The 49,130-nt window shown below is 50.7% G+C and carries 47 protein-coding genes; 10 read left to right on the top strand and 37 right to left on the bottom strand.

Translation table 11 applies throughout. The features are described from left to right. Nucleotides 1-148 precede the first annotated feature (148 nt). The 7 genes from QZT18_RS13680 to QZT18_RS13650 all read right to left on the bottom strand — a co-directional run bounded on the left by QZT18_RS13680 (nt 149) and on the right by QZT18_RS13650 (nt 7,964). Nucleotides 149-1,825 (bottom strand): penicillin-binding transpeptidase domain-containing protein, encoded by a 1,677-nt coding sequence (locus QZT18_RS13680; RefSeq protein ID WP_366925883.1) that lies wholly within the window; start codon nt 1,823-1,825, stop codon nt 149-151. Nucleotides 1,826-2,002: 177 nt separating this feature from the next. Beyond that, a complete protein-coding gene (locus QZT18_RS13675; protein ID WP_366925882.1) occupies nt 2,003-4,114 on the bottom strand; it encodes a penicillin-binding transpeptidase domain-containing protein in 2,112 nt (703 codons plus the stop codon). 25 nt (nt 4,115-4,139) lie between these two features. Next, the gene (locus QZT18_RS13670; protein ID WP_227029351.1) at nt 4,140-4,622 is read right to left on the bottom strand and encodes a cell division protein FtsL; all 483 of its coding nucleotides are present in this window, start codon (nt 4,620-4,622) and stop codon (nt 4,140-4,142) included. Between the two features lie 5 nt (nt 4,623-4,627). Continuing rightward, nucleotides 4,628-5,572: a 16S rRNA (cytosine(1402)-N(4))-methyltransferase RsmH gene (gene rsmH, locus QZT18_RS13665; protein ID WP_294148551.1), complete on the bottom strand. Its 945-nt coding sequence runs from the start codon at nt 5,570-5,572 to the stop codon at nt 4,628-4,630. Further along, nucleotides 5,569-5,994, bottom strand: a complete 426-nt coding sequence (gene mraZ, locus QZT18_RS13660) for a division/cell wall cluster transcriptional repressor MraZ (RefSeq protein ID WP_125142724.1) — start codon at nt 5,992-5,994, stop codon at nt 5,569-5,571. The genes rsmH and mraZ overlap by 4 nt, the downstream gene beginning before the upstream one ends. A gap of 210 nt (nt 5,995-6,204) precedes the next feature. After that, nucleotides 6,205-6,360: an aspartyl-phosphate phosphatase Spo0E family protein gene (locus QZT18_RS13655; RefSeq protein WP_125142723.1), complete on the bottom strand. Its 156-nt coding sequence runs from the start codon at nt 6,358-6,360 to the stop codon at nt 6,205-6,207. Between the two features lie 287 nt (nt 6,361-6,647). Next, nucleotides 6,648-7,964: a sodium-dependent transporter gene (locus QZT18_RS13650; protein ID WP_294148550.1), complete on the bottom strand. Its 1,317-nt coding sequence runs from the start codon at nt 7,962-7,964 to the stop codon at nt 6,648-6,650. A 492-nt stretch (nt 7,965-8,456) separates the two neighbouring features. On the opposite strand from QZT18_RS13650, the gene QZT18_RS13645 reads away from it, so the two are divergent. The 7 genes from QZT18_RS13645 to ychF all read left to right on the top strand — a co-directional run bounded on the left by QZT18_RS13645 (nt 8,457) and on the right by ychF (nt 14,881). After that, nucleotides 8,457-9,116 (top strand): TetR/AcrR family transcriptional regulator, encoded by a 660-nt coding sequence (locus QZT18_RS13645; protein ID WP_294148549.1) that lies wholly within the window; start codon nt 8,457-8,459, stop codon nt 9,114-9,116. Between the two features lie 213 nt (nt 9,117-9,329). Next, the gene (locus tag QZT18_RS13640) at nt 9,330-9,704 is read left to right on the top strand and encodes a metal-dependent transcriptional regulator (protein ID WP_294148548.1); all 375 of its coding nucleotides are present in this window, start codon (nt 9,330-9,332) and stop codon (nt 9,702-9,704) included. Further along, on the top strand, nt 9,691-10,971 hold the full coding sequence (locus tag QZT18_RS13635) for a cation diffusion facilitator family transporter (RefSeq protein ID WP_294148547.1): 1,281 nt from the start codon (nt 9,691-9,693) through the stop codon (nt 10,969-10,971). Before QZT18_RS13640 ends, QZT18_RS13635 begins: the two co-directional genes overlap by 14 nt. Nucleotides 10,972-11,073: 102 nt before the next feature. After that, nucleotides 11,074-11,451 (top strand): GntR family transcriptional regulator, encoded by a 378-nt coding sequence (locus QZT18_RS13630; protein ID WP_125142718.1) that lies wholly within the window; start codon nt 11,074-11,076, stop codon nt 11,449-11,451. A 1-nt stretch (nt 11,452) separates the two neighbouring features. Further along, the gene (locus QZT18_RS13625; RefSeq protein WP_294148546.1) at nt 11,453-12,319 is read left to right on the top strand and encodes an ABC transporter ATP-binding protein; all 867 of its coding nucleotides are present in this window, start codon (nt 11,453-11,455) and stop codon (nt 12,317-12,319) included. Next, nucleotides 12,316-12,954, top strand: coding sequence for an ABC-2 transporter permease (locus QZT18_RS13620; protein WP_294148545.1), 639 nt, complete (start codon nt 12,316-12,318; stop codon nt 12,952-12,954). The genes QZT18_RS13625 and QZT18_RS13620 overlap by 4 nt, the downstream gene beginning before the upstream one ends. Before the next feature lie 829 nt (nt 12,955-13,783). Further along, nucleotides 13,784-14,881 carry a redox-regulated ATPase YchF gene (gene ychF / locus QZT18_RS13615; protein ID WP_294148544.1) on the top strand — a complete coding sequence of 366 codons (1,098 nt, stop codon included), beginning with the start codon at nt 13,784-13,786 and terminating at the stop codon, nt 14,879-14,881. 186 nt (nt 14,882-15,067) lie between these two features. Here ychF and QZT18_RS13610 read toward each other — a convergent pair whose 3' ends face one another. The 11 genes from QZT18_RS13610 to QZT18_RS13560 all read right to left on the bottom strand — a co-directional run bounded on the left by QZT18_RS13610 (nt 15,068) and on the right by QZT18_RS13560 (nt 25,453). Continuing rightward, on the bottom strand, nt 15,068-15,571 hold the full coding sequence (locus QZT18_RS13610) for a hypothetical protein (RefSeq protein WP_294148543.1): 504 nt from the start codon (nt 15,569-15,571) through the stop codon (nt 15,068-15,070). Between the two features lie 24 nt (nt 15,572-15,595). Further along, nucleotides 15,596-16,168 carry a TetR/AcrR family transcriptional regulator gene (locus QZT18_RS13605; protein ID WP_294148542.1) on the bottom strand — a complete coding sequence of 191 codons (573 nt, stop codon included), beginning with the start codon at nt 16,166-16,168 and terminating at the stop codon, nt 15,596-15,598. Nucleotides 16,169-16,311: 143 nt separating this feature from the next. Beyond that, entirely contained in the window at nt 16,312-17,532 is a 1,221-nt protein-coding gene (locus tag QZT18_RS13600) for a lactate racemase domain-containing protein (protein WP_294148541.1), read from the bottom strand. 122 nt (nt 17,533-17,654) lie between these two features. Beyond that, complete coding sequence (locus tag QZT18_RS13595) at nt 17,655-18,635, bottom strand: D-isomer specific 2-hydroxyacid dehydrogenase family protein (protein ID WP_294148540.1); 981 nt, start codon at nt 18,633-18,635, stop codon at nt 17,655-17,657. Nucleotides 18,636-18,653: 18 nt separating this feature from the next. After that, on the bottom strand, nt 18,654-20,039 hold the full coding sequence (locus QZT18_RS13590) for an ABC transporter substrate-binding protein (RefSeq protein ID WP_294148539.1): 1,386 nt from the start codon (nt 20,037-20,039) through the stop codon (nt 18,654-18,656). A 16-nt stretch (nt 20,040-20,055) separates the two neighbouring features. Next, complete coding sequence (locus tag QZT18_RS13585; protein ID WP_294148538.1) at nt 20,056-20,886, bottom strand: carbohydrate ABC transporter permease; 831 nt, start codon at nt 20,884-20,886, stop codon at nt 20,056-20,058. Between the two features lie 4 nt (nt 20,887-20,890). Further along, nucleotides 20,891-21,820 carry a carbohydrate ABC transporter permease gene (locus QZT18_RS13580; protein ID WP_294148537.1) on the bottom strand — a complete coding sequence of 310 codons (930 nt, stop codon included), beginning with the start codon at nt 21,818-21,820 and terminating at the stop codon, nt 20,891-20,893. A 185-nt stretch (nt 21,821-22,005) separates the two neighbouring features. Next, nucleotides 22,006-22,944, bottom strand: a complete 939-nt coding sequence (locus QZT18_RS13575) for a dihydrodipicolinate synthase family protein (RefSeq protein WP_294148536.1) — start codon at nt 22,942-22,944, stop codon at nt 22,006-22,008. Nucleotides 22,945-23,161: 217 nt separating this feature from the next. Then, the gene (locus QZT18_RS13570) at nt 23,162-24,070 is read right to left on the bottom strand and encodes an ROK family protein (RefSeq protein WP_294148535.1); all 909 of its coding nucleotides are present in this window, start codon (nt 24,068-24,070) and stop codon (nt 23,162-23,164) included. Nucleotides 24,071-24,137: 67 nt separating this feature from the next. Further along, the gene (locus QZT18_RS13565; RefSeq protein WP_366925881.1) at nt 24,138-24,839 is read right to left on the bottom strand and encodes an N-acetylmannosamine-6-phosphate 2-epimerase; all 702 of its coding nucleotides are present in this window, start codon (nt 24,837-24,839) and stop codon (nt 24,138-24,140) included. 260 nt (nt 24,840-25,099) lie between these two features. Next, entirely contained in the window at nt 25,100-25,453 is a 354-nt protein-coding gene (locus QZT18_RS13560) for a hypothetical protein (RefSeq protein WP_294148534.1), read from the bottom strand. A gap of 346 nt (nt 25,454-25,799) precedes the next feature. Here QZT18_RS13560 and QZT18_RS13555 point away from each other — a divergent pair, with 346 nt between their 5' ends. The 3 genes from QZT18_RS13555 to QZT18_RS13545 all read left to right on the top strand — a co-directional run bounded on the left by QZT18_RS13555 (nt 25,800) and on the right by QZT18_RS13545 (nt 28,798). Next, a complete protein-coding gene (locus QZT18_RS13555; RefSeq protein ID WP_227029334.1) occupies nt 25,800-26,237 on the top strand; it encodes a hypothetical protein in 438 nt (145 codons plus the stop codon). Between the two features lie 254 nt (nt 26,238-26,491). Then, the gene (gene alr / locus QZT18_RS13550; protein WP_294148533.1) at nt 26,492-27,625 is read left to right on the top strand and encodes an alanine racemase; all 1,134 of its coding nucleotides are present in this window, start codon (nt 26,492-26,494) and stop codon (nt 27,623-27,625) included. 303 nt (nt 27,626-27,928) lie between these two features. Further along, entirely contained in the window at nt 27,929-28,798 is an 870-nt protein-coding gene (locus QZT18_RS13545; protein WP_294148532.1) for a MerR family transcriptional regulator, read from the top strand. Nucleotides 28,799-28,937: 139 nt separating this feature from the next. Here the strand turns inward: QZT18_RS13545 and QZT18_RS13540 are convergent, their stop codons facing one another. From QZT18_RS13540 to QZT18_RS13450, 19 genes are all read right to left on the bottom strand, one after another. Further along, nucleotides 28,938-30,203: an FMN-binding protein gene (locus QZT18_RS13540; RefSeq protein WP_294148531.1), complete on the bottom strand. Its 1,266-nt coding sequence runs from the start codon at nt 30,201-30,203 to the stop codon at nt 28,938-28,940. Nucleotides 30,204-30,547: 344 nt separating this feature from the next. Beyond that, complete coding sequence (locus QZT18_RS13535; RefSeq protein WP_294148530.1) at nt 30,548-31,045, bottom strand: hypothetical protein; 498 nt, start codon at nt 31,043-31,045, stop codon at nt 30,548-30,550. A 62-nt stretch (nt 31,046-31,107) separates the two neighbouring features. Then, the gene (locus QZT18_RS13530) at nt 31,108-31,806 is read right to left on the bottom strand and encodes a DinB family protein (RefSeq protein ID WP_294148529.1); all 699 of its coding nucleotides are present in this window, start codon (nt 31,804-31,806) and stop codon (nt 31,108-31,110) included. A gap of 575 nt (nt 31,807-32,381) precedes the next feature. After that, the gene (locus QZT18_RS13525; RefSeq protein ID WP_294148528.1) at nt 32,382-33,173 is read right to left on the bottom strand and encodes an RnfABCDGE type electron transport complex subunit B; all 792 of its coding nucleotides are present in this window, start codon (nt 33,171-33,173) and stop codon (nt 32,382-32,384) included. Between the two features lie 15 nt (nt 33,174-33,188). After that, complete coding sequence (gene rsxA / locus QZT18_RS13520) at nt 33,189-33,764, bottom strand: electron transport complex subunit RsxA (protein ID WP_227029327.1); 576 nt, start codon at nt 33,762-33,764, stop codon at nt 33,189-33,191. 13 nt (nt 33,765-33,777) lie between these two features. Then, a complete protein-coding gene (locus QZT18_RS13515; RefSeq protein WP_294148527.1) occupies nt 33,778-34,608 on the bottom strand; it encodes an electron transport complex subunit RsxE in 831 nt (276 codons plus the stop codon). A 15-nt stretch (nt 34,609-34,623) separates the two neighbouring features. Next, entirely contained in the window at nt 34,624-35,232 is a 609-nt protein-coding gene (locus QZT18_RS13510; protein WP_294148526.1) for an FMN-binding protein, read from the bottom strand. After that, entirely contained in the window at nt 35,232-36,167 is a 936-nt protein-coding gene (locus QZT18_RS13505; RefSeq protein WP_227029324.1) for an RnfABCDGE type electron transport complex subunit D, read from the bottom strand. Before QZT18_RS13505 ends, QZT18_RS13510 begins: the two co-directional genes overlap by 1 nt. Before the next feature lie 13 nt (nt 36,168-36,180). Continuing rightward, nucleotides 36,181-37,506 (bottom strand): electron transport complex subunit RsxC, encoded by a 1,326-nt coding sequence (rsxC, locus tag QZT18_RS13500; RefSeq protein WP_294148525.1) that lies wholly within the window; start codon nt 37,504-37,506, stop codon nt 36,181-36,183. A gap of 285 nt (nt 37,507-37,791) precedes the next feature. Continuing rightward, a complete protein-coding gene (locus QZT18_RS13495; RefSeq protein ID WP_294148524.1) occupies nt 37,792-38,400 on the bottom strand; it encodes a hypothetical protein in 609 nt (202 codons plus the stop codon). After that, the gene (locus tag QZT18_RS13490) at nt 38,400-39,404 is read right to left on the bottom strand and encodes an ABC transporter ATP-binding protein (protein WP_294148523.1); all 1,005 of its coding nucleotides are present in this window, start codon (nt 39,402-39,404) and stop codon (nt 38,400-38,402) included. The genes QZT18_RS13495 and QZT18_RS13490 overlap by 1 nt, the downstream gene beginning before the upstream one ends. 3 nt (nt 39,405-39,407) lie before the next feature. Then, a complete protein-coding gene (locus QZT18_RS13485; protein WP_294148522.1) occupies nt 39,408-40,394 on the bottom strand; it encodes an ABC transporter ATP-binding protein in 987 nt (328 codons plus the stop codon). A gap of 12 nt (nt 40,395-40,406) precedes the next feature. Next, on the bottom strand, nt 40,407-41,306 hold the full coding sequence (locus QZT18_RS13480; protein ID WP_294148521.1) for an ABC transporter permease: 900 nt from the start codon (nt 41,304-41,306) through the stop codon (nt 40,407-40,409). Nucleotides 41,307-41,309: 3 nt separating this feature from the next. Further along, nucleotides 41,310-42,335, bottom strand: a complete 1,026-nt coding sequence (gene nikB, locus QZT18_RS13475) for a nickel ABC transporter permease (RefSeq protein WP_294148520.1) — start codon at nt 42,333-42,335, stop codon at nt 41,310-41,312. Between the two features lie 73 nt (nt 42,336-42,408). Further along, complete coding sequence (locus QZT18_RS13470; RefSeq protein ID WP_294148519.1) at nt 42,409-43,155, bottom strand: creatininase family protein; 747 nt, start codon at nt 43,153-43,155, stop codon at nt 42,409-42,411. 37 nt (nt 43,156-43,192) lie between these two features. Continuing rightward, nucleotides 43,193-44,770: an ABC transporter substrate-binding protein gene (locus QZT18_RS13465; RefSeq protein ID WP_294148518.1), complete on the bottom strand. Its 1,578-nt coding sequence runs from the start codon at nt 44,768-44,770 to the stop codon at nt 43,193-43,195. 104 nt (nt 44,771-44,874) lie between these two features. Next, nucleotides 44,875-46,002 (bottom strand): tyramine oxidase subunit B, encoded by a 1,128-nt coding sequence (locus tag QZT18_RS13460; protein ID WP_227029316.1) that lies wholly within the window; start codon nt 46,000-46,002, stop codon nt 44,875-44,877. A 70-nt stretch (nt 46,003-46,072) separates the two neighbouring features. Beyond that, entirely contained in the window at nt 46,073-47,227 is a 1,155-nt protein-coding gene (locus tag QZT18_RS13455; protein ID WP_294148517.1) for a MalY/PatB family protein, read from the bottom strand. A gap of 381 nt (nt 47,228-47,608) precedes the next feature. Then, nucleotides 47,609-48,979 carry a sodium-dependent transporter gene (locus QZT18_RS13450; protein ID WP_294148516.1) on the bottom strand — a complete coding sequence of 457 codons (1,371 nt, stop codon included), beginning with the start codon at nt 48,977-48,979 and terminating at the stop codon, nt 47,609-47,611. Nucleotides 48,980-49,130 lie beyond the last annotated feature (151 nt).

Below are 49,130 nucleotides of genomic sequence, written 5' to 3'. Positions count from 1 at the left end.
GCATCCGCTGTGCGCTCCACAAGCGGGAGCGAGTCCCCGTAGGAATTTTTTCTCCCGGATTCCCCACCCGCGACAACCCTTAAACCGGGACTGAAGACTCATAACCTCCCTCTCACCATCCCGACCCCCGGCCGTCCCGGCGGCGTTCTCATTCCTCTGACTCCGCCTCCGTCTTTGGAATCCCCAGATACGGAAGGATGTTCTCGAATATGCTCCCCACAACCGGGGCCGCTATCGTGCCTCCGTAGTATACTCCCTCCGGCTCGTCGATCGTGATCAGGGCGATTACCTGAGGATCGTCGGCCGGGGCAAAACCTACGAAGGAGGAAATGTATTTTTTCAGACTTCTTGGAAGTTTCTCGGAGGTCGCCGTCTTTCCTCCGATCCGGTATCCCTCGATTTTGGCGTTTTTACCGCTGCCCTCGGACACGACCTGTTCCAGGATGTAGCGCATTGTGCCGCTGGTCTCCTCGGACAGGATTCTGTCACCTAAGGGGAAATCAAAATTGTGCACCGAGCCGGTCTGGGGGCTGACCGATTTTACGGCCAGATGGGGCGTTACCCTGTTTCCTCCGTTGATGATGGACGATGCCGTCGTGATAAGCTGGAGCGGCGTGATCTGGAACGACTGGCCGAAAGAGACGGTGGCCAGTTCCACAAGGCCCATGTTCTCTTTCTTATGCATGATTGTGGCCGCCTCGCCGGGCAGGTCGATTCCCGTCTTTCCGAGCAGGCCGAACTGAGAGAAGTATTTATAATAATTATCCACGCCCAGTCTCTGCCCTACGTCGATGAGGACGGGATTGCAGGAGTTCATCATTCCCTGCAGGAATGTCTCGCCTCCATGGCCTCCCACTTTATGGCACCTGATTTTTCGGTCCTCCACCACGCGGAAACCCGGGCAGGAGAACTGATCGGTCAGCCTTACAGCTCCGGCTTCAAGTCCCGCCGCAGCGGTCACAATCTTGAACGTGGAGCCGGGTTCATACGTATCATTGATGCACTTGTTTCTCCACATCTGGTTCAGCAGATCCTGGGAACTTTTTCCGTTACCGTCGGCCGCGATTCCCGGGATCAGGGTAAACGGCTCATTCAGGTTGAATTCGGGTACGTTTACCATGGCGAGAATTTCACCGTTTTTCGGGTTCATGACAACCACCGACACGCTGTTCGCCTGCTTTTTCTCCATGACCTGATAGGCTGCCTGCTCGGCGAACTTCTGGATATTGACGTCGAGAGTGACGACAAGGTCGTTGCCCGCCACCGGCTCGATCCGGTCCTCCGCCGCATTCTCAATCTCCACTCCCGCCGCATTGGAAAGCGTCAGGATTTTTCCGTCCTGACCCTTTAAGTATTTCTCATACTGGACTTCCAGCCCGATGATTCCCTGGTTGTCTCCGCCGGTAAATCCCAGTACCCTGGAGGCCAGGCTGTCATAAGGATAATACCGCTTATAATCCTCGTCTACCTTTACCCCGGCAAGTCCCTGGGCGCGGATCTTGTCTCCCTCCGCTTTATCCACATTGGTCTTTATAATCTCACGCGCCGAGTATTTCTCCACTTTTTTTCTGACCGTGTCTTCCGGCACTTCAAGTTCGTCGGAAAGCACCCGTATGACATTTTCCGGATCTTTGATCTGGTTGTGCACCACCGATATCGTACATACCGTCCTGTTGTCGGCGATCACCACTCCGTTCCGGTCCAGAATCCGTCCTCTGGCAGCCTTGATCGTCCTCTCCCTCTGATGCAGATCCTCCGCCATCTGGCTGTAATAGTCCGCTTTATAGATCATAAGGAAGAACAGCCTTCCGGTCAGTCCTGCCATGCACAGGCATAACATGATGCATACGAACGCTATTCTTCCTCTGTGATGTGTCTGATTTCTGTTCATGCGGTACCTTTATGCTTTCGTTGGTACAGTATATTAAAAAATCAGAATTTTATTCTTTAACATTGGTCCAGGCTGTTTTTCCCTGCCTGTAGCCGGCCCTTTTTAAGGGCCTTAAGCCGGCGGGCTGGGAGCCTGGCTGCTCTCGGGCGGCGCCTCGGTGCTGCCCGGCGGTTCCGTCATATCGCCGCCGGAGCTTTCAGGCGGTGCGCCCGTTCCTCCCGGCATTCTGTCCGGATAATTATAGTCTTCCTCTCCGGAATCAATAAATTCGTCATCAAAGGACGGCCATGTTTCCGCCGGAGCCGTACTCTCTCCGCTTTCACCGGTCTCTCCCTGGGTTTCTGAGGTTTCTCCGCTTGTGATCCCCTCTTCTCTTCCTGCCAGACCCTCATCCTCCGGAATTCCCGTATCGGTATCCGGGAATACGTTCATATAGGGAAGTATTTCCGCCATTATTTTACTTGAAATTTCACTGGCAAACTTGGAATGCGCCTGTTCCTCTCCCGGCAGGTTCGGCGTGTCAAGCACGACGTAAACAAGAACCTGGGGATCATAGGCAGGAGCATAACCGATAAAGGATACAAGGTAATTTTTCTCTTCACGCGGCTGTTTCTGGGCCGTACCCGTCTTACCGGCCACCTGGTATCCGGCAACCGCAGCGGCTCCCGCCGTACCGCCCACACCGGAAACGGTCTGGTAAAGCGCGTCGTTGATAAATCTCGACGTGCTCTCGGATACGGTCTCGCGGACCAGCTTCGGGCTGCTCTTCTGCACTACGGCGCCCTGGTCGTTCAAGACTCTTCTGACCACATGCGGTTCATAGTAGGAACCGCCGTTAATCAGGGAGCTGTATGCGGCCGCCATCTGAATCATCGTACAGTTGTAGTTCTGTCCGAAGGCGTTTGTCGCAAGATCGACGGGACCCATCTTATCCGCCCTGTATACAAGACCCGCCGTATCGGCTTCTCCCGGAAGGTCAATTCCCGTTTTGGAACCAAAGCCGAAAATACTCTGGTATTTGCTGAATTTCTCTTTGCCTTCCAGACGCACGATATTCATCATGACAACGTTACATGACTTCATGAGTCCCTGCGTAACGGTCAGAGGGCCGTGGCCGCTTCTGGCAACGCAGCGGATTTTCCACTTGTCGAGCTGGAGCATACCGCCGCACTCAAATGTCTCATAGCCGCTGATGGCGCCCTCCTCGATGGCTCCCGCCACGGTAAACGCTTTCTGCGGGGAACCAGGCTCAAAGGTATCGCTGACGCAGAAGTTCCTCCACATCTTATACCAGTTATCCGCCTTTGTCTTCTCATCCATGGCGGCCTGTTCTTCCTGCGTATAGTAACGGTCCATATTGTAAGGATCGTTTAAATCGTAACGGATGTTGGTGTCCATCGCGAGGATCTCCGCATTGTTGGGATCCATGACAATGACGGCCGCCACCTTACTTCCAATTCCGGCCTGCCATTCGTCGATATATTTCTGGCAGATCTTCTGGATGTTGGTGTCGATGGTCAGCTCCAGAGTCTCTCCGTTTCTGGCCGGTTTTACCACCCTCTCCAGGTTGGAGTCGTCGTTTAAATAACCGTATTCCCTGCCGTTGACGCCGGTGAGGACATCGTTATAAAACTGCTCCACTCCGCCGGAGGCATTGCCGTCCTTCATCGCAAAGCCGATGACATTGCAGGCCAGATCTTTGTATGGGTAAACTCTCTTATATTCATCCTCGAACCATACTCCGGTGATTCGTTTTTTACCGCCCTCATCGGCGGCCAGCTTCCTGTACTCGTCGTTCCTGGCCTGTTTCAGGTTTTCAAACTGCTCCTTCTGCTCCGCCGACATCTGCTTTTCATAGATGACGTAATAGCTGTCTTTCCTGTCGTTTATCAGTTTGCGCAGTTCTTCCCGGTCATAGCCAAAGCACTCGTTCAAGGCGTCCAGCGTCGCTTCCAGATATTCATAGCTCTCATCATTTTCCAGGATTTGCTTGGGATCCAGGATCAGGTTATATACTTTCTCACTGATGGCCAGATACGTTCCGTTTCTGTCCACAATATTTCCGCGCTTAAAGGGGATCGTCCGGCTCTCGTAATCCTGGTGGCTCAGAACGATCTGGTTATAGTCTTCCCCTTTACTTTTCACAATATTATATAGCACCAAGACCAATGCAAACAAAGCCAGCGTAATTACCATTACGGTAATCGCCAGCTTTTCCTGCATATATTTCCGAAAGGTCTGTTTGTTGTTAGTGTTTTGGGATGTCCTCATACTGCCTTACATACTCACTTTCCGTTTTATTATACAAAAGAATCTGGTTCTTATTGGCATATACCATGCCAAGTTCTTCTGTAGCGACTTTATATACATGATCCAAGTCAACGTAAGTGTCAATTCTTGTCTGAAGGGCATCATTTTCGGATTTCAAATGTTCAAGCTTAAGCTCCAGCGCTTCTATATTGTTGATTCTCGTCGTGATTGAAGCCTGAATGCGCAGATAATTCATGCACAAAAACAGCGTAATTACCGCTGCTACGGTCAAAGCGAAGACATAAGGCCCGTCCATATAGAGGGCTTTCTCCCTGTTTCTCCTAACAACGTGGCTGCGTCTGTAGTCGTCCTGTACCCTGCGCTCCGGCTTTGTCTGCGTCGTAGTTCTATTTACTTTTCTCACGGTATTGCCGTCTACATAAGTACCGGCATATTCAGGATGTCTTCTTCTGGCAGCCATAGGTTTTACCTCCTATTTTTCTCAAACACCCTCAGTTTTGCGCTCTTGGAACGCTTGTTTTCTGAGAGTTCTTCCTCTGACGGTAGGATGGGCTTACGTGTCACCACGCGGCCCCTGCTCTTCTTTCCGCACATACACACAGGGAAGTCGGGCGGGCAGGTACACGGATTTTCATTCGTCCGGAAACGGTTCTTCACAATCCTGTCCTCAAGGGAATGGAAGGTGATAATGGAAAGCCTTCCCCCCGGGGCCAGAAGATCCGTCATGGTATCAATCGAATTCTCCAGAACCTCCAGTTCTTTGTTGAGTTCTATCCGGATTGCCTGAAAGGTCCGCTTGGCCGGATGGCCTCCCGTGGCTCTCACCTTGGCCGGGATTGCGGCTTTTATAATCTCGATCAGCTCTCCCGTCGTTTCAATCTCTTTTTCCTGTCGTGCTCTGACAATGTGTTTTGCAATATTTTTTGCAAATCTGTCTTCCCCATAATCTCTGATGATATGGAACAGTTCTGATTCAGTGTAGTTATTTACAATATCTTTCGCGGTCTCCGTATTTCTCTGGTCCATTCTCATATCGAGGGGGGCATTGTCCTCCCTGTAGGTGAATCCCCGGTCCGCCGTGTCAAGCTGATAGGAGGAAACTCCTAAATCCAGGTAAATCCCATCCACTTCTTTTATGCCCAGTTCTCTTAAAACCGTTTCGATATTCTCATAGTTGCTTCTAACAATTGTTACTTTATCTCCGAATTCTTTCAGACGTTCGGATGCTGCCGCTATGGCGTCGGCATCCTGGTCGATTCCGATAAGCCTTCCGCCCTCTCCGAGTCTTCTGCACACTTCGTATGCATGTCCGCCTCCGCCCAGGGTTCCGTCCACATAAATGCCGTCCGGCTTTATGTTAAGGCTTTCGATTGTCTCATCTAAAAGTACTGATTTGTGTCCAAATATCATATTCCAAGGCCTTCCATGTTCTCTGCAATTTCGTCCATGTCGTCATAGACGTTCTTTTCGGTCCAGGTTGCTTTGTTCCAGATCTCAATCCGGCTTCCCACTCCCACCAGAACCACTTCTTTTTCCAGGTTCGCAAATTCCCTGAGTACGGCGGGTAGAAGGATTCTTCCCTGCTTGTCCACCTCACAGGCGGAAGCTCCGGCCAGGAAAAAACGTGAGAACTTTCTGGCATTCGTATTAGTAAGCGGCAGTGACTGGAGCTTTTCTTCGAAGTTTTTCCACTCAGAATTATCATACACAAAGAGACAGCCGTCTAAACCCTTTGTCACGACAAATTCGTCTCCAAGCTGTTCCCTGAATTTGGAGGGGACAATCAGTCTCCCCTTCGCATCGATTGTATGATTGTATTCACCCATGAACATCGCAATCACCTGTCATCCATTGTGCTCCACTTCGTTTCCACCTGGTACCATTTGGCACCACTTTCCACCACTTTCTACCACTTTGTATTCTAATTCTAGTACATATGTAAGGAAATAGCAAGAAATATTTATAAAAAAATACAGAAAAAGGGTGGTAAGATCTGGGAATCTTACCACCCTTTTTCATGTACTTCTACATATGTAATTCACTTAGTAACCGGCTACAACATATTGATTTAATAACTGATCAAGCTCTACACTGCACTGATAAATCACTTTATATTCATCCTCCGTGTCAATGCTTCTATTCAACCGTTCCCTTGCGTTTTCGATTTTACTGATCAATTCTTCTCTCGCATTTGCCATATCCTACTCTCCTTTTGTTAATGCTGTCTTCAGTTGTGGCGCTGTCGAAGGATATTGTTGTCATTGTTGTAAAAAAATATTTGCACAAACCGGTATTCCAGACCCTCAATCCGGGAATACAGTCCTAAACTCCAGATATCCGATGCCAGCAATCGCGGGCGCACTTACAGACAAGGATGTTTGTAAATACTTCCTCGATATATCTTCATTTTAAGTCCTGATCCCCTAAAAATCAAACTAATTCGGCCGATAATATTCGACAAAAATTGACGTGAAGCCCCTTTTTATCAACCAATTCCCTTGTAAATGATACCCAGGATAAATACGATAATCGTAAGCGGGACATAGAGTCCGCAGGCAATTTTGCCAAACAGGGACGGCAGTTTTTTCCCTCTTCCCTGCTCCATTTCTTTCCTGATTTCTTTGTATCCGAGAATGTAATAAATGGAAACCGCGCCGAGCACCGCTCCAAACGGAACCACCATAATGGTGATGAAATCCATCCAGCTTCCGACGGAAGGCTCCGCTTCCAGAAATACGCCGACACCAAAACATATCACGCCGCACAGGAGCACCGCGAGTTTTCTCGGGACCTCAAACCGGTGTTGGATACTTTCAATTACCGCTTCAAACATATTAATTAAAGAAGTGATTCCTGCAAATACCACGGAAAGGAAGAAAATCACGGCAAAGATCTGCCCCATCGGCATCTGTGCGAAAATCTTCGGAATCGTGATAAACATCAGGGACGGACCGGCGCCCGGTTCGATACCGAATGCAAATACGGCCGGCATGATGGCCAGAGCCGCAAGAAGAGCCGCCACCGTGTCAAACATCGCCGTGCGCAATGACGCGCCCACGATATCGGCGTTCTTATTAAGGTAGGAACCGTATACGATCATTCCCGAACCCGTGATGGACAGGGAGAAGAACGCCTGTCCCATGGCCATAACCCAGGTATTGACATCCCTCAGACGCTCCCACTTCGGTACAAAGAGAAAGCGGTAGCCGGCGGATGCGCCGGGCAGGAAAAACACCCTGACCGCCAGGACGGTAAAGAGGACAAAGAAAATAGGCATCATTACGCGGTTCGCACGCTCTATCTGCGTAACGGAGCCCGTGATCAGGATCACAACCGTAATCAGTACTACCGCCAGATGCCACGGCAGACTCCCGAAGCTGCCCGTAGCCTGTGCAAAATATGCGGCCGACTCCTCCGAAAGAATGGCGCCGGACAGCGAACCGCCCAGGGAACGGAGCACCCAGCCGATAATAATTGAATATCCGATAGCAATTCCCAGAGAACCAAGGAGCGGAATCCAGCCGAGCAGACGCCCCACTTTCCCCTGCCCCCTGTGAGCCCAGCAATATTCATAAGAACCAAGCGTCCCTGTCTTTGCCCTTCTCCCGATGGCAAACTCCGCCGACAGGCCGGTCAGGCCGAACAGGCAGATGAAAAAGATATAGGGAACCAGAAAGGCTGCTCCTCCGAACTGGCCCAGACGGTATGGAAACATCCATATATTACCCAGGCCCACCGCGGACCCTACGCAGGCCAGGACAAAACCCAGCGAACTGCTGAAATTACCATTTTTGTGACTCATGAAATAAACCTCCTCGTTGTTATGGTGGAAAGTCCGTGGAACGGGCCTTTCATCATTGGTTACGGTGAAATGACTGTGTCTGTAATTTTCACCGTGTAAGCGCATCCGCCTATCCGTCTCCTGTTCGTCTGAATATCTGCGGTATCCATGCAGGACCGGGACAAACCGGCTTACTATGCCGCTTTAAACGGCAAAATCATTTCTATCATAATATATCCTGCATATAAAAGCAACTTATTTTACTTACGCGATTTTAGTTGAACCTCCGTTACTGTTCACAGGCAGCATTCCGCGAGGTGTTTTTCGTGAGTGGAGCATAGCGGAAGTCCCAAACACCGTCTCCAGTAACAGACCTCCTTTTATTAAGGAAGAAATACTCCGGAAAACGGTAAGAACGGCGGGGTATGTTTTGCTTTGGGCCGCTTGACATGAAGGAGAATTTAGATGATAATGAGTTTATTCACTCATCGAAATTGCTATGGAGGTAGGTTTATGAGATATTCAGATGATCCGGGGGACAGAGGGGTCCGGAGGGCGCGCAACAGTCCGCGGAGTCCCCGCATTTCCAAGGATCCCGGGGAACGGAAACAGGAAATTATCGAGACGGCTTTGGAACTTCTGGCGGAGAAGGGATATCATGATTTAAATGTCCAGGATATTACGGACAGGATGAATGTTTCCCCCGGACTCTGCTACCGCTATTTTAAATCTAAAACCGACATTTTTGCCGCTGCATCCGAATTCTATGCCATGAAGATGGTGGAACAGGTGAAGATTCCTCTCTCCCAGGACATTCCTGTAATCGAAAAACTGAAGATTGTGATAAACCGCATCTTTGAGTTTACGAAGAAACACGAGGAATTTGAAGCGCGCTATAGCGAGGGGGAGGATATCCGGGCAATTTACCTCGATCACGTCGCGGAACAATGGGCTCTCGTGCTTCTCCCGGTTATCGGACAGGGTGTAAAGGAAGATGTTTTTCACTGTGCGGATGCGTCCGCCGCCACCCATTTTCTGATTTTCGGACTGGTCCATACATTTCACCGGCTTATGCCCTCTCAAAATACAGGAGAATATATGACTTCTTATCTCGATTTCACCCATGAAATGTTTGCACGCGTTTTGGGCATCCCGGCGGATTCATTCCGTTAACCGGCATCACCCCTGTATATGGGCTGTTTTTTAATTCTATCAATGCTTTAATTGAGCACCGGAACTGTGAGCCGACGGCGGCTGCGCCGCGCGGACCAGCTCCGGTATATTTTCCCCTCATACAATGAGTAAATTTATTTATTGACACCAAAAAGGGTGTGTAGTATTATTGAATGAGGAAATTTACTCACTACACAAAGGAAGGTGATCTCTTTGCAGCTCGGATACTCCGGTGAAAATTATTTAAAAGCGATCCTGCTGCTCCATCAGAGCCAGGATGAGGTCAGAGCGGTGGATATTGCCGCCCGGCTGGATTTTACAAAGGCCAGCGTCAGCCGCATGATTAAAAACCTTTCAGAGCAGGGTTATGTCACGGTGGAAAGAGGCAATATTTGTCTGACCCTGGAAGGCGGGCGGGCGGCAGACCGCGTTTATGGGCGTTTTCTGGCACTCCGGCAATTTCTGACACAGTATCTGGGAATTATGCCGGAGATTGCGAAACTCGATGCCGGCGCCATGGAACATTTCATCAGTGACGAAACATTTGAAGCCCTGATCAAAATGATGAACCGGAATGGAGGTGAATGAACCGGTGATCTCATTTCTTATCAAGCGCTGGATTGCAGACAGTGAAAACATCTCCTCTCCCGCCGTACAAAAGGCATATGCAAAAATATGCAGCAGCGCCGGGATTTTTTTCAATCTTCTCCTTTTTATAATTAAACTGCTTTCCGGCCTGTTAAGCGGCTCCGCAGCCATCACTGCAGACGGATTTAACAATCTTTCGGACGCCGCTTCTTCCGTCGCTTCGTTTCTCGGCTTTTGCCTTGCCGGCATCGGAGCGGGTAAAAATCACCCCTTCGGCCATGGACGATACGAATGGCTCATGGGCTTTTTATCCTCCGCCGCGGTATTTATGGTCGGCGCCGCTCTGGCGAGGAATTCGATTGCCGCGATTCACTCCCCCACCCCGGTCCACTTTAATTTCTCCGTTTTTTTCGTTCTTCTGTGCTCCGTCCTTATTAAATTTTACATGTATTCCTACAACAGGACAATCGGAGACAGAATTGGCTCCTCCTCCATGAAAGCCGCTGCCGCCGACTGTATCAGCGACATGGTATCCACCTCGGCCATCATTGCATCCCTGATTGTGGAACGTCTTACCGGCCTGCATATTGATGGATGGTGCGGAACCCTTGTTTCCTTTTTCATCATGTTTTCCGGCCTGAAAGCCATGTGCGGGGTGGTGCAGAGGCTGATGGGGGAAGCACCGGACAAAAGTCTGGAGGAAAAAATCATATCCTGCGTCATGCGCCATCCTGAAGTAGGTAAAATCAGTAATCTCCTAATCCATGACTACGGAATGGGCCGCTATGCCGTTTCCATGCATATCGGCGGAGCAGACCCGGCGCTCACGGAGCAGACGGCCCAAGCGGAGCAGGCGGTTCAAATGAGCCAGATACCGCAAATAGAACAGTGGATGCAAATGGAACAGAGGCCGCAAATGGAGCAGATCGCCCAGGAAATTACATATGAGCTTTTCTCCTCCCTGGACTGTGACGCCACAATCCAGACCGAGCAGCTCATCACCGATGAAGCCGTCATAGCTCCTATACGCAGCAGCGCGGAACGGGTGATTAAAAAATTCGAGGAAACGGCTCTCATCAGGGAACTGAGGCTGGTAAACGCCGGTTCCCACATCAATGTATTTCTAACGGCCGCCTGCTCCAGACGGCTGCAAAAGAAAGAGGCCGCTGTAAGGCAGGCGCTCCGGGATTCCATTTGTAAGGGGAATGACCGGTATCAGATTATTCCAAAATTGGTGATTGCTCCGATCGGCAAGAAGAAAAAATGAATTATGGTTTTCAGCGTTTTAGCTGTTATCGTTGACAATAACACCTCCCTGCTATATAATGTACTTATTGTATAAGTACATTATATAGCAGGGAGGTTCCATGTGGATATCATTATCAGCAGTAATACAAGCAAGCCGATTTATGAGCAGATAACCTCACAGATCAAGGCATTGGTTATGAGCGGCGAACTGCAGACCGGCGACCCGATTCCGTCGATGCGCTCACTGGCAAAATCACTTCATATCAGCGTCATCACCGTTCAGAAGGCGTACGAAGATTTACAACGGGACGGATTCATCGAGACGACCGTTGGACGGGGCAGTTTCATATCGGCGCAGAACAGGGATTTTATACAGGAAGAACAGCAGCGCCTTGCGGAAATGCACCTGCAGGAGGCCGCGGAAATCGGCCGGACAAACGGAATATCCCTTGAGAAATTAACGGAACTTCTAACCCTTTTCTATGCGGAGGAACAATAATATGGCTCACATACTGGAAGTAAAAAACCTATCCAAACAATATGCAAAATCAGGATTTGCCCTCAAAAACGTATCCTTCAACGTTCCTTACGGTTCCATCGTGGGCTTTATCGGAGAAAACGGAGCCGGCAAAACCACGGCTATAAGCTGTATCCTGAACGTCCTTTTTAAAGACAGCGGAACTATTAAAATCCTGGGTTCCGAAATGACGGACGGCGACAGCGCACTCCGTGAAGAATTAGGCGCCGTATTTGACGCAGGCAGTTTCCCCGATCAGCTCGACGCCCGGAAATTGTCCAGTATCATGCAGGGCATTTACACAAAATGGGATCAGAATCTTTTCACAGATTACCTGAACCAGTTCCAAATCCCGGCCGATAAGAAGATCAGCGCCTTCTCCAGGGGAATGTTAATGAAACTATCGATTGCAGCCGCCCTGTCCCACCGGCCCAAGCTGCTCATATTAGACGAGGCCACCAGCGGCCTGGATCCGATCGTCAGGGATGAAATCCTGGATGTATTTTTAGATTTTGTACAGGACGAAGAGCACTCCATCCTGCTCTCCTCCCACATCACAAGCGATCTCGAAAAAATCGCCGACTATATCGTATTTATCCACAACGGTGAAATCATCCTGACCGCCCAAAAAGACGAATTAATTTACGACTACGCCGTCGCCCGCTGCAAAACCTCACAGTTTTCACAGATAGAAAAATCCGATATTATCGCCTACCGGAAGCGCGACTACCAAACCGACGTCCTGGTCAAAAACCGAAAAGAAATAGAACGGAAATACAAAAATCTCACGCTGGACACCGTTTCAATCGACGATATTATGCTTCTGCTCATAAAGGGGGAACGAATATGAAGGGCTTATTATTAAACGAATTTTATTCCGCAGTCGGAAACATCAAACTGTTCCTGTTCATCGCATTGGCCGCCGCGCTTTCCCTAATCATAACAGGCAGTCCCACGGCCCAGGAATTATTTGTCTACATCACCATCACGGCATTGTCCGTAAACGCCGTGGTAAGTTTCCGCAAAGACGCCGTCTCCAAATGGGACAAATACGAAATCACAATGCCCGTACACCGAAAAGACATCGTCCGGAGCAAATATTTATCCTACCTGTTCTGGCTCCTGTTCGGAACCCTCCTGGCTCTGACCGTCACCATACTGGCATCCGTAATCCACAAAACCACCACCTGGCTCCCGGGAACAGGCACCCTCCCCTCCATGTTCACCCTCGGAATCGGAATCTCCCTCCTGACCGGAGCGCTCTTCTACCCGCTATCCTACCTGTTCGGCATAGAAAAAAGCGAAACCATCCTTATCATAAGCATCATAACCGCCATCCTGTTGTCAATCGTAACCCTGAACATCCTCAACCATTATCTCCCATCCTTCCCCACCAGGATGACCGTTTTCATTTTACTGTACACAGCCTCATTTGCCCTATCATACAAAATAACGCTGTCACTATACCTGAAAAAAGAATTTTAACTGCACATTCCAAAAGCGAGAGCGAGTCCCCGTAGGAATAGTTTCTGCCCGCATTCCCCCTCACAACACTCTCTCCCAGGACTGAAGACCCGCCACACACTCCCTCCCCCTCCGCACTTGAGAAAATCCGTCCCAAGCGATGCCGGATGGCGGGCGGGCCGCAGCCTACACGGTCTTCAGTCCGTTCGACGCAGTTCCCGGGGAATTCGGGAGAAAACATTCCGCAGGGGACCTGGGAATCCGCCGGTGCTTAACGAGGTCTTACACGAGTTTAGCACCCGCTGCGCATTCCAAAAGCGAGAGCGAGTCCCCGTAGGAATAGTTTCTGCCCGCATTCCCCCTCACAACACTCTCTCCCAGGACTGAAGACCCGCCACACACTCCCTCCCCCTCCGCACTTGAGAAAATCCGTCCCAAGCGATGCCGGATGGCGGGCGGGCCGCAGCCTACACGGTCTTCAGTCCGTTCGACGCAGTTCCCGGGGAATTCGGGAGAAAACATTCCGCAGGGGACCTGGGAATCCGCCGGTGCTTAACGAGGTCTTACACGAGTTTAGCACCCGCTGCGCATTCCAAAAGCGAGAGCAAGTCCCCGTAGGAATAGTTTCTGCCCGCATTCCCCCTCGCAACTCCCTCCCCAGGACTGAAGACCCCACACCCTCTCACTCCCCGCCCGCCATCCCCTCCCTTCCCGCATTTTCTCAATTAAATTCCCTCTTCCTTTTCCCCCCATTTTATGGTATCCTATTCTGGTACGCCCAGGCGTAAACAGCGGTAAATGAACTTTGAAAACAGCTTGCTGTTTCTCAATAATAGAAAGGATGTTTATTATGAAATTAGGTATTGTAGGCCTGCCGAACGTAGGTAAAAGTACTCTCTTCAATTCCCTGACAAAAGCCGGCGCAGAATCCGCCAATTATCCGTTCTGTACCATCGACCCCAACGTGGGCGTCGTACCGGTTCCCGACTTCCGCCTCGGAAAGCTTTCCGCTCTCTATAATTCTGAAAAGATTACCCCGGCCGTAATCGAATTTGTAGATATTGCAGGCCTTGTAAAGGGCGCATCCAAGGGCGAGGGCCTCGGCAACCAGTTCCTCTCCAATATCCGTGAGGTGGATGCCATCGTGCACGTAGTGCGCTGCTTTGAGGATCCCAATGTCATCCATGTGGACGGCAGCGTCGACCCGCTCCGCGACATCGAAACAATCAACCTGGAACTGATTTTCTCCGATATGGAAATCCTGGAAAGAAGAATTTCCAAGACAAATAAGAGCCTGATGGGCAATAAAGCCCTTGCAAAGGAATTAGAAACGTTAAAAGTGCTCTATGCTCATCTGGAAGACGGCAAACTGGCAAGAAGTTTTGAAACCGAGGATGAGGACGAGCTTGAATTTATTAATTCTTTAAACCTGCTTACCTGGAAACCGGTGATCTTTGCGGCAAATGTCTGTGAAGACGATCTGTCCGACGACGGGGCGAATAATGAATATGTAGCCGCCGTACGCAAATTCTCTTCCGAAACAGGCAGCGAGGCCTTTGTCATCTGCGCACAGATTGAGCAGGAAATCGCGGAACTGGACGAGGAAGAAAAGAAGATGTTCTTAGAGGATCTGGGCCTTACGGAATCCGGCCTGGAGAAACTGATTGCCGCCAGCTACCGCCTTCTCGGCCTGATCAGTTACCTGACGGCAGGACCTCAGGAAACACGCGCCTGGACCATCAAGGTCGGCACCAAAGCGCCTCAGGCAGCCGGTAAAATCCATTCCGATTTTGAACGCGGCTTTATCAAGGCAGAGGTTGTCAACTATCAGGATCTTCTGGACTGCGGCACCTACACGGCCGCCAAGGAAAAAGGACTGGTCCGGATGGAAGGCAAGGAGTATGTGGTAAAAGACGGTGATGTGGTTCTCTTCCGTTTTAACGTATAAAACCGGTATAAATCTGTACTGCAAAGAGGCTGCTGCAAAATCAATATCAATAAATTAAGATAATAAAAAGGGTGAGTCATACAAACTGATGTATACTCACTCTTTTTTAATAAATCAATACAAACGGTTAAAACAATATAGCTGAAGTTGAACAGATAAAACGGGTTATCCCATCAAACAAGGATGCTATTGTATATCAACCGGAACATAAACGTCCATATAAGTGACACCCTCTCTTACATAGGTCTCCTCCATACAGATGCGGTTCTCATAACTTTGGGCTGCCATATGGCGCGCGTCTGCATATTCAAAAATTTTTCCATAAGCTCCGGGGATCTTCTCCCAGGGTGCCGAGAAGGGGTCTGTAATGGTGATTACCGCGTAGTGATCCGTGTCTTGGACAGCCAGTTCTGCTCCCCCGCAGGAAGGAACAAAATCCTCTGGAATGATATACGCCGCCACATATCCATGCAGTCCAAATCTTTCCTTCTGTTCTTCAGAGACAAAGGGGAAATCCCAACCAATCCTTTTTGGGGTATATCCGGGAGTATCAAGCAGCCCGCTGTTTTTTGCCCAACGCTCCATATATTCCATTGCATCCGTTTCAGGATTCGGGCTGATTACGACATATCTGGCAAGCCTGAATTTTTCCACCATCTTCAAACTGATTTCACTATATACCTGATTCATTTCTCATTCTCCTGACGTTTAAATTTAAATCTGCTCCTCCAGCTCCTTCATACCTGCAATCAATACCTTCAATGATAGGTTGAAGCTATCCTCCACCGGCAAAACGTGACCAAACGCGTGGTTGTTTACCAATAAGGAAAAGCCCTCCAAAAATGCCCGGAAAGTGCGGATCAGATGATTACAGTTTTCTTCTGAAATGTTTAATGAGGCCGTAATTTTCGAGCAGATTAAAAACAGCCCATCCGTAGCGCTCCCCGCTTCGTCGCTCTGGTATTTGTTATACCAAAGCATGGCGCTGAACACGCCGGGGTTTTCCGTCGCGTACCGATAGAATGCCCTGCATATCGCTTCCCACGCGGCATATCCGCTGACCCCCGCCGCAGCCTCCAGCATCCGTTCTTCCATGTGCCGCCAGCCATAGAGCATCAGTTCATTTTGCAGATCGTCAAGCCCCTTAATGTGATTGTAAAGGGACGGAGGCTTTACATGTAAGCTGTCCGCCAGTCGTTTTAATGTCACTGCTTCAAATCCCATGCTGTTTGCTAACTGGGCTGCTTTTTCAATCACGACGCTTTTGTCAAGACCCGCTCTAGCCATTATATGCCTCCAAAAACTATTGATAATAGTATTATAACTAATTATATTAGTTTTGTAAAGAAGGTATGTCTCTATCGTCGTGTGTAATCCGGGATTTCCGGTGCTGTATATGATGCACGCAAGCGGTCCAATATCATTTGCGCCTATGCAAAATACTGTATCGTCCCATCGGAAAAAATCCCGGCTTCCGTGCCTTCTCCGTGGTCTTTCCTCAGAAGCTCCATTGCCTCCTCCCACGTTTTCACCCACACCACGCGTTTCTTTCCATCCACATCGCCGAAGCGCAGAGTCGAATATTTATCGGGATAGGGGCTCAGGCAGATAATGCGGCGCACATGGGCCGCCTCGTCCCCCATCGGGCCCCATTGTCTTCCGCAGGCCTTTCTGCCGAAGGGACCTGAAAAATAGTGTACCACCTGCCCGTCCGGACAATAATTGACGAGCACGATATCTCCCCCCGTTTCTTTCAGGTACGCGGCCGCATTCAAAATAGCCAGATCCGCCTCGTTGACCTTCGCATTGGCATTTGCCACGATCACGTCCTTTTTCTCCGGAATCCGGCTCCGATAAGTCACAGCCGCCGCCTGAATCCCCTCGTAATATTCCGCAACCGGCTCTCCCGCGAACAGTCCGATGATGTCCAGCCTTGCATTATAGATTACATCTATTTTAAAAAACTCTCCCGCCATCCGGGTCATATCCTCGATCTCCATCCTCATAACGGGGGAACTCTGCTGTCCCATCTGCCCATACTTGCTTTTCGTATGGTTTCCCGTGGTTGTGGCGATGGAGGCAATTCCCGGAAACAGAAGCTTTCCCCCGCCTCCAAACCCATTGAGCGGGTGCGGGGTAATGGCCCCTATTCCAATCCTTACGCCGCTCTCCGCAAACTCCCGGTTGATTTCCACCGGAACGCCCTCCGGCGTATAGCCGAGCAGTACGTTATTTTCGTACGGATTGTGGTTGAATACGCAGAACCGGCCGACTATATTTTCCCCCAGTTTTTTTACAAACTGACCTCTCGTCATGGCCCCATGGTTTCCGAGGGCGCAGAGGAATTCGATATTATCTTCCCGGATTCCCGCCGCCAGAAGCTCCTCCACCACAAACTCCGCAATCTCCTTCAGCTTTGTCCCACGGCTGGCATCGTCGAATACAATAACGGCGGTCTCCCGTCCCCGGGCCAGCTCACGGATTGTCTTCATCCCCCCGGACGGTCGGTTGATCCGGCTTCTGATCTGCTCCGGCGTCAGGGCGGGCATCGTATCCCCCGGCATCCCGTAATACTCCGTATCCCATTTTTCGGGCAGACTTATCCTGACTTTCCCATTTTCAGCGGCATCCTGATACAATGTGACATCCATATAATTCCTCCACCGCGAAGAGCGGTCCCCTGAAACAGCCAAAAGGCCGCCGCAAAATGAAGTCTCTCATTTCACGGCAGCCCTCCGGCCGATGCGATTTCCCTGATTTTCCAGAAGCGTGCTTAAAAATTGTCCAGCAGCTCTTTATTTCTCACATACTGTGACAGTTCCCCCTTCTCCAGAAACGCTTCGATCGTCTCCGCCATGATGGTCTGGGACCGCAGTCCCCCCTCCGCCGTCTCCGCGCCCATGTGGGAAGTGATAAATACATTTTCCATGTCCAGGAGCGGATTGTCATCCATCGGCGGCTCATCGCACAGCACATCGAGACCCGCTGCCCCAATCCGGCCGCTCTTCAGCGCTTCTACCAGATCCGCCTCATTCATCACGCTGCCGCGGCAGGTGTTGATCAGGTATGCGCCCATCTTCATCCGGTCAAAGCATTCCCGGTTGATGCTGCCCGCCGTCTCCGGCGTGCTTGGGATATGCAGGCTCACAATGTCGCTTTGCTCAAATAATTCTTCCCTGGAACCGGCAGACCGCACCCCCGCAGGAAGCTGTTCCCCTTTTATATAGGGATCATAGGTCAGGATCTGCACCCGGAACCCCGACAGCATACGGGCCAGGTTCCGCGCAATATTGCCGAATCCCAGAAGGCCCACGGTTTTGCCGTCCAGCTCGGTCCCCGTAATGGTGGAGGGCCAGATGCGGGCCTTTACGCCGCCGACACAGGGGGTAAATTTCCGGCCTGCGTTCAGGATATGTAAGAGCGCCACCTCCGCCACCGAGGCAGAATTTGCTCCGATAATATTGGCCACCGGAATGTGATGTGCGGCTGCCGCCGCAAGGTCGATATTGTCGAGTCCCATCCCATATTTCTGGATAAATTTCACCTTTCCCTCGGCCTCTGCCAGAAGCGCCTCATCCCATTTTTCCAGTGTGCTGATCACCACGTCCGACTTAAGCGCCTGTTCCCTCACGAGATCCGGCCGGTTTCCCGGAATGGCCTTTGCCACAAAATTATATTTTCCCGAAAACTGCTTTTCCAGATAGGACAAATCCACCTTTACCGGATCCACGTTAATCCAGATTGTCTGTTTCATACCGTCACCTTTCCCTGCCTACTGCATTACGTCCTGGATGTCCTCAATTGCCCGGACTGCCGTATCGACCGCTTCCTGTCCGGTGGCCGAACCCGTCATTACCTGGTTCACCATCTTGCAGGCCGGATAGCTGAAGTAGTGTTTGGATGCCACCGCGCGTCCCTCCAGCGTGTTAACCGGATAGCCGTAATATCCTCCGGCATTGCGCGCATAATCGACAATCAGGGCATTCACTTCATCCTGCCATACATCCGCTTTTGCCGTATCTTCAAATACAGGGGCCAGGAATGGTGCCGTCGTCTCGAAGCACTGGCCGTACCATTCGGGATCCAGCAGATATTTAATCAGCTCAGCCGCCTCATCCGGGTATTTGGAAGTCTTTGTGATGCCGTAGCCTCTCGGGAAGCTCATGTAGATTCCGTTCTCCGAGCCGACCGGAGCCGATACAAAGGCAGTGTTTTCAAAAATTTCTTTATTTTCTTCGTTGTCACGAAGAGCCACATAGAGGGACGGTCCGTTGATGCAGATAGCCGCCTTGCCCTGGATATAGGCCGAATTGTTGCCGCCCGCATCCCAGGTCGTGCTGTCCGCCGGAATCACGCCGTCTTTGTAGAGCTGACCGATCATATCCAGCCTGTCCGCCCATTTATTGCCGTCCTTGATCGTGATATTTCCCTCTTTGTCAAACATATAGGCGCCTTCGTTCCACTGCCACTGACGCCATGCATTCTCATCATCGTCGTCGGTGTCGCCGCAGCCCATGGCCAGCCCGTAGAAATTGTTGTCCGGATCCGTTACCTTTTTTGCTGCCTCCACTACCTCGTCCCAGGTCTTCGGCATCTCGGTAATTCCCTTTTCCGCCAGGACATCCTTGCGCACATACATGATGACCGCGGAGCTGCTGTACGGCACGTAATAATGGACCCCGTCGATCTGGGTGCTGGCATAGGCGGAGTCAAAATAACCACGCTCCTCATTCAGCTCATTCACCAGCTCCGACACGTCGGTGTAGGGAATATTCGGATAATAGTTCATCGTTCTGGTGGTATCGGTATAAGTCACATCCGGTGCGTTTCCGCCCTCAATGGCCGCATTCAGCTTTGGAATAAAATCCGTCGAGTTTATAACCTCACAGTTCACCTTAATTCCGCTCTCCGCCGCAAACTGCTGCACCCTCTCCTCGGTTGCCTTGTTCACTTCATCACTGAACAGCTTCTCCACCCAGATCGTCAGTTCCTTTGCCTCGGCCTCCTTGCCTGCCTCCGCTTTTGCGCTCTCTCCCGCCGGGGCGGCTGCGCCCGTCGTATTCCCTGCCTTGCCGGAGCATGCGGTCAGGGAAATCCCCATTGCCGCACACAAGGTAATGCCGGCGGCCCGTTTCCAGAAACGTCTGTTTTTCTTCATAATATTTTTCCTCCTTTTATTGTTTCACACCGCCCGCCGTCTTTCCTCCGACAAGCGCGCTGTTTGATAAGATATAGATGCAGAGAATCGGGATACATGCGACTATCGCCCCCGCCATCAACTGGTTCCACGCCGGCATATCCCCATAAATAATGGCCGACAGAATCAGCGGGAAGGTCTGCACCTCCTTGCTGCTCACATTGACAAGTGCATACAGGTATTCGCCCCAGCACATGGCAAAGGCAAAGATTGTGGTGGAGATAATGCCCGGCAGCGCCAGTGGGAACACAATCCGGTACATCGTTCCAATCCTGGAACAGCCGTCCACCCTGGCCGCCTCCTCTAACTCCACCGGAACCGAGGCAATGTGCGGTATCAGAATCCATGCCACATAGGGCAGGGTAAAGGTGGGATAAATCAGCATCAGCCCGTAAATACTGTTGCTCAGTTTCAGCGTCGATACAAACATATAAAGAGGGATGTACAGCACGCAGGTCGGAAGCAGATAGGTAAACAGGACCGTTTTCGAGTACATCCTGCGTCCCTTAAATTTGATCCGCGCAATCGCATAGGCGGCCGGATATGCCACCAGGATGGAAAACGCAGACACAAACACCGCAATAATCAGGCTGTTCTTCAAACCGCTTACAAATGAGGTCTCCGTCAGCAGGTAGCGGTACGCCTCCAGGCTGAACTTGTGAGGATACATGGTTGGAATCTTTGCATATATTTCCCCCTGTGATTTAAGAGACGTGTTGAGCATCCAGTAGATGGGAAACAGTGAAACGATCAACATCAAGGCCACAAACAGATAATTAACCACTCTCAGCATTTTGTTACTTTTCATCGTCTCACCCCTTTCCCCGTCTCTTCCGCTTCCCGGCATTCTCATCCGGCAGCATCATCTTCGCGATATAGTTAATAATTAAGAACAGGAACGGCATTGCAATAACGGCCACCGCCACACCGCGTCCCAGCATCATCTGCATCATGGCTGTCTTGTAGCTGTATACATTCATGACCTGGGTGCTTCCGTTTGGTCCGCCTCCCGTCATCAGCCAGACGCTCTCAAATTCATTGAGGGTCCAGATCGTGGACATCAGCGTCGATAACAGCAGCACTTCCTTAATCTCGGGAAGTGTTATGTAGATAAAACGCTGCCACACATTGGCCCCGTCTATTTGCGCCGCCTCGTAATAGTCGCCAGATATGGTCTGCAGCTTCGCCAGAATCGACATCCCGAAAAACGGGGTTCCCCTCCATACGTTGCTGATGATAATGGCCGTCATGGCCAGCCCGGCCGAGCCGAACCAGATGAGATCCTTATCAATCAGGCCGAACGTGCGCATCAGATAATTTGCCACGCCTCCGTTGGTGCTGAAAATCCATTTCCAGTTATAGACGGCCACGATGTTGGGCAGCGTCCACGGAATCATCAGGAGCGCCCGGACAATGTTGCGTCCCTTAAATTCCATATTGAGGGACAGAGCCATCGCGGTTCCAATCACCGCCTTCAGTGCAATCGCGAAAAAAGTAAATTTCAGCGTATTAACAATGGAATGCAGGTATTCTTTATCCGTCAGCAGACGCACATAGTTGCGGAACCCGATAAATTTGGCGGGGCCGCCTATGGTTTTGTTGGTAAAACTGATGTAGATCCCCCAGATAATCGGCACAAGCAGGACGCACAGCAGATACACAATCAGCGGAATGTTGATCAGCCAGGCAAAGCGCGCTTCCTTCGACATCTTTCCCGCCCCTTTTACTTTGGCCTCATTCATGGCATCCCTTCCCCCTTCCCCTTTTATTAAACCTCTGTCAGCAGAATTTTACTATTCACAGCCATTATTCCGCGAGGTGTTTTCACGCGCATTTTGCGTGAAAATCCCGAGTTGTACAGCGCGAAACGGTGTTTTTTACCGTTTCTGTGCATCGCGGAGCGTGTTGCCGTTCACAGAACTGCGTTTTATGCAGGGCTGTGAATAGTAACGCAGAATTCCTTCTTTGCTTCCACAATCATCCTTGCCGCCTCGCCGGCAACGGCATAGTCGGCTTCGGCAAGCGGCGCCAGCGGCAGCCTGACTCCTCCGATATCCAGCTTCTCATTGATGCGGAGCACCTCTTTTATCACGCCGTACATATTGCCGTGGGCGCTGCACAGCTTTGCAATGATATCGTCAATTACATACTGGAGACGGCAGGCCTCCGCCATCTCGCGGGCCTCAAAAAGCTCGTTGAGCTTTAGGAAAAGCTCCGGCATCGCGCCATAGGTTCCGCCGATCCCGCCGTCGGCCCCGATGGAACGGCCTCCGATAAACTGTTCGTCGGGACCGTTGAAGATAATGTAATCGTCCCCGGCCGCCGCCTTCAGTATTTGAATATCCTGTATCGGCATGGAAGAATTCTTCACTCCGATGACCCTCGGGTTCTTTCTCATCTCCGCAAACAGGGACGGAGTCAGCGCCACGCCCGCGAGCTGCGGGATATTATAAATAATAAAGTCGGTGTCGGGAGCGGCCTCACTCATGTCGTTCCAGTACTTTGCAATGGCATACTCCGGCAGGCGGAAGTAAATCGGCGGTATCGCCGCAATGGCGTCCACTCCCTGCTCCTGGGCATGTTTTGCCAGGGCCACGCTGTCCTTCGTGTTGTTGCAGGCCACGTGGGCAATGACGGTCAGTTTTCCCCGGGCCGCCGCCATTACATTTTCCAGAACGGTTTTCCGGTCCTCCACGCTCTGGTAGATGCATTCACCGGAAGAACCGTTGACATAGACTCCCTTTACGCCCTTTTTGATAAAAAACTCCGTCAGCGCCCTCACCCGCTCGGGACTAATCTCTCCCGCTTCATCATAGCAGGCATAAAATGCCGGAAAGATTCCTCTGTACTTATCCAGATTTCTCATATTTCCTCTCCTTTATCTGTTTTACTTTTTGTTCCCCTGTTTCAGGAAAAATGCCCTGATTATGTTACTATTCACAGCCCCGCTGTAAAGCGCGGTTCTGTGAATAGTAACCTGATTATTTCTTTCCGGCAGAATTCCTGTGTGCATTAATAATAAATTCATAATACTACAAAAAATATTTTTCGTCAATCTTGTATAAAAAAATATTTTTTTATTTTTAAATTATTGGGTTGACGTTTTTTTCTTCTAAAAGCCCGGAGGCCAGCCAGGCCGCGCCAAGCATCCCCGCCCTGTTTCCAAGACCGGCCGGAAGCAGTTCCACACCGCGGAAGCTGTCCATAATCTGGCACTGCGTTTTCTCCCGGATTCTGCCGAGCACATGCGGCTGGGCCATCACGCCGCCGCCCAAAATGATACAGGAGGGGTTGAAAATATGGGTAAGCGTGATAAGGCCATAGACTATCTCATCGATCCAGACATCGACCAGGGCGCAGACTTCCGGCTCCGAAAGACGCTCAAATATCTTCCTTCCGCTGTCCAGTTTACCGTCACACTTTTCCGCCATTCGCACCAGCGCCGCGGTGGAGGCGTATTTTTCATAACAGCCGCTGAAGGGAAGGCCCGCCACACGATCCTCCGGATGCACAATAATTCCGCCGAACTCTCCGGCCGAGAACGTGCTGCCCGTATATACTTCCCCGTTTATCACGACAGCGCCTCCCACCCCGGTACCGTAAGTAATACAAAGAAAATCACTTCGTCCAATCCCCGCGCCGAACCTGGCTTCCCCCAGGGCCGCCGCATTCACGTCATTTTCAACCGCTGCCGGCACCGCAAATTCGTGTTCCAGAATCTCCCGTACCGGCATTCCGGTATAGCCCGGAATATTTTCATTGGCATAGAGGATACTGCCCTTTTTAGAATCCACCTGTCCCGCGGTGCTGATTCCGATCGCCTGGAATCCCCGGTATCCGCGAAGGATTTCCTTTACCCTCTCCATCACATAGGCGCCGCCGTTTCGGGCATTGGTGTCCCACTCCCTCACTTTTGTCAGTTCCCCTCCGCACCAGAGGCCGGACTTGATGGAGGTGCCTCCGATATCCAGCGCCACTATTTTTTTCTCCATCCCTCTCTCCTTTTCCTGTTGTCTCTATCCAATACCTGCACCGCCTCCGGAACAGTTACATCCTTTCTTACTTAATAGCCGACACAAACCGCTGCGTAATCTCCCGCGGCCTTGTGATGGCGCTTCCAATCACAACCGCCCAGACACCCCGGTTAAGCGCCGCCTTCAATTGATCCGGCATCCAGATTCCGCCTTCGGCAATCACCGGCCTGCCGCACTCTTTCGCCAGCCTTCCCATCAGCTCAATATTGGGAAGTTCCACACCCGCGGTATAATCCGTATATCCGTTCATCGTGGTCCCCACAAAATCAAATCCCAGCTCGGCCGCATGCATCCCCTCCTCATAACTGGAGCAGTCTGCCATAAACAACTGATCCGGATATTTTATACGCACCTCGCCAAAAAACTCATCCAGCGTCCTTCCGTCCGGGCGCGGTCTTTTCGCGGAGTCCGTCGCATCCGTCGCAATGATCGACACACCGCACGCCACGAGAGCGTCAATCTCCTTCATCGTGGGTGTAATATACACATTGCAGTCCCCGTACACCTCTTTAATAATCCCGATAATCGGAAGGTCCACCGTCTTTTTTATCTCCGTAATATCCTCAACCGTATTGGCCCGGATCCCGACCGCGCCTCCCTTCATAGCCGCATAAGCCATCCGGGACATAATATAGGAGCTGTGCAGAGGCTCTTCCTTCAACGCCTGACAGGATACAATTAAGCCCCCCTTAATCCGATCCATAATTGCCTGATTCATCTGCTTCATACAAATCCCTCTCATTCACCTTATTTATAAAACTTATTCGCAACAACTTAATTAAACTATATCACGTCAAGAAATTTTTTTCAATTATTAAAAATAAATAAAAATGTTTTTTAATGATATTAAAAACCGCCAAAGTAATGCGGCAGCCCCATAAGGACTGCCGCATTACTTTGACGGCTGCTATTCAAATACAACCATCCATATTCAAAATCAAACCCTCTCATCATTCAAATGCCATCCGCATGCCGCGGCTCAATTCTTCAACTCCTCTTCCTGTCAAGAAATGCCTTCGCATCCTTTGACACCACAAGAATCAGCACACTGACCATATAGATCGTCGTGATAAAAAATAATACCCACACATAAAGCGAAACCATGCCTCCCAGCACAAACCCCGTCACCGTAAAGGCCCCGAACACGGCCGCTATGCCGTTCAGCGCAGTCAGCAGGTATTTAGCCCACCTGTGTCCCTGGTAAAGGAAATACCAGACAATGCAGCTTAGCATAATCCTTATCAAATTAACCGAAATTGCAACGGTGCACAGTTCCGCAACGGCTCCGCCCGCAATGACTCCAATTATGTAAATCTGCCCCTTTTTCTGCTGTTCTGTCATACTCTTCTGCCCTTTCCTCTTATCGTTTCGAATCGTCTGTAAACATTATACCATATTCACTCCGTGAATACGGTGTCTCCGACGGAACTTAGCCCCCGTATTTCTGCGGTAGACGCAGAAAACGGCATGCGCAGGTATAATGCCCTTTATGGTCATTATACCATATCCACCCCCAAAACAAAACCTGATCACGCTGATCCGGCGGGACTTTCCTCCGCGGAGCTTCCGCCCTCCCCCTGCCCACGGCGCCTCTTTTTCCCGTCCTGTTTCAGCTACCTTCCCGCTTTTTGCATAAAAACATGTTTTCGGTAATAGATTGTAATAAACAAATCCGGAGGGCTTTTTTATGAGCTCTAAAACAAAAATAGTAGTGCTGCGCATGAAGGAAATTATTTACACTGCCATCTTTATCGGTCTCGGGATCCTTTTGGTAACGTTATTCCTTATCATGTTCCATCCGAAAAAGGACGCTGCCCAGACGGCATCCGACAGTGTACAGTACATACCGGGCGTATACACAGCCTCTCTTGTCCTTGGCAGCCAGAACGTCAATGTGGAAGTAGCCGTCGATGCGGATCATATCAATTCCATCAGCTTCTCCCCTCTCAGCGATTCGGTCGCAACCATGTACCCGCTGATGGCTCCGTCAATCGCCCAGCTTTCCGAGCAGATCTGCCAGACGCAGTCGCTGGAAAACCTCTCCTATCCCGAGGGCAGCCAGTATACCTCACAGGCGCTGGTCAATGCAATCCGTACCGCGCTGGACAAAGCTTCATCAAATTGATGCAAAACACACCGCACCAGGCGATAAGGGCGGAAACAGGGACAGAAAATTCCAGGCAACACAGAATTTTCTGTCCCTGTTAAATTGTCCATTTTTTAACATATTTTTCAGATTTTTCTGTTTTTTATTGTATTTTATCAAACTCAGTGAGATAATGGACGCATGCTCTGGTTTCTGCGCAGTGGCTGTGACCGGCTGGGGACGGTAAAAGGCGCTTCACACGGCAGGAAATCACAAAATGGGGAGGAATTATTATGAACGAAACGGGGAATTCATTCATTACCATCGACCTGACAAAAATCAGGTCCAATATGGAAAAAATCAGGAAACACGTAGGGCCGGATGTGGAAATTATGCCTGTGCTGAAGGCAAACGCATGCGGCCATGGCCTGATCCGCACCGCGGACTGGCTGATGAGCGAATGTAAAATCAGAAGGCTGGCCGTCGCCCAGGTGCGCGAAGCACAGACGCTAAGGGAAGCCGGAAACCGCGCGGAGATTATGGTGTTGGGAGGAGTGCCGGTCAACAATCTGCCCTACGCGGTGCAGGAGGATCTCATCCTACCGGTCTTCCGCACTCAGGATGCCGCCCTCCTGTCCGGACTGGCTCTGAAAAGCGGCAAAAAAGCCCGCGTCCATATAAAGATAGACACCGGGCTGGGGCGCATCGGCGTGGAAAAGGGAAGGCAGCTTGAGGATCTCCTGGACGGCATCCTGCCGCTTCAGGGGTTGGAAATCGAAGGCGTTTTCACCCATTTCGGCGAGGCCGAGGTAGCCAACCCGGAATTTACCGAACAGCAGATCAGGGATTTTGAGGAAGCGGTCGGACAGATACGGGCAAGAGGCATTCACCCGCGCTACGTCCACGCCACCAATACCCCATCCACGGTACGGTTCAAAAAGGCCCACTATAATATGGTGAGGACAGGCCTCCTCTGGCTGGGCTATGATCCCTGCCTCGACGAGGAAAACCGGCTGGGCCTTGAAACGGTGCTGGACTGGAAGACGTTTATTACCAATAAGAAATATGTCCCTGCCGGAAGGAGCATGGGCTACTGGAGAAGTTTTACGGCAAAGCGCGACACCGTAGTCGGAATTGCCAGCTTCGGGTACGGAGACGGCTATCTGGAGGATTTGGGCAAGAAGGGCGGCTATGTGCTGATTCACGGCAGACGCGCCCCCATCATTTCCGTCTGTATGGATCAGACATTCTTAGATATCACGGATATTCCAGAAACGGAAATCGGTGATACGGTCACGCTGATCGGCCGGGACGGCGGGGAAAAAATCGACGCGTTTGACCTGGAAAAAATCACAGAGAATTCCTATGTCGTTTACCTTTGTAACATCAGCGAACGCCCGGTGAAAATTTACAAAGATCAGGAATAGGCGTTCTTTATTCGTAACGGCGTTTCATAGAAAAATAGCAGCCGGGCTGTATCCGGCTGCTATTTTTGTGGCTGGATGCCGGTAACACGCATTATTTTTTACAAAATATAAAACAGGTATTGACCCTCACGTATCGTGATATTGTATAGTAATATCAGAGGGAAGGTTTCATGCATAACTTCCTCTCTGTCTTCAAAGAATCATACCGGTAGGATTCGCCCGTAAATATGCAGATTGTAAATATAGAGTTAGTATATATATAAGCAGACAGATAAAATAAGGAAATAACAGGAGGCAGATAAGATGATGACTGTAAAACAGGTTTCATCGCTGACCGGCGTCAGCGTAAGGGCCCTTCAGTTTTATGACGAGATTGGACTGTTTAAACCGTCGGAGGTAACGGATGCGGGATACCGTCTGTATGATGACCGTGCGTTGGAGGTGCTGCAGCAGATTCTGTTTTTTAAGGAACTCGATTTTACCCTGAAAGAGATTAAGGCGATCATGGAGAGTCCCGGGTTCGATAAGACGGAAACCTTCATAAAGCAGCGCGAACTGATACAGGTGAAACGTGACAGGCTGACTTCCCTGTTGGGACTGCTGGATAAGCTGATCAAAGGAGAAACGTGTATGGATTTCAGTAATTTTGATATGGAACGGTATTTCACCGTTCTGGAAGAATTTAAAAAAACAGAACCGGAAAAAATCGAAAAACAGATGGGCGGCATGGAGCGCTTTGACGAGATGCTCCTGGATCTAAAATCACGCGAGGATGAAATTGCCGCAATGGCCGTCAAACAGTTCGGAAGCATTGAAAACTTTACAAAGGCAATGGAAAAAAATTTCCAGACCTTCCTGTCGGATGGCCCGTCCATCTCCCCGGAAGAGGTGGACGGCCTTGTTGAAAAGACCGAAGAAATTACCAGAAGACTGACCGCCGATTTGAGTAAAGACACTTCATCCGCGGAAATCATGGCAATTACCGGGGAACTTATTTCTTTCACCGAGGAATGCAATCAAGGCATTGATATGGGAGAAAACTACTGGCAGTTTATGGCCGACACTTACGTGTCATCCCCCGCTTTTACCGAGGTGACCGACAAAAAATACGGAACCGGCGCATCGTCATTTATCAGCCGCGCCCTGAAGGAGTATCTTAAAGAGCGTCAATAACAGATAAAAACCGGACGCGGAAGCTTGTATAAATGCCCTGCAGGGACAGTGAATTCTGTCTCTGCAGGGCATTTGCTTATCTTAAATTATTTTATTTGTTTACTTTATTTGTTTATTTTAATTTTCTCATTTTATCTGATTATAAAACAGGCCCATTCAGCAGGCACTGTTTCACCGCTTCCAGAAATCCTCCCGCATAGATGCTGACCGAGGAAACCGCATCGCCTGCGTAACCGGAATCCGAAAGGAGGCCTTTCTCCGTCTGGTTCTCCACCAGGTATCCGGCCAGCGTATCCGCCTGCTCATACCACTTCGGACCGTTCTCCGTCATCGTATACTGACCCTCCTCGGAGAGCTGTCTTTTTCCGGTTCCCTCTGCATTTACCGCATCCCATTTGAGATCAATGATTTTATGATCTTTTACCGTCATGGAAATCGCGTCGCAGAAACCGTTGTCGTCGGCCTGCCCGCTCTTCCAGGAATACGCTCCGTCGGCCGCCGCAGCCAGCAGCGCATCAAGGCTCATGTGGGAGGTGTCGCCCTTTGCCAGAAGAAGGCATTTTTTCAGGCAGTCGATAAATCCTCCAATATGGATGCTGACCGAGGAAACCGCATCGGAGGTTCCTCCGTCGTTCATCAGGCCTTCCGTCGTCTGGTGCTCCATCACATAGCGGGCCAGCTCGTCCGCCTGCTCATACCACTTCGGACCGTTTTCCGTCATCGTATACTCGCCTGCCTCGGACATCTGTCTTTTGCCCGTTCCGTCCGTCTGTACGGCATCCCATACGAGCTGTGTGATTTTATTTCCGCTTATTTCAATTCTGATTTCGTTATAAAAACCGTTTTCATCCGGCTCGGCGTCGCGGTAAACGTAGGCTCCGTCCTCTATCTCCTTCAAAAGCTCAGCTACCTCGGGCAGGGCTTTTTCGGCATTCTCCTGGGCAACCTCCTGCTCAATAATCGCAGCCAGTTCGGTGCCCTCTTTCACCGCTCCGCGCACACAGTTTGCCATGGCCGTCTTGACCGCATTGCTGGTCATCGTAGCGCCGGATACGCTGTCCACACTGTGGGTCTGCTTCATCCAGATATCCTTTGAAAGCTTTACAGCCGCCGCCTTTCCAATCTCCGGCGTTTCATCCGGAGCGTTCACTTTAACATCCTCTATTCCGTATTCTGAAAATCTGGCGGTCACGGTTATCGGTCCGCCGTATCCTCTTGCGCTTCCTTCATAAATTCCTTCATTATAAATCGGCACGTCCGACACCGGCAGGTTTCTGCCCGCTATGGATTTATAAAGAGGCCCTGAAACTGCAATCAGACCTCCCGCCAGTACAATCATGATTCCTGCCCCGGCAAGTCCTGCCGCCATGCTGTTCTTTCCATTGTTATTTTTGTTTTTCTTCACGTTTCTCGAATCCTTTCCTTTTTCATCGGCTGGTGTTTCTGATACATGGGAAAACTTCCCCCGAATAGTATACAGGAACATGGCATGATATTCAATAAATTTTATAGAAATTATATATTTTTGCAAATATAGGAAAAACTTACAATCCTTAAACCGGCGGATACTTCTATCCTGTTTCGGCCGCCGGAAAAAAATCAAAATATCCGGCCAGACCGGGAATATTTTGCCCTTAGTCTGGCCGGATACCTTTATTTTATTCGTTTTCCGCCAATTTCGTATTCCGCTGCCGCTTTCCAAATATGGTTACGGCGCATCCTCCAACCATGAAACCATCATGATACTCTCTATATCTCATCCTGATAAATATCGGCCGCCAGGGCATGATACTCTTCCAGCGGAATTTTAAATGCCCGGGACTCTTCCACCGCCGCAATGAAAGCCGGGACATCATCGTCAAAATCATAAGTCCAGAGCGTTTCATTCAGACTGGCGAGCCGATCATCGGCCGGGTAGATGAGATCCAGGTGGATCTGTTCCATATAATCGTACTCTCCGTCCACTTCTATGGTAAACTGTCTTACCATGGAAAGATAAAACTGCTCCTCTCCCGTTACATCATACACTCCCGTCTCAAAAAGCAGGCTGTCGTCGGAACAGTCAAAGCGGAGACGGTTAAATTTTTTAAATACTTCCCAGGCGGTTTTCAGGTCCGGCTCCTTGGGATTGAATCCGGCCTCCTTGAGGGACGCCCTGAGTTTTCCCAGCGCATCGACTGTTTTTAAAAGTGTTTCTTTCTGTTTCTTATTTTTCTGTGAGCTATCCGCTCCCGGTTTGTGTTCCATGTTCAACCTCCTTATCCGGCGCCGTTTCGCACCGGCAGACGGCGGTAGTTCCGTCCGGCGGACTACTGCGTCCGGTCTGTCTGTTCCTTCTTAATAAATTCCTTAATTGCGGCGCTGTCGGGCAGGTGCATCATGTGATGGCGCGTCAGCGGCAGTAAAACAAGTCCGCCCACCGTATGTTTCCCCCAGAAGTCTTTCAGCCACAGCGACCCTTTTTGTTCCAGCAGACCGCCCTCACCGACGAGCCGGTCCAGATATTCGGGCGCAGGCCTCCGTTTCATATCGTCTGCGGTCAGGGATTTTAAAATCTCACGCGTCCTCCGCCCTACCGCATCCCGGTAATTGATCAGTTCCTGCTTGTTGATCCGCTCACTGAGGCCGATAATCTCGGGATCGGACATGATGTTGCCGGTATCTTTGACGGTCACATTCATTCGGTCCATCCATTCGTCATTAAAAATCTGGTCCTGCTCCGCTATGAGTAGATTTCCCACCAAATCCTCAATCCTGGCGATATGCCACAAATGCCATGCGATGGTTTCATCCTTTTTGGTCGGCATTACGCTGTAATCCTCGTCCCTAAGCCCCTCCAGTATTTCATCGCAGTAGGTTGGCTCCGCACTCATTGAAACCTGCCCCGTATGTGTAATCGAATGCATCTCAAGCGCCAGCTCAACCGCCGGTTCAAAATTCCTGCGCGACCGAATCAGCCTGCGCAGCTCGTCCACCTTAAGCTTATAATCATTTACCGTATCCATCATATCGTCTTCCTCCGCTCATCGCGTTTCCGGGTGTTACACTATTTTTTCATCATGGCTATCTTTCATTATAATTCATTCCTTAGCCGCGGTCAATCATAGGGAAGAGGATGGCATTCAAAGAAACACAGCGGGTTACTGTTCACTCCGTGCCCAGCAACACGCTTCGCGATGCACAGAAACGGAAAAAGCGCCGTTTCGCGCCGTAACCCTCGGGTTTTCTGTGACTTTCGCTTTGCTCCACTCACAAAAAACACCTCGCGGAATACTGCCCGTGAACAGTAACCATAGCGGCCTCGCCCCCATCCCCTCGAAGGAATAGAACAAGACAGCGGCCACCGCCCGGGGTTCGGGATGGCGAAAACCTTCGCGTCTTCAGTCCCGCCGACGGATTCCCCTCACCATACCCATCCCCGGGACTGAAGACTCACAACCTCCCCCCATCATCCCGAACCCCAGCCGTCCCGGCGGCGTTCTCCTTCCTCCGTCAACACAGCAAAAAGCACGCCCCACAGAGCGTGCTTTCTATTCCCAGCCTTCAATCAAAGCGCATTGCTGCGTCTTCACCGTCCGCTTTCTTATTTAATAATCTTTACAGGGCACTTCGCCGCGCACTTGCCGCAGTTGGTACACTTCTCATAATCGATTACCGCAAGGTTGTTATCCATATGAATGGCGTCATCCTCGCACTGTTTGATACAGAGCGTACAGCCGATACAGCCGTTGTCACATTTTGCCTTGACAGCCGGTCCCTTATCATGGGAATTACACTGTACCAGGTGCTCTGCCTTATACGGAACAAGTTCAACAAGATGCTGCGGGCAGGCGTCCACACATTTGCCGCAGGCCACACACTTCTCTTTGTCTACGACTGCAATGCCGTCGATCACGTGAATCGCGTCGAACTGACAGGCGGTTACACAGGAACCGAATCCCATACATCCGTAGGTGCAGGCTTTGTCGCCGGAACCCGGAACAACGGCCGCCATCTTACAGTCCTTGATACCGTAATAATTATACTGTGATTTTGCCTTGTCACAGGTGCCTTTACATTTTACAAAGGCAACCATCTTCTCGCTGCTGCCGGCTTCCACACCCATAATGGCTGCAATTTTCTCGGCACAGGGAGCGCCGCCGACCGGGCAGGCGTTGATTGGAGCCGTACCTTCGGCAATGGCTTTTGCAAGACCGTCACAACCAGGGAAGCCGCAGCCGCCGCAGTTGTTGCCCGGAAGTTCTTCCCTGACAAGGATTTCTTTTTCATCTACTTCTACTTTAAATTTCTCGCTGGCAACTCCGAGGAGCACACCGATGATAATACCGGTGAGACCTACGATAACCGCCGCAATAATAATTCCAGTTATATTCATCCTTCGTCTCCCCCCTTAAATTAATCCGGAAAATCCGAAAAATGCGATTGACATGAGACCTGCGGTAATTAACGTAATCGGGGATCCCTGGAAGTTGTATGGCACATCATTGAACTCAATTCTCTCACGCACACCTGCCAGAAGCACGATTGCAATGGTAAAACCAACTGCGATACCGACGCCGTTGACAACGCTCTCTACGAAGTTGTAGGTTTTCTGTACGTTTGTTAATGCTACACCGAGAACGGCACAGTTTGTTGTAATCAGAGGAAGGTATACGCCGAGCGACTGATACAGGGAAACCATATTTTTCTTAAGGAACATCTCTACGAACTGTACTAAAGCCGCAATAACCAGGATGAACACGATGGTCTGAAGGTATTCCATACCAAAACGCACCAGGATGTTATCATAGATTAAGCTTGCCACTGCGGATGCAATCGTAATTACGAAGATTACGGCCACACCCATACCTGCTGATGTCTCTACCTTCTTGGATACGCCAAGGAATGGGCAGATACCGAGGAACTGGCTTAATACAACGTTATTTACCAGGGCTGAGCCGATGGCAATTAATAGTAATTCTTTCATCTATCCATTCCTCCTATTCTGTTTTCTCAGGTTCTTTTGCAGCTTCGGCTTCCGCTTTTGCTTTCGCTTCATCGGCTGCCTTCTTAGCCGCCAGGGCTTTTTCTGCCGCAGCTTTCTTCGCTGCCGCAGCCTTAGCCGCTTCCTCTGCCGCTTTCTCAGCCAGCGCCAGATGGTTTCCCGCACATGAGGAACCCGCACAGCTTGCACAGTTGCCGCCGCATGCCAGATTGGACTGAGGCACGGAACCGTTGGTTGCAGAAGGAGCTTTGAACTTATTCTGGAGCGCTGTCAGGATTGCAAGGACAAAGAACGCACCCGGAGCAAGAACAAAGATCGAAATGTGGAAATCTTCCGGGATAATCTGTTTGCCGAAGAATGCTCCGCCGCCCAGGAATTCACGGAAAATACCGATACAGGTCAGGGCGATGGAGAATCCAAGACCCATTCCAAGTCCGTCGAAAAGGGAGGAAATTGCATCATTCTTGGAAGCGTAAGATTCGGCACGGCCAAGGATGATACAGTTAACTACGATTAACGGAATGTAGATACCCAGCGATGCATAAAGGGAAGGCACATATCCCTGCATTAAAAGCTGGACTACGGTTACAAGGGTTGCCACGATAACGATGAATGCCGGAATACGCACGCGATCCGGAATAATCTTACGCAGCGCCGCAATAATTAAGTTTGAAAATACAAGAACGGCTGTTGTGGAAAGTCCCATGCCCAGACCGTTTACGGCAGATGTTGTAACTGCCAGGGTCGGACACATACCTAACATTAACACGAAGGTTGGGTTTTCTTTAATAATACCGTTTGTAATACGTTCTGTATATTTGTTCATATTTCCCACCTCCTGTTAGTCTATGAAATTCTGTTTGCAGTACAGGGCTGCATTTACCGCATTGGTTACTGCCTTGGACGTAATGGTCGCGCCGCTGATGGCATTGATCTCAGCATCGCCGGCATTGCCGCCCTTTACAACGGTGAGCTCCGTAGCGGTTTTACCGTCATACTGGGTTCTGAACGCGTCTTCCTTTGCCTTAAGGCCCAGGCCCGGCGTATCGCTGATTTCGCGGAAACCGATGGCGGTAATGCTTCCGTCTTCCTTGATGCCGACGGAGATGGCTACTTTTCCGCCGTAGCTGTCATTGGAATAGGAATTGACTACATATCCGAGGTCACTGCCCGCGTCGTCTTTTGCCACCATAACGGTCTCAACGCCGACACCGCCGAAAGCGGTTGTTGCAAGCTGTGTATTGCATTCTTCCAGGTTGATTTCGCTTGACTCCTCAAAGGAGGAAGCCTCCGGGAACACACCCCTGTAAGTCTTGTTGTTTGCTTCAATTGTGGCCTTTTCGATCGGGCCTTTTGTCACTTCATATACGCCTCCCAGCGCAATACCGGAAATCAGGGTGATTGCAAAAAGGATAAAGGCGTCTTTCATAAATCCGGATTTAGCTGCCATTATTTCTTACCTCCCTTTTTTCCAAATGCAGTCGGAAGGGTGAACTTCTCGATTAACGGAACCAGGATGTTGCAGAAGATAATCGCATAGGAAACACCCTCTGCAGAGCCGCCGAAGATACGGAAGAGGCCTGTCAGAAGTCCCAGGGCGATACCGAATACATACTGTCCCTTTGGTGTAATCGGGCTTGTTACATAATCCGTTGCCATGAAGAAGGCACCGAAAATCAAACCGCCGCCGCATACATGGGCCAGAATGTAGCTTACATCGAATCCGCTGTAGATTGCGGCAAAGATTGCAACCGTTGCAATATATGTAAGCGGGATACGCAGTGTGATAACCTTTCTGAATACCAGATAAGCAGCGCCGATTAACAGTGCAATCACGGAAACCTCACCGATGGTTCCAGGGATACGTCCGATAAACATAGCAGTTACATCCACCTGCTCTCCTGCCTTTAACATAGCCATTGGAGTTGCGCTGGCTACCGCGTCGGAGAAAGGTTCGGTAAATGTGGTCATCTTGCCTGCGAATGAAATCAGCAGGAAACATCTTGCCGCCAGGGCCGGGTTCATCCAGTTCTGGCCAAGACCGCCGTACATCTGTTTTACAATGATGATGGCGAAAACACCGCCCAGGCATGGCATCCAGACCGGAATCTGAGGAGGCATGTTGAGCGCAAGGATCATACCGGTAACAACGGCGCTGCCGTCATAAACGGTAATCGGTTTTTTCATCAGTTTCTCAAAAATATATTCGGAAAGTACGCAGGATACAACTGTAGCAATCAGTACAAGAAGTGCGTGCATACCGAACTGCCATACACCGTAAATGGATGCAGGAAGCATTGCAATTGCCACGTCAAACATGATTGCCTGGGTGGAATGTTTACTTCTTACATGAGGTGATGACGATACGTTAAATAATTTTCCCATTTCTTCACACCTCCTACTTTCTGCGGCTGGCCGCCACTGCTTTACGCAGCTCTTTGAATGCCTGTGTCAGCGGTCTCTTGGCCGGGCATGTATATGCACAGCAGCCGCATTCCACACATTCCATACCGTTCAGCTTCTGGAATTTCTCCATGTCGTGACGCTCCGCGGCGTCCATCATCATCTGCGGCACAAGGTGTTCGGGACATACGTCCACACACTTGCCGCACCGGATACACGGAGTCGGATCCATCGCTGCAACCTGGTCTTTTGTGAATGTAGTCAGTGCGGAAGATGTCTTGGCCACCGGGAAGTTAAGGCTGAATAAAGCCTGGCCCATCATAGGTCCGCCGGAAATCATCTTCTCTGGTTCTTCCTTAAATCCGCCTGCGGCTTCTTTAAGTCTGTTGTAATTCGTTCCCAGCCTCACCTCAAAGTTCTGAGGATTCGCTACGGCATCGCCTGTTACCGTAATAATCTTACGCATCAGCGGCGTAGATTTGCAGACTGCATTATAAATAGCAGCCACAGTGTCAATGTTGTCAACAACACAGCCTGCGTCTGCCGGCAGCATGGAAGAATTGATTTCTCTTCCGGTAACGGCATAAATCAGGGTACGCTCACCGCCCTGCGGATACTTGGTAAGCAGCGGACATACCTCAATTCTCGGCTCGTCCTTTACCATCTCCGTCAGTTTCTTGATCGCTTCCGGTTTGTTATTCTCAATGCCGATGATTCCCTTTGCATTGTCAAATAACTGGAGGATGACTTTCAGTCCGCCGATAATCTGTTCCGGACGCTCCATCATCACACGGTAGTCGCTCGTAAGGTAAGGCTCGCACTCTGCGCCGTTCACAATTACGTGATCGATGGCAGCCTCATCCTTCGGCGTCAGCTTCACATGGGTTGGGAAACCGGCTCCGCCTAAGCCGACAATACCGGCTTCTTTAATGATATTTCTGATTTCTTCCTTAGAAAGCTTTGTGTAATCCCTCTCGTTACCAAAACCTTCAATCGCATTCTCTTCCCCATCGTTCTCTACGATGATAGACTGTACCATTGCACCATTCGCTACCAGTCTCGGTTCGATCCCCTTTACCGTACCGGAAACAGAACTTAAAACATTGGCGGAAATAAAGCCTCCTGCTTCTGCAATAATCTGACCTTTCAGTACCTGGTCGCCTTTGGCAACCAGCGGTTTTGCAGGAGCGCCAATGTGCTGGGACAGCGGATATACCATCTCTTCGCCCTTTTCAGGAGCGATTACCTGGATCGGTTTATCCTCAGACAGTTCTTTTCCCTCATAAGGATGAATGCCGCCTATAAATGTAGCCAAACCCATCAAATAAACCCTCTTTCTCTAGTTAGATTTTCTCTCCCGGATGTGAATTTTTTATCAGATTTTCGTGAATTTTTTATCACTTCCAGGGTTAAAAGCTATCGCGTATAGTATAGCATAGGTAAAAGTTTTTAACAATTGGGAAATTTAAGATAATCGACCGATTTTTGTATAAAAATTAATACAAAATTTATTTTTTTCAACCTGTGTTTCATACAGAAACGACAAAAAAGGCTGCCATAAATTTCCCATGACAGCCCATTCTTCGTATTGTTATTTAACAATTTTTCACCTGTAAAACAGGTAGAATGCCGGATGACGGGAGGCACATTCCGTTTCCACCGTGTCCGGTTCGGCCCCAATGTACGGCTCCCTTAATTCTACTTTTTCCCGCCGGTCCGGCCTTTCGTATTTCTGTTTTGTATAAGAGGGATCCAGAAACCATATCCGCTCCGGTCCGTCCGTACCGCGTCCATTTCCGTCTCCGTCCATCCCGGCCGCAAACAGATAATGGCCTCCGTCGGAGAAAATACCGTTCTTTCTCCCCACGTTCACCACCGCACAGCCGCCTTCTCCCAGGCATTTACGCAGGGCATCCATTTCTTCCGCCGTCTCAAACCGCAGCCCGTACGCTTCTGCCGCCGCCTCTCCAAGGCGCTTCATATCGGTTCCGAAAACATTGGCCCCCGATTCCATAGACAGCTCAATACACTCTTTGATAGGGAGAAGTTTCCCCGTCATAAATTCCACCACCATGCAGATGCAGCACAGGCCGCAGCCCGCCACGGCCACGCTGGGATAAGGTTTTTGCAAACGCTCCCCTCTTTCAAGCGTCGTAGGATACGGCACGCACGCATAATTAAGCTGGTTGACCGGCCTCAGGGAGGGCGGCTTCATCAGGCTTCCTCCCGCATCTTCTGTGCCGTCTGCGGTTTCAGCGCTCCGTCCGCTATCTCCTTCCAGTAATGGCAGGCTATGTAATGTCCGGTTCCCGCCTCCTCAAGCTTCGGTCCCGAGGCAAAGCACCGTTCCTGCGCATAAATGCACCTGCTGCAGAAACGGCATTTGTCGCCCGGATTGATCGGCGAGGTGATCTCGCCCCTCAGCAGGATCCGCTCCGTTTTCTGATGGATTTTCGGCCGCGGAATGGCAGACAGCAGCGCTTTTGTATACGGATGGAGCTGATTTCTGAACAGTTCCTTCGACTCACACATCTCCACCATCTGGCCGAGATACATCACCCCTATGTCATCCGAAATGTGTTTCACAACCGACAGGTCATGGGTGATAAAAATATAAGTAAGGCCCCTCTCCTCCTGCAAATCCTGCATCAGGTTCAGGATCTGCGCCTGAATCGACACATCCAGGGCCGAAACCGGTTCATCGCAGACGATGAATTTGGGATTCAGAGCCAGCGCCCTGGCAATCCCGATACGCTGGCGGCGGCCGCCGTCCAGCTCGTGAGGATATGTATTGTAAAGTCTTCCTGCAAGGCCTACCGTATCCATCAGCTTCAGCACCTCCCGGTCACAGTCGGATGAAGACGCACACATTTTGAATATTTTCAGCGGTTCTCCGATGATCTCGCTGACCGTCATACGGGGATTGATGGAGGAATAGGGATCCTGGAAAATCATCTGCATCTCCTGGTGCAGTTCCTTCATCGCATGGCGTCCCGGGTTTGAGATATCTTTGCCGTCAAACACAATGGTTCCTTCCGTGGGTTCCAGCAGGTGCAGGAGCACCCGGCCGAGCGTCGATTTGCCGCATCCCGACTCCCCTACGATTCCCAGGGTCTTTCCCTGTTCCAGCGTAAAGTTGATATCATCCACCGCGTGCAGCATCCCCTTGGGAGTGCTGAAATATTTCTTAAGTCCTTTTACTTCAAGCAGTGCCGCCATCTCTTACTCCTCCCTTCTTCCACCTTTTTGCCGCGGCAGGTGGCATTTCACCATATGGCCGGGCGCCGTCTCCCGGAGAGGCGGATCCTCTGCCAGGCACCGCCCGGTGCAGTGCGGACACCTGGGGCTGAACGAGCATCCCGCAGGAAGGTTCGTCGGATCCGGCATAAGGCCCGAGATGGGGCTGAGCCGCTCCGTGTCATTGTCGAGATCCGGAATGGAACCGAAGAGGCCGATCGTATACGGATGCTCCCCATGGTCGTAAATATCCTCCAGATTGCCGTACTCCACGATTTCACCGGCGTACATGATGGCAACCTTATCACAGACCTGGGCAACGACTCCCAGATCGTGGGTGATCAGGAGCATCGAAGTATTCAGCTTATCCTTTAAATCGGTCATCATCTCCAGCACCTGGGCCTGGATTGTCACATCCAGCGCCGTTGTCGGCTCATCGGCAATCAGAAGTTTGGGGTTACAGGCCAGGGCGATGGCGATCACCACCCTCTGCTTCATCCCTCCCGAAAACTGATGGGGATAATCCTGGTAGCGCTCCGCATTGATTCCCACCATCTGAAGCATCTCCTGGGCGCGGACGGAGGCCTCGGCCGGCGAGCACTGGTTGTGGAGCCGCACCACCTCCGCTATCTGATCCCCCACCGTCATAACCGGGTTTAAGGATGTCATGGGATCCTGGAAAATCATCGAGACTTCCCTGCCCCTCATTTTCCGCAGCTCGTGCTTTGACTTCGTCAGGACATTTTCTCCCTGGAATACGATTTCCCCGCCCACGATTCTTCCCGGCGGGTTTGGAACAAGGTTCATAATGGCGAGGGCCGTCGTCGTCTTGCCCGCCCCCGTCTCTCCCACAAGGCCCAGAGTCTCCCCTGCGACGAGATCAAACGACAGGTGATTCACGGCTTTCACCACGCTCTTTTCCTTGACATAGTGAACCGACAAATCGCGGACCGATAATATAGTTTCGCTCATTTCGTTCCTCCTTTACGTTTTCAGTCTGGGATCCAGGGCATCTCTTAAGCCGTCTCCAAACAGGTTCAGGCCGAAGATAATCATGGCAATGGCAACGCCCGGGAATGTGACAATCCACCATGCCTTCCTTATATAAGCGCGTCCCGCCGACAGCATGGCGCCCCATTCCGCCGAAGGAGGCTGGACGCCCAGTCCGATGAAACTTAAGGCCGACGCCTCCAGTATGGCTTTGGCAACGCTCATTGTAATCTGGACGATAATCGGAGCCAGACAGTTGGGCAGAATATGTTTCATAATAATACGGTAATCGGACGCGCCGATGGAACGGGCCGCTTCGATATACTCCTGCTCTTTCACCGAGAGGATCGAGGCGCGGACAATTCTCGCATAGGCCGGGACGGCTCCGATTGCAACGGCGATAATCACATTCCTGATTCCGTTTCCAAGGGCCGCCACAATTGAGATTCCCAAAAGAGTGCTCGGAATGGCCAGCATGATGTCGATCAGACGCATCAGGATATTGTCCGTCCTTCCGCCGTAGAAACCGGCTAAAGAACCGGCCAGCATGCCGATGACGGCCGATAAAGTCGCCGCCACGGCTCCTATCATCAGGGAATAGCGGCTGCCGAACACGATTCTGCTGAATATGTCGCGGCCGAATTCATCGGTGCCGAATAAGTGCTCGCCGCATGGTTTCATAAATTTCCTGGTCAGATCCTGCTCGTCCACGCCGTAGGGAGCGATAAAATCCGCAAATACCGCAATCAGTATCAGGATGACGATTAATGCCAGGCCGAACATTGCCAGCCTGTTTCTCTTCAGTCCGTTCCAGGTCTGGGTAAAAAGCCCCTCTTTTTTAATGGAGGAATAATCAATTGCATCATTTACCGCCGCTTCTGCTGTGCCTGCCATATGTTATTCCTCCTTTCCCGTCTTCTCTTCTGCCGCACCGGGTTTTTCGTTCTTACCGGCCTGCATAGGCGCCCTGGCCGGAACCGCTTTCCGGCCGGAGTTCTTATACTGTGACTTAATTCTCGGATCCACAAAGGCGTACAGGATGTCCACCAGCAGATTGACGATGGAGAAGGCGAACGCTATAAACAGGACTCCGCCCTGCACCATCGGATAATTCTTTACATTGATGGCATCCACCATCAGCTTTCCGATTCCCGGTATGGAGAAAATGGACTCCGCCAGAATCGCGCCGCCGAGCATGCCGCCGAAGGAAATTCCCACAACGGTGATAATCGGAATCAGCGCATTTTTAAGCGCATGGCGGAACACGATTACAATCTCCTTCTGCCCCTTTGCCCGCGCGGTTGTAATGTAATCCTGGCGGATGACCTCCAGCATCGCCGACCGCGTCTGGCGCATAATGGTGGCGCTGGACGCCATTCCCACGGTCAGGGAAGGCAGAATCCAGTGCAGGGGCGTATCAAACCCCGAGGGCGGCAGCACCTTAAAATGAACCGCAAAGATGATAATCAGCATCAGGCCGGTCCAGAAGTTCGGCATGGACACGCCGGTCAGGGCGAACACCGTCGCTATCTTGTCAAAGATGGAATACTGCTTCACCGCCGCTATCACTCCGGTCACGACTCCGATGACCGTGGCAAAGGAGACGCTTAGAACCGCCAGCGTCACGGTGGCCGGCACTCTCTGGAGAATCTCAATGGACACCGACTGTTTCGTCGTATAGGATTTTCCAAAATCAAATTTTGTCACAATGTTTTTTATGTAATTGAAATACTGTACCAGAAAGGGCTGATCAAGTCCCAGCTCACGGTGGAGCGTATTAATATTTTCCTGGGTGGCATCCATTCCCAGCATATACTCCGCGGGATCTCCGGGAGTAAAATACAGGAGGCTGAAAATAATCAGGGAGACGCCCAGCATGACGGGAATCAGCGCCAGTATACGTTTGAATATAAACTTGCTCATTAAACTCTCCTTCCGCATTGCCGTTAAGCGCACAGGTCTTTTGCCATTGGTCCGGCCCGGGCTACCGTCCGCTTTATGGGCGGGCGATAATCTCATCTACGATCTGTTCCATGTATTCGAGGGAGGCCTCCGTCATCTTCTTTCCTATCTCATAGGTCGCTTTTCTGGCGTCTCCCAGAGCTCCGTTTAACGATGCGTCGTTTTTCCAGCTCCAGGCGGCTCCGCCCTTTACAAAGGAATCATGGGTCAGCATGCTGTCCTGCATAATTCCCGGCACGCGCTCTTCCCGCACCGTCTCGGGACAGAGATAGAGGCAGGAACTGGTCTCCACCTCACAGGCATGGCCGATGAGCTTCGGCAGTCCCGTCAGCCCTCCGAGGGAAATTTCCGAACCGACCGCCGACCAGTATGCATCAATTTCATGGTTCTGCTTTAAACTAATCACCGCGCCTTCCAGAGCCGGAAAATTGCCGCCGTGTGCATTTAAAAACAGGATCTTTCTGATTCCGTGTTTTGCAATGGAAACGCCGATATCCACCAGCAGGTGCATCATCGTCTCCACCTGCAAAGTCACGGTGCCGGGGAAATCCATGTGGTGAAGGGACAGTCCGTACGGCACGCAGGGGAATACAACCACCTTATTTTTACAGCGCTCCGCCAGTTTCTCCGCGTACGCGGCCGCTCTGGCCGCGTCGGTCGCAAATGTGGTGTTGGGGCCGTGCTGTTCACAGGAACCTACCGGCACCAGAGCGACTTTAATATGTTTCATCTCGGCCTCAAGTTCCGGCCAGGTCAGGTTATTCATGATCAGTTTATCCAAAATCTTACCTCCTGTTTTTCTCTGAGACGTTTTTTAGTTACTGTTCGGCTACGGTGACGCCCGCAAAGGATGGGATGTTGCCCGGATCACAGTAGAAGTTTTCCACCTGGTCCGTAATCACGTAATTCACCGTCTTGTTTGCCACGCCTATCATGTAATACTGGTGGTAAATGTAGTCCTGAAGTTCCTCGTAAACGGCCGCTCTCTCCTTTGAATCGTAGGCGGCGCTTCCCTTGTCCAGAAGCTCGTCAATCTTCTTATCCACCGGTCTGAAAAAGCCGTCGCTTCTCGTGTCAAAATCCGCCAGGGCATGTCCCGGATCGCCTGTGGAGTAAGTTGCCGCCATGATTGTCACCTGATTGTCCCCGCGTCTGCCGGCCGCTATAATCTCGGAGGTGGATGCGGTGGAAATATTGGCCGTCACGCCGATCTCTTTCCACATGTTCTGTGCAATGACGCCGATGTTCTGCTGCTCTGAGCCGTTTGGAAGATTGAGTTCAATTGTGAGTCCGTCCGCGTAACCCGCTTCCGCCAGAAGTTCTTTTGCTTTCTCTACATTATATTCATGCTTTCCCTGTGATTGGTAGGCAAATACGGTGGACGGCATGACGCTCTCGCTGACCGTCGCATAATTTCCATATACCGTCTCCACCAGGGAGTCGAGATCCAGGGCCATGGACAGGGCCTGCCGGATTCTCACATCGCCGAGCACCTCATCATCCATGGAAAATACGATATAGGACATGCCGTAGCTGTCTCCGGACACCACTTCAAGTCCGTCCGTCTCCGCCAGTCTGTCCAGGTCGCCCGTGTCGGGATCCAGTACGATATCGGCATTGCCGGACTCGATCTCCAGCGCCCTGTTTGCCGTCTCCGTGATAAACTTCAGGGTGAGGGTGGAATAAGCCGGTTTTTCTCCCCAGTAGTTGTCATTGCGCTTTAAGGTGATACTGGTTCCGCTCACCCAGTTATCAAATGCAAACGGGCCCGTTCCTACGGGACTGCGTCCGAACTGGTCGTCTCCCATCTCCTCCACCGCTTTTTTACTCACAATGCCGCCCCTCGTCGAGGTCAGGTAATTGTATACGGCCGCAAACGGCGCTTTCGTCGCCACGTCCACGGTCAGCTCGTCCACCGCCTTCGTGTTTTCGGCGTCAAAGGAGGCAAAAATGGAAGCGCTGGACGGTTTTTCCGTGGCCCTCTTAATCGTGTAAGCCACATCCTCCGCCGTCATTTTTTCACCGTTGTGGAAATATACATTATCCCTCAGTTTAAAACGGATTGTCTTATCGTCTATCTGTTCCCAGCTCTCCGCAAGTCCGGGAACGATGTTGCCTTCCTCATCTTTTTTTACCAGTGTCTCAAAAATCTGTACCTGGGTGGTCATGGCCACCAGCTCCGTGTTTCCGTGAGGATCGATATTGGAGGGTTCCCCCTTAAGGACTGCAATCACTTCGTCCTTGACGGCCGCATTCCCCGCCGTCTCCCCCGCCGGGGCCTCGGTGCCGCTGCCGGTTCCCGCTTCGGAACCTGCCGGCGCTTCACTCTTACCGGAACAGCCTGCCAGAACGCCGGCCGCCAAAAGCATTGTCAGAAACAATCTCGTTTTTTTCATAACCTCTCTCCTTCTCCTTTGTATGATAGGTAAATAGTTTACAGAACTGCGTTTTTTGCAGGGCTGTGAATCGTAGCAAATCAACGGTTAACCTGTTTGTCCCCCTACAGCCAGTGAGCCTGATCCCAGAGCGTCAGCATCGTACCCAGATCCTGTCTGACCGCCTCCTCGAACAGAGTGTACCCCCATGAAACATCCTCCACCGGAAGACCGCCGGATATGAAAATAATTTTCTCGTCCTCGGACTTTCTCGGGCTTATCTTCCCCGCCGCAACGTCGCTCAGGCTCATCATGTTTTCCGCTTTTACCTTCCCCTGCTCCATCATCTTAAGCATCTGGTAGCTGGGCGCCCAGTCTTTCGTGCTCTCAATTCCGTCCGGATGCATCCTGCCCTCGTCGTACCACACCTCGTGCATCGGCCAGTAGTCGAAAACCACCTGATTTTCCAGCCAGCATTCCTCGGACAGCTCCGCATGGCCGGTGGCCGTAAACAGGCAGCCCGGCTTCAGCCACTCCCTGTCAATGACAACGGGCACCGGCCCTGCCGCTGCGACGCTGATGACATCGGAATCCACGACCGTATCCCTGAGATTGTCTTTTATAATAATTTCTATCTCATATTCTTTCCGGAATTCCTCGGCGAACGCCTCCGCGCTGGCCCTGACAATATCATTTAAATACAGCCGTTTTACCCCTGGCATGCTGTTTAAGATTCCCCTTGCGCATGCCCTGCTGATGACCCCGCAGCCAATTACGCCGAGGGACTCCGCATCCTTCTTTGCCAGATATTTGGCCGCCACGCCGGGTACGCTGCCCGTCCTCATCGCGCTCAGAAGATTGGCCGACATGATGCAAAGCGGCTCCCCGGTCACCACATCATTCAGCCCCACCATGAGAATCGAACGGGGAAGTCCCCTCTCTTTGGGATTCGTGATGTTGGAACCGTACCACTTCACGCCGCAGCAATTGTATCGTCCGCCTATGTAGGCAGGCATCGCCATATATCTCCGGTCCGGCCCTGCCACCGGCATACCCGGGAAGGGTGTTTCCTTTGGATACCAGAGCATACAGCCGTGGCTGCTCTGATTATAACCGCCCATCACAAAATCACCCGTTCCCAGAAGCTTGAATGTGTCGTCCATCACCTCCACGCATTTCCTGACGTCCAGCACTCCCGCTTTGATCATGTCAGGTTCGGATAAGAACCTGAATCCCACCTGTTTCCGTTCCATAAAATGCCCTCCATTTTTATTCACGGTACTCTTTCTGTAAAATACCTGAACTGCGTTTTTAAGCGCCGCTCTATGTCGTAAGCGCCTTTCTGATATGCTCCATCCCCTCCTCCAGATAAGCGCGGGGACAGGCGATGTTCAGGCGCAGGAACTGTTCATAGCCCTGCCCGTATTCCGATCCGAAGTTCAGCGCCACCTTCGCCTCATCCCGCATCTTATGGAACAACTCCTCCTCGGTAAACCGGTATCCGGAAAAATCCATCCACATCAGGTAAGTGCTCTCCGGCATGGAGGCCTTCACCTTTGGCAGATATTTTTTCACATAATCCAGGACAAAACGGGCGTTTCCTTCCAGATAGGAAAGCATCTCATCCACCCAGGGACCGCCCTTCTCATAGGCGGTTTCCGTCGCCCGGTAGGCAAACAGATTGAGATACAGGTGCATACCGGCCGCAAATTCTTCCACCTTCCGGCGCAGCGTCTCATTCTTTATCATGATGACCGACGATTTCAGCCCCGCAATGTTGAACGTCTTGCTGGGAGCGGTAATCATGATCGCGTCCTCGTCCACTTGCAAAATCGAGGTATGGCGGTGCCCGGGATATACAATGTCGTAGTGGATTTCGTCTGAAATAATCAGCACCCCGTATTCCCTGCAGAGAGCCGTGAGCCGTTTAAGCTCCTCCCCGCTCCACACCCTGCCCACCGGGTTGTGGGGACTGCACAGAATATAATATTTAACTCCTTCCCTGAAGTTCTTCTCTATGTCCTCAAAATCCAGCTCATATCTGCCGTTCCGGTAAAGGAGGGGCGATTCCGCCAGCTCATACCCAAGCCCTTTCACGACCGTAAAAAATGGGGAATAAACCGGAGGATTCAATAGGATTTTGTCTCCTTTCCCCGCAATAGCCAGGAGTACGACCGAAAGCGCCGTTATCACGCCCGGAGCCGGAAGCAGATGCTCTCTTAAAAGCTCCAGGCCGTGACGGTCCCGGTTCCACGAAATGATGCTGTCATAATACCCGTCACCGGCAAATGTATATCCGAACGTCATTCCGTCGTCCGCCCGTTCCCTGATTGCCCGGTTGATATCCGGCAGCACCGGGAAATCGGCATCCGCCACCCAGAACGGCATCAAATCATCTCTGCCGTAATCACGTCCCAGGGCGTCCCACTTCGTGCTGTCCGTATGCCTGCGCTGTAAAAGCACATCAAAATTATACATACACGCTCCTCCATCTCTAATCATTTATCTGCTTCTGTATTTATGTACTTCTTTGTTTAGCCTATTTTTAGTTAATCTGCTAAACTTTATATCTTAGTTATTTTATATCACTGACCGCCCTGTTTGTCAATATATATTCTGTATATTTTGATATATTATAATTATTTTTATTTAATAGTTTAATATATCATTCTTATATCTGGCTTTATTTCAATCTTCTTTCATAATTGCAGACTCTACAATAGGAAGACAAAACGCCGGCTCTGTTTTTTTGTGTGTGAGGATTTTTCTGCACTCACAAAAAGGCAAGAGGAAAAATACACTTTCCTCTTGCCTTCAGGCTGCTTATATTCAATTAAATAATTTCCGTCCGCTCAATCTTTATGCAAAAAATTTAGACCAGTATCCCTGGAAGAAAATATACAGTACAACCAGCGGTATTACATAAGAAACATAAACTCTGGCCCATGCCGGGAATTTCATGCCTCTTCCCTCATTGGCCTCCTTTGTGAAGTTCTTGAATCCCCAGCCGTAACGGCTTGTACAGAATAAAAGGTACACAAGGCTTCCCAGAGGAAGAAGGTTATTGCTGACGATAAAGTCCTCCAGATCAAGGATGGTAGATCCGGGGCCGAACGGAGTTACACCGCTCCACACATTGAATCCCAGCACACAGGGAAGGGATAAGAGTGTCACCGCAATCATATTGACAACAACTGCTTTCTTTACGCTGCATCCGGTCAGATCCGTTGCAAAGGAAACAATATTCTGGAATACGGCGATTACCGTGGAGGCTGCCGCAAAGGACATAAACAGGAAGAACAGCGTTCCCCAGAACCTGCCGCCCGGCATGTTGTTAAATACGTTCGGCAGCGTGATAAAAATCAGGCTGGGTCCCTGTCCCGGCTCAATATTGTATGCAAAACAGGCCGGGAAAATAATCAGACCGGCCATAAACGCCACCAGTGTGTCAAGGATTGTGACGCTGATCGCTTCTCCGGTCAGTCTTCTCTCTTTGCCGATATAGCTTCCGAAGATTGCAAGCGCTCCGATACCGATACTCAGCGTAAAGAAGGATTGTCCCAGGGCGGCAAATACCACCTCCCCGATTCCAGCCTCTTTTATCTTGTTAAAGTCAGGTTTCAGGTAGAATTCCAGTCCCGGACGGCTTCCTTCCATTCTCACGGAATTCACTGCCAGAACTACCATCAGCACAAGAAGGCTGACCATCATAAGCTTCGTAATCTTCTCGACTCCGCCCTGAAGTCCCATTGCACAGATGGAAAAACAGAATACAACGCAGAGCACCATGAATCCGATCATCAGGGACGGATTCGAAAGCATTGCGCCAAATTCTCCCGCCACTCCGTCCGCATCCAGGCCCACAAAATCGCCCGCCGCCATCTTGACGAAATACAGGAACAGCCATCCCGCAACGGTAGTATAAAACATCATAAGAATATAATTACCGGCCATTGCAAACCATTTCTCAATATGCCACTTACTGCCTTTCGGTTCCAGCACATCAAACGAAAGCGCCGCACTCTTCTGGCTCGCCCTGCCCACTGCAAACTCCATGACAATAATCGGAAGTCCCAAAAGCAAAAGGAATACCGCATAAATCAGAACAAAGGCCGCTCCTCCGTACTGACCAACTATGTACGGGAATCTCCAAACATTACCCAGGCCGATAGCACAGCCTGCGGAAATCAGGATAAATCCCAGACGTGATGAAAATTTTTCTCTGCCCATTACCATTCTCCTTTATAAATATACATATCTTAGCTAGTTTACTATATATTTCATCAAAAGACAAGGGATTAATTGAGATGTGAAGACGCCTCTGTGAGACGGCGGACGGGGGAGTGGGAGGGTGGATATGAGTCTTCAGTCCCGGTTTGTA

Source organism: uncultured Clostridium sp., assembly GCF_900547735.1.
Taxonomy (GTDB): domain Bacteria; phylum Bacillota; class Clostridia; order Lachnospirales; family Lachnospiraceae; genus Otoolea.
The sequence above is the reverse complement of the archived record's forward strand: the minus strand, read 5'-3'. Positions and strand labels throughout refer to the sequence as shown.

Coding starts and splice junctions, on each gene's coding strand:
- QZT18_RS13680 (WP_366925883.1), bottom strand. CDS start 1,825: ATGGCAGGACTGACCGGAAGGCTGTTCTTCCTTATGATCTATAAAGCG.
- QZT18_RS13675 (WP_366925882.1), bottom strand. CDS start 4,114: ATGCAGGAAAAGCTGGCGATTACCGTAATGGTAATTACGCTGGCTTTG.
- QZT18_RS13670 (WP_227029351.1), bottom strand. CDS start 4,622: ATGGCTGCCAGAAGAAGACATCCTGAATATGCCGGTACTTATGTAGAC.
- rsmH (WP_294148551.1), bottom strand. CDS start 5,572: ATGATATTTGGACACAAATCAGTACTTTTAGATGAGACAATCGAAAGC.
- mraZ (WP_125142724.1), bottom strand. CDS start 5,994: ATGTTCATGGGTGAATACAATCATACAATCGATGCGAAGGGGAGACTG.
- QZT18_RS13655 (WP_125142723.1), bottom strand. CDS start 6,360: ATGGCAAATGCGAGAGAAGAATTGATCAGTAAAATCGAAAACGCAAGG.
- QZT18_RS13650 (WP_294148550.1), bottom strand. CDS start 7,964: ATGAGTCACAAAAATGGTAATTTCAGCAGTTCGCTGGGTTTTGTCCTG.
- QZT18_RS13645 (WP_294148549.1), top strand. CDS start 8,457: ATGAGATATTCAGATGATCCGGGGGACAGAGGGGTCCGGAGGGCGCGC.
- QZT18_RS13635 (WP_294148547.1), top strand. CDS start 9,691: ATGGAGGTGAATGAACCGGTGATCTCATTTCTTATCAAGCGCTGGATT.
- QZT18_RS13625 (WP_294148546.1), top strand. CDS start 11,453: ATGGCTCACATACTGGAAGTAAAAAACCTATCCAAACAATATGCAAAA.
- QZT18_RS13620 (WP_294148545.1), top strand. CDS start 12,316: ATGAAGGGCTTATTATTAAACGAATTTTATTCCGCAGTCGGAAACATC.
- ychF (WP_294148544.1), top strand. CDS start 13,784: ATGAAATTAGGTATTGTAGGCCTGCCGAACGTAGGTAAAAGTACTCTC.
- QZT18_RS13610 (WP_294148543.1), bottom strand. CDS start 15,571: ATGAATCAGGTATATAGTGAAATCAGTTTGAAGATGGTGGAAAAATTC.
- QZT18_RS13605 (WP_294148542.1), bottom strand. CDS start 16,168: ATGGCTAGAGCGGGTCTTGACAAAAGCGTCGTGATTGAAAAAGCAGCC.
- QZT18_RS13600 (WP_294148541.1), bottom strand. CDS start 17,532: ATGGATGTCACATTGTATCAGGATGCCGCTGAAAATGGGAAAGTCAGG.
- QZT18_RS13595 (WP_294148540.1), bottom strand. CDS start 18,635: ATGAAACAGACAATCTGGATTAACGTGGATCCGGTAAAGGTGGATTTG.
- QZT18_RS13590 (WP_294148539.1), bottom strand. CDS start 20,039: ATGAAGAAAAACAGACGTTTCTGGAAACGGGCCGCCGGCATTACCTTG.
- QZT18_RS13585 (WP_294148538.1), bottom strand. CDS start 20,886: ATGAAAAGTAACAAAATGCTGAGAGTGGTTAATTATCTGTTTGTGGCC.
- QZT18_RS13580 (WP_294148537.1), bottom strand. CDS start 21,820: ATGAATGAGGCCAAAGTAAAAGGGGCGGGAAAGATGTCGAAGGAAGCG.
- QZT18_RS13575 (WP_294148536.1), bottom strand. CDS start 22,944: ATGAGAAATCTGGATAAGTACAGAGGAATCTTTCCGGCATTTTATGCC.
- QZT18_RS13570 (WP_294148535.1), bottom strand. CDS start 24,070: ATGGAGAAAAAAATAGTGGCGCTGGATATCGGAGGCACCTCCATCAAG.
- QZT18_RS13565 (WP_366925881.1), bottom strand. CDS start 24,839: ATGAAGCAGATGAATCAGGCAATTATGGATCGGATTAAGGGGGGCTTA.
- QZT18_RS13560 (WP_294148534.1), bottom strand. CDS start 25,453: ATGACAGAACAGCAGAAAAAGGGGCAGATTTACATAATTGGAGTCATT.
- QZT18_RS13555 (WP_227029334.1), top strand. CDS start 25,800: ATGAGCTCTAAAACAAAAATAGTAGTGCTGCGCATGAAGGAAATTATT.
- alr (WP_294148533.1), top strand. CDS start 26,492: ATGAACGAAACGGGGAATTCATTCATTACCATCGACCTGACAAAAATC.
- QZT18_RS13545 (WP_294148532.1), top strand. CDS start 27,929: ATGATGACTGTAAAACAGGTTTCATCGCTGACCGGCGTCAGCGTAAGG.
- QZT18_RS13535 (WP_294148530.1), bottom strand. CDS start 31,045: ATGGAACACAAACCGGGAGCGGATAGCTCACAGAAAAATAAGAAACAG.
- QZT18_RS13530 (WP_294148529.1), bottom strand. CDS start 31,806: ATGATGGATACGGTAAATGATTATAAGCTTAAGGTGGACGAGCTGCGC.
- QZT18_RS13525 (WP_294148528.1), bottom strand. CDS start 33,173: ATGAATATAACTGGAATTATTATTGCGGCGGTTATCGTAGGTCTCACC.
- rsxA (WP_227029327.1), bottom strand. CDS start 33,764: ATGAAAGAATTACTATTAATTGCCATCGGCTCAGCCCTGGTAAATAAC.
- QZT18_RS13515 (WP_294148527.1), bottom strand. CDS start 34,608: ATGAACAAATATACAGAACGTATTACAAACGGTATTATTAAAGAAAAC.
- QZT18_RS13510 (WP_294148526.1), bottom strand. CDS start 35,232: ATGGCAGCTAAATCCGGATTTATGAAAGACGCCTTTATCCTTTTTGCA.
- QZT18_RS13505 (WP_227029324.1), bottom strand. CDS start 36,167: ATGGGAAAATTATTTAACGTATCGTCATCACCTCATGTAAGAAGTAAA.
- rsxC (WP_294148525.1), bottom strand. CDS start 37,506: ATGGGTTTGGCTACATTTATAGGCGGCATTCATCCTTATGAGGGAAAA.
- QZT18_RS13495 (WP_294148524.1), bottom strand. CDS start 38,400: ATGAAGCCGCCCTCCCTGAGGCCGGTCAACCAGCTTAATTATGCGTGC.
- QZT18_RS13490 (WP_294148523.1), bottom strand. CDS start 39,404: ATGGCGGCACTGCTTGAAGTAAAAGGACTTAAGAAATATTTCAGCACT.
- QZT18_RS13485 (WP_294148522.1), bottom strand. CDS start 40,394: ATGAGCGAAACTATATTATCGGTCCGCGATTTGTCGGTTCACTATGTC.
- QZT18_RS13480 (WP_294148521.1), bottom strand. CDS start 41,306: ATGGCAGGCACAGCAGAAGCGGCGGTAAATGATGCAATTGATTATTCC.
- nikB (WP_294148520.1), bottom strand. CDS start 42,335: ATGAGCAAGTTTATATTCAAACGTATACTGGCGCTGATTCCCGTCATG.
- QZT18_RS13465 (WP_294148518.1), bottom strand. CDS start 44,770: ATGAAAAAAACGAGATTGTTTCTGACAATGCTTTTGGCGGCCGGCGTT.
- QZT18_RS13460 (WP_227029316.1), bottom strand. CDS start 46,002: ATGGAACGGAAACAGGTGGGATTCAGGTTCTTATCCGAACCTGACATG.
- QZT18_RS13455 (WP_294148517.1), bottom strand. CDS start 47,227: ATGTATAATTTTGATGTGCTTTTACAGCGCAGGCATACGGACAGCACG.
- QZT18_RS13450 (WP_294148516.1), bottom strand. CDS start 48,979: ATGGGCAGAGAAAAATTTTCATCACGTCTGGGATTTATCCTGATTTCC.